Source organism: Halomonas halocynthiae DSM 14573, from assembly GCF_000425725.1.
Taxonomy (GTDB): Bacteria; Pseudomonadota; Gammaproteobacteria; order Pseudomonadales; family Halomonadaceae; genus Halomonas; species Halomonas halocynthiae.
On the sequence record NZ_KE384440.1, the window covers coordinates 194,317 to 250,753 of the forward strand.

A 56,437-nucleotide genomic window follows, 5' to 3' on the forward strand; every position below is an offset into this window, starting at 1 on the left:
AGCGGGAATAGCTCAGTGGTAGAGCACAACCTTGCCAAGGTTGGGGTCGCGAGTTCGAATCTCGTTTCCCGCTCCAGTATTGCAACTGCTTTTGTCTTGCAAGCTCCCCTCGCCAAAAAATGATGTCGGTTAAATTAAGCTTGGCTTTCTTGCCCAATGCCTACCAGGCGATCGCTGTTATTCTTTTTCGTTAGTCTTGAAACGAGCGCCTTCGGCCCCATATATGCGGTTTGTTTGCAGGTTTTATGCTGCCTGATTTCTTTTCTTTTGTTGACAGGATCGTCCATGGCCGAACCGGCACTTTCTATTCGCGGGCTGACGAAAGTTTACGCTAATGGCTTCGAGGCGTTAAAAGGTATTGACCTGGATGTTGCTCAGGGTGACTTCTACGCGCTGCTTGGTCCTAATGGGGCTGGTAAGTCGACGACTCTCGGGGTGGTGTGCTCGTTGGTGCAAAAAACAGCGGGCAGCGTGTCGATATTTGGTATCGACATTGAGCGTGATTTTGCTCGTGCCAAATATCATTTAGGCGTGGTGCCCCAAGAATTCAATTTTAACCAGTTTGAAAAAGTGCTTGATATCGTACTGGCCCAGGCCGGCTATTACGGTATGTCGCGGAGGGTTGCGTTGCCGCGCGCTGAAGAGCTGCTGCGTGACTTGGGGCTATGGGATAAGCGAAACGGTACTGCCATGATGTTATCTGGTGGTATGAAGCGTCGGTTGATGATTGCGCGTGCGCTAATGCATCGCCCGAAGCTGCTGATTCTTGATGAGCCGACGGCTGGCGTTGATATTGAGTTGCGTCGCAGCATGTGGAGTTACATGCGCCGCATCAATAGAGAAGAAGGAACCACGATTATTTTGACCACCCACTACTTAGAAGAGGCCGAGAGTCTGTGTCGCCATGTGGGGATTATTAACCATGGACAAATCATTCGTAACACCAGTGTGCGTGAGTTGCTTGCTGAGCTGGACACCGAGACGTTCTTGTTCGACTTGGATAAACCGCTAAATTATACGCCGTCTATTCAGGGTTTTGAGGTGCATCAGGTGGATGCTGCCCAGCTTTCTGTTGCGGTGCAGCGAGGCCAGAGTATTAATGACATCTTTGCTGCGCTCAGCGAGCAAGGCATTCGCGTGGCATCAATGCGTAACAGAGCCAACCGCTTGGAAGAGATGTTTGTTTCCATGGTAGAGGATGGCCGTGCTGAGAGTCACGAGAAGGGGGGGCGCTCATGAATTTTACACAGACTGCTGTGGCGCTCTGGACGTTGGTCGCTAAAGAGATTCGGCGCTTCACTCGTATTTGGCCTCAAACGCTACTGCCACCGTCGATCACTATGACCATGTATTTCATCATTTTCGGTAACCTGATCGGTGCGCGTATTGGTGAAATGGATGGTTATAGTTACATGGACTTTATCGTCCCTGGTTTGATCATGATGTCGGTTATCACTAATAGCTACTCGAATGTTGCGTCATCGTTTTTCTCCACAAAGTTCCAGCGTAGTGTCGAGGAAATGATGGTGTCACCGATGCCAAACTGGGTGATTTTGTCGGGTTTTGTGCTAGGTGGAATGGCTCGTGGCCTAGGGGTTGGGGCGATCGTTACGGTAGTATCATTGTTCTTCACTCAGCTGACAATTGCTCACCCATTACTGACTTTACTGGTGATTGTGCTGACGTCGGCGCTGTTTGCGGTAGGTGGCTTTATTAATGCGTTGCTGGGCAAAAAATTTGATGATATCTCCATCGTGCCAACGTTCGTGTTGACGCCATTAACCTATCTTGGTGGCGTGTTTTACTCCATTTCGCTGTTGCCTGATTTTTGGCAGAGCGTATCGATGCTGAATCCGATCCTGTATATGGTTAACGTGTTTCGTTACGGCTTTTTAGGTGTGTCGGATATTCCCGTCGGGTGGGCATTATTGGCAATTTTTGCATTTATTGCGGTGCTATTTGGTTTGGCCTTGTGGATGTTAGAGAACGGCAAGGGCATCAGGAGTTGATTTGGTGAAAGAAGAACTATCCCGTGAACTGGCGAACTCTCCGTTGGGGCAGGCTTCAGATTATCCCACGCACTATGACCCCAGTCTGCTGTTTGGTATTGAACGGGCTGACAATCGTGCATTGATCGGTATTGTGCCGGAGAGTGGGAGAGCTGCGAAAGAAGAGAGTCGTGGGGTAGGTGAGGCGCGTATCCTGCCTTTTGAAGGGGAAGATGAGTGGCATGCCTTTGAGTTGTCGTGGTTGAACGCGCGAGGTAAGCCGCGAGTTGGAGTGGCGCGTTTTAGCGTACCGGCAAGCTCACCGCGGCTGATTGAGTCTAAGTCGTGGAAGCTCTACCTCAATAGTTTCAACCAGACCCGCCTTGATGATACGCAGCAGCTGCTAGTGATGCTGAAAAATGACCTAAGTAACGTGGCTGGTGCGCCGGTGACCGTTAAAGTGTTTGGTGTCGATGACGATGCCTTAATGCCTCGTCGGCTACCAGGTGAGTGCATCGACGGGGTAGATATCTCCATCGATGATTACACGCCCAATGCTGAGATGCTGAGTACGGACGACGAAATCGTCGAAGAAACGTTGCACTCGCATTTGCTTAAGTCGAACTGCCCAGTTACAGGTCAGCCTGACTGGGGTAGCGTAATGATTCGCTATCGCGGGCCGCGCCTCGATCGTGGAAGCCTGCTGCGCTATTTAGTGGGCTATCGCCAGCAGCAGGATTTTCACGAGCATTGCGTGGAGCGTATCTTTGTTGAACTAATGGCGCAGGCGCGACCTGAGCGACTGCTGGTCATGGCGCGTTACCTACGGCGTGGTGGGCTGGATATCAGCCCTTGGCGAGGATCGCCAGGGGAGAGGCCACCGGAGTCGCTGCGGCTGATGCGACAGTAGCCTTCGTCGTTGTTAATATGTCGAGAATTTTTCTCATTTGATACAGGAGGTTATACATGGACGCTATGACGTTGCTGCATCAGCGCCGCTCCATGGGTAAGTTAATCGGCCCTGTGCCCAGCGAGGAGCAGCTTGATGCGATATATCAGTCTGCCTTGCGTGCTCCTGACCATAAAGGGTTGCGACCATGGCGGTTTATAGAGTTTTCCGGTGAAGGGCGTGAGCGGCTCGGTGAGTTGTTTGCTGAATCAGTATTTCATGACAACCCGCATGTGGAAGACGTTGTTCTCGATGGGGTGCGAAAGAAACCGCTACGTGCACCGATGATTGTGGCCGTGATTGCCAGCGTGGTACCTGATCAGCCTAAGGTGCCAAAAGTTGAGCAAGTGCTTTCAGCCGGTTGTGCTGCTCACGCGATTCTTCTCGCCGCTCACGCTCAAGGGCTAGGGGCTATGTGGCGTACGGGCGATTACGCTTTTGATCCTGTGGTGCGTAAAGGCCTGGGGCTTAAGGAAAATGATGAATTGGTGGCGTTCATTTACCTGGGGCAGCAGGGTGGCCGTCATCTGGAGGTGCCGCAGCACGATATCAGCGATTTTGTTGAGCGTTGGGCTTAGTTCATCACGACTAGAGCAGTTTTTACATGCGAAAAATTGGTGTAGCTCACCCGCCCTTGGCTTTGCCGGTGTTGGGTAGCGAAGATGACCCAGACGTCTTTCTGTGCTGGCTGAGAGAAGCCATTCCCATGGCTGATGCTTTGAGTATCCGCACGATGCGGCGCGATGCAGAGCGGCTAAGCTGGACACTGCGACTGACCCCGAACCTTAATGATAAAGGTACCGGTTTTGGTGGTGCGCTCGCCGCTCAGGCGACGCTGCTTGGTTGGTGCTGGGTAACCCTGTGGCTGCGGCGTAATGGTATGAACCGTAATGTGGTCGTGGCCGAGGCCAGCCAGCGGTTTCTTGCGCCGGTTACTGATGACTACCATCTGCATTGTTTTCCCGCGTCAGCAACTGGCAGCACAGCGTTGGCTCAACGGCTGAGAGAACGAGGTAAGGGACGTATTGAGCTGGTTCAGCAGTTGTGGTGTGGTGGTACGTTATGCTTGGAAGCGGAAGGAAATTACGCCGTCCTGCCCGACGCCTGAGCTTATTGTTGCAGCCGTTGCTTAAAGTGACGAAAGTTGGCTACTCACTTGCAATTACGGGCCTTAATCGTTAAGGTACGCCGCGTCCTGACAACAAAGGGCGCTGTTTCGGGTAACAAGTTGCCATACTTGAACACTGAAACATATTGCGGAGGGGTGTCCGAGCGGTCGAAGGAGCTCGCCTGGAAAGCGGGTAAGCCGAAAGGCTTCGAGGGTTCGAATCCCTCCCCCTCCGCCAGAATTTTTCAAAGGGAATCAAGCAATTAGCTTGGTTCCCTTTGTCGTTTATGGCCATTGGGAAAGGTTTTGGGAATAATTTCACCTTACCGACGCAATGCCTGATAGCTCTCAGGCGGCCGCTACCCTTTTTGCTGCCGTCGTATACTCGATGGATCTTTACGAGAAGCTCTGCGTTCTTCACCGCTCTCTGACCAAGCCTTGGGTTTACCTAAGAGTAGTAATAAGCGGACCCCAATGCTTTTGTCGCTTCTCGGTTTGAAAACGTTGAAGCTTTTAGGGGGCTTACCTCCTGACGTTCTAATGCCTAGCGTTTCAGAAGCGGCCTCACTCTGTTTCTGTATTTTCTTCTTGGCGCCTCCTGGTGCTCTTGCTCCTCTTGCTCCTTTCGTATCGAACTTTCCTGTGCGGTATTTCTTTCGTCAGCATGACAGCATGAAACGGTGAATATCCAGCGCTTTGTCGGACGTACAAGCGGTGTGAACCCTTGTTGTGAGATCTTTCTTGTCTTTGAGTAGGTCAGTTTTATTTTCTTCACCAACGTTATGAGGGCGGATGTGTGCTCGTTGCGACCATCTTCTTGGAAAGCGCGGGCAGGCGATATTCGTTTTCATCCTGTCGTCGGTAAAGCCAATTTGCATAATCCTATGGTGTGTTTGGGTTTGGCGAGAAAAGTGAGTCGCGTGGTCAGTATTGGGTAGACATTTAATCAGGATGTAGATTTTTTATTATCATAAAATGATAATGTTTTTTTATTAAGTCCGATTTGTATAGTACTTTTTCTCAAATTATGAGGTGTTGGTTATGGGGCCTTCTGACCGAATGTTGGCATTGCTGAGCTGTTTGGCTAATCAAGGAGAGCCGATGACAGTAAAGTCGCTGGCTGAGTTGACTAGCCAGCCGGTTTCGACGGCTTATCGGCATCTTCGCCAGCTGCTGGCTTGGGGAATGATTAGTGAGCGGGAAGGTGGGATATATGCTCCTGGTCCTCAGGCAGTGCGTTTGCAGCAGGGATTCGAGCAGCACAATGTCCTGCTGCAGTGGGCGCGACCGACTCTCACGGGGCTAACCGGTGTCACTCGAGAAAGTTCTGCACTTCTGGTGGCCGTGCGTGATCACGCTCTTTGCGTGGAAATGGTTGATAGCCCTCAGCCGTTGCGCTGCTGCTATCACCGTGGGCAAGTTCAGCCTCTGTTCAAGGGGGCTAGCGCTCGGGCATTACTCGCATTTATGGGTGAGGATGAACGTGAAATGGCTCTGGCGTTGTACACAGAGAGCATGCGTGATGAGGCTATGGCTGGGCTTGAGGAGATTCGTGCAGACGGTTTTGCGGTCAGTTTAAGTGAAATTGATAAAGGTGTGTGGGGGGCGAGCGCTCCGGTTTTCAATGGCAGAGGCCGACTTAAGGCTGTGATCAGCGTTATGGTGCCGGAATCGCGTGCTCAGCAGCGAACCGCGTGGCTCATTGAGCAGACGCGACATAGTGCACAACGATTGGGAGAACTTTTGGAGTGAGCGAACAGAACGGGAATCAGGCGTTTCTTGCGCCATGGTGTGGGCGGGTTGATAGCGAAGAATGCGAGAGCTCACTTCGCTGGCATCAGGTTATGCGCCCGGTGTCAGAGGCTGAGAGGCCAGGGCGAGTGTTAGTCGGCTTTTGTTCTGACGCTGGAGTGGTTCGTAACAAGGGGCGTGCAGGCGCTAGTCAGGGCCCTCGTGCGCTACGCCAACAGCTGGCTAATTTAGCCTACCATCTTAGAGTCCCGCTTTATGACGCTGGTGACGTAGTTTGTAAAGAGGATGCTTTAGAGGAGGCGCAGGAGGATTTTTCTGCGCGTGTGACTAGCCTTCTTAATCAGGGGCACCGAGTGATTGGCCTAGGTGGTGGGCATGAGATCGCCTTTGCTAGCTTCTCTGGGCTATTCGAGCATGCTCGCAAACAAACGCCTGCGCCGCGTATCGGTATCCTTAATTTAGATGCCCACCTTGATCTTCGTCAAAGTGAACGTGCTAGCTCTGGTACGCCGTTTCGGCAGTGCGCTGAACTTTGTAAGCGCGAGGGTGCTGAGTTTCGCTATACCTGTTTAGGTGTTAGCCAGACAGGCAATACTGAGGCGCTATTCAAGCGTGCGGAAGATTTGAATGTAGAGTGGGTGCTTGATGATGCCTGCCGTTCGATCGATAGCCCTCAGGTCAAAGAAGCTCTGGACCGCTTACTGACCCAGGTAGACATGGTTTATCTGACAATTTGTTTGGATGTACTGCCAAGCTGGGTAGCTCCCGGGGTCAGTGCCCCTGCTGCGCGCGGCATTGAAGTGTCTTTCGTTGAAGATGTGATTGACTACTTGGTGCCTCGGGTCGCACTGCCATTAGTCGATGTGGCTGAGCTTAATCCCTCCCTAGATATTGAGTCGCGTACGGCGCGTATTGCAGCGCGCCTGGTGGAGCGGCTAGCACGTTGATGGCTCTTACAGTTCAAAACGTTCTCTAACGAAAATAAACACTTAGGCCGTAATTTGGCGGCAGTAAAAATGGAGCATCGCCATGCACTTCTCTCTGGATGCAGTGACTACTACTGCATTGGCTCTGCTGTTGCTCGTGATTGGAGCTGGTCTCAAGCACCGTATTAATTGGTTGAAACGCCTTTGCGTCCCTACGCCAGTGGTCGGGGGGTTTGGTTTCGCCCTGTTGGCTTGGTTGCTACGCGACTTAGGTATCGTTACTTTTGAGCTCGATACTGCTATGCAAAGCCCATTAATGATAGCTTTCTTCACTACTGTGGGTCTTGGTGGAAGTTTGGCCCTGCTCAAAAAGGGAGGTAAGGCCCTAGGTGTTTATCTAGTAGCCTGTTGGCTGTTAGCGTTGATGCAAAATGGCGTGGGCATAGGTATGGCAAGCCTGTTGGGTCTTGATCCGCTGATTGGGCTGATGGCTGGCGCGACTTCTTTAGAGGGCGGGTTTGGCGCAGCTGCTGCTTTTGGTCCAGAAGCTGAAGCGCTGGGTGCTCAAGGAGCGACTACTGCAGCTATCGCATCGGCCACTTTTGGAATGATCATTGGCGGTGTAATCGGTGCTCCTATTGCGCGCTGGATCATTGATCGCCGCCAGATTCCAGTTGTTGCTGAGGACGTTCATGATCTTGAGGAGCTTTCAGCGGAGGAGCGCCCGACTGTGGTCCGGATCGATGGTCCAATGTTGTTGCGCATGCTGGCGATTATTGTGCCGATAATGGTGCTTGGTGTATGGCTTAAGCAGAGCCTCTCCATGTACCTTGGCGTCATCTTGCCGAGTTATGTGGGAGCGATGTTCGTGGCCATTGTGCTGCGTAATTTAAATGATCGTTTTGGGTGGTTCAGCATGCCCGATAATGCGCTCTCGAGTATTGGTGACGTGGCACTTGGTGCTTTTCTGACCATGGCTATGATGAATCTTAAAATTTGGCAGTTGCAAGAGATGGGGGGGCGCTGCTTGTGATTCTGTTGGTGCAAACATTAGCTATCGTCCTCCTTGGTGTGTTCGTTCTTTTTCGTTTGCTTGGCCGAAACTACGATGCAGCAGTGCTTACTGCAGGGTTCATAGGTCATGGAATGGGAGCTACGCCAAATGCAGTGGCTAACATGAGTGCTGTGTGTGAGCATTATCGAGTGGTTTCTCATAAAGCTTTTATTATTGTGCCATTATGCGGGGCTGTGTTGATTGACCTTGTTGCCCTCCCTGCCATTACTTGGTGCCTTAACGTGTTGGCTTAAATGATAAGCTGAAGAAAAATCGCGCCCGCTGGGCTTGAGCTCGGTGTGGGTGTTACACCTTTTGCGCAAGAAGTATGTGTCATCTCTTTTTTATAATGAGCAGACCGTGCATTTAGCGGTGCCAGGGTCCTCAAGCTGGCTAAAGCTTGGTAATAGCCAGGTGTTTGAGGGGGTATAAAAAACCAACGGCCCACGCTATGAGGGCCGTTGGTGAAGTTTACTGTTAAATACAGCACAACGCGGCAGGCTGGAAGTCTCTGTGTTATTCGGGGATGACCTGTAGCGTTTGGTAAATCGGCAATACCTGTTTATTGAACTTGGTCGCTAACCGGGTAAGCTCATCAATGTTGTCTTGTGGCTCTGACAGCGTTTTACCCTCTTTAATGACCAGTTTATTCTGTGCCGACAGAATGCTCCATGCGTTATCTGCCATGGACTGGGGGGCGGTGGTGCCTTCGATATAGGCTAGAAGGAACATCTGATGAAATAGCGAGATGCGAACGCCGCCACCCGTTACGGGGCTTGCTAGTAAGTTGGTTTCGTTACCGCTGCGTACTTGGTTGAGTAGATGACGGTTGAGACGGTGTGACGTAGGTTTGGCTTTTTCAATGTCAGTATCCTGCTGTACTGCTTCAAGAGCCCCCTTGGCTGCCAGGATCGTGATGGCGTTACCTAGTGCGGCCAAGCTGATATTGTGGCCTTCAAGGCGCTTGCGTAGCTCACCGACTGAGATCGGCTGATGGTCTGCCAGCACTTCAATAACGGGGTTATAAATGTCTTCCCGTAGTGTAAAGCCTCCCTGCGAGGTGGTGATTTTTAGTTCGATGCTGTCGGGGGAGGCAGTCAGCATAACGCGTTGCTGTTCAAGCATGTCTTGTTGTTCGATCATGCTCAGGCGTCGCCCGCCCTTGACCCAAAGGTCGGTGCGGAACATGCGGTTGGTACAGAAATCTTTAACCGTTTCGCTGAACATCGGGTCGCTGATGGAGTTGAGTAGAGCGCGTTGGTCTTCGCTCAACTGAATGTTGTCTATATTGTCAGTGTAACGGGCAGAGGTTGCCCACTTGAGCTTGGCGGGAGAAAGCCAGCTGGCCATCTTTGAGAAGCCCATGGGCTCCCAGTCACGATTGAAGTATTCGTGAGCTAGGTAGTGTTTATTGTCACCGCGCATCTTTTCGATACGCCCTTTGATCTGCGGATTGTCTTGGGCAAATCTAGGGTTTGTCTTGAGCAGTTTGTCAGCAAACTCCATCGCCTCGTCAACACGGGTCAGGATACCGGCACCTGATGCGCTCATGACGTCTGAGTGCTCAACCAGCAGATCGCGCATTGGCACCATGGCTGCCCAGCCGGGTTGGGTGTTGTAGCTGATGTAGAGTACGCCACCAACTTTGAGTTTACGGCGAATGAAGTCCACTACAATCGTGCGATTCTCGTCTGAAATCCAGCTCCAGATGCCGTGCAGTCCAATGAAGTCGAACTCTGGTAGCTCTTCGCGGCTGGCAAATTCATCGAAGGCGTCGTCATATAGCTTGGCATCAGATTGACTGATGTTGGCGAGGTGTTGAGCAAATGCTGCCTGATTGGGGTTGAAGTCAGTGCCGTACCAGTTGATGTTGGATGCTGCTGCATGCAGGTTGGTGCTCATACCCTGGCCGAAACCCAGCTCACAGGCATTAATGACATCTGGTGGGCGCAGGCCAGCATTGATAAAAGCCAGATTGATTCGCAGTGGGTTCAGCTCATTGTAATAGCCAAAGGTGTAGTCGATATCTGCCACATATCCGGAGGTCCAATCGGACATAGCAATCACTCCTATATTTGTCGTAATGCCCATTACGGCGGGCTGCGCCTGCCTGCTTAGCAGACAAGAATGCGTTGATATATATCAAATAACAACGCAAAAATTTGTCACTTAACCAAGGTTTACGCTTGGTGGGCCTGCCATGACTATGTTGTGTGAGGCTTGGCTATATGGAGGCCATGCTGTCCTGGAGGGTGTCCAGCAGGCTATCAAGCAGTTCCGAAGAGCCAAAACGAAAGTGTGCTGGCGTTACCCAAGCGGGGCCCATGATGTCGGCTGCGAGCATCAGGTGTTCATGGGCTTGCTCCGTGGCGTAGATGCCGCCAGCGACTTTGAAACCCACGTTTTTCCTAGGGCTGGCTTTTATGGTTTCCAGTATGATTTCAGCAGCATCTAAGGTGGCGCTTACATCTACTTTTCCGGTAGAGCTCGTGATGACGTCGGCCCCGCCCTCGATGGCAAGCTCAGCCGCTCTGCCAATCAATGTGGGATCAACCAGCTCGCTCGTTTCAAGAATGACCTTCAGCGTGGCGTCGACAGCTGCTGCGCGACACATTTCGACCAACTCAAGGCCAGTCGCCTCATCACCTGCCAGCAGAGCGCGGTAAGGAAACACTACTTCGACCTCGTCGGCACCGGCGGCAACGGCGCTGCGGGTTTCTCTGGCAGCCGCCATCGGATCATCGTTGCCGTGGGGGAAGTTGGTAACCGTGGCAACTTTTACTGTGTTGGCGTTGGGGCCGTTTTCTGCGCTCAGTGCGCGTTTCGCGGTAACGACGAACGCTGGTTTGACGCAGACCGCCGCGGTGTTGCCCAAGGGGGTTTTTGCCTGTCGGCAAAGCGCTTCAATATCACTATCTGTATTGCTGTCCTTGAGGTTTGTCAGGTCCATGCAGGCCAGTGCGAGTCGAGCTGATTGTTGCAAATCGCGCATTTAATGCTCCAAAAACTGCTGATGATCAATGAGGTTTTCATCTGATGCTGCTATTTTGGACAAGATGGTCAGTAATTACACGGGGATTAGCATTTTTTGCTGGTCGTGTTTTGGTGATTTTTTAGTACTGGAGATAGTTCATGCGTGCTGCAGATATCATGACAACCGAGGTGATCACCGTCACCCCTGAAACTGAAGTGGGTGACGTGGCCAAGCTACTTGTTGAGCACAGTATCAGTGCAGTGCCTGTGGTGGATAGTGAGCGGCACATTCTGGGCATTGTGAGTGAGGGCGATCTGATACGCCGTATTCGTAAAAGCCGAGAGGGGGCGCCCCGTACGTCGACATGGCGCAAGATTTTTTCAGGCACTAGCGTTGAAGACTATGTGAAAACGCGTGGGCGCTATGCGGCTCAAGTGATGAGTACAGACATTCTGACCGTCACCGAAGACGAGCTGTTATACCGGATCGCTAGAGTGCTAGAGAAAAATAACGTCAAGCGGGTCCCCGTGGTGCGTGATGGTAAGCTGGTTGGCATTATCAGCCGTTCCAACTTGCTGCGCGGCTTTGCAACGGCTAAGCCTGATATTGAAGGCGCTTCTGACGACCTATCTATCCGTAAGGCCATTTATAAGGAACTGAGAAATCTCAGTGGCTTAATGGGCGAGCGTTTGAATATTATTGTGTCAGAAGGTCACGTGCAGCTGTGGGGGCTGGTGGAGAATAAAGAGCAACGCTGGGCTGTTCAGGTGGCTGCTGAAAATACGCCCGGGGTCACGCGAGTAACAAATCACCTGGGCTTTGTACCGCGCGGCGTGGGAGGCTACTAAGTCACGCTTAAGTACGCTTACCGTCGTGATGACCCGAGGGCGCGGAGCCCCTTATAAGGCGCTCCGTGCTTTCTGCTTTTTGTCGTTTGGTGTTTGTCTCTAGCGTTATCACTTCGTCAAGTGAGTTTCTGTGATCAATGTAACTATCAAGGATAATTACCACCTGCGTATTTCGCGGGTGTTGCAAGAGGGGCGCTCTCATCATCTGGATGTTGTGCTGTTTCTGCCGGTGGAGCTTGGCCTGACGACAAACCTAATGACGGAAGAGGCCTTTTATCACCGAGCGTTTCAGATTAAGCGCACGTATTACAGTGAGCGCCACCGTTTACCTCTGGTTATGAGCCGTTTAGCTGGTGCGCGTTTGGATGTTGATCAGTTTCGTCTGGGATTGAGTCTTTATGCACATCAATATGTGTTGGCATTAGAAGAGGCTAGCCGCTCATTACTTGAGCAGGCCCGTGCTTTGCGTAAACGTGTCAGGCGATTAGCGCGAAAGCCTGAAGAGGAGCGTACTAGCGAGGCTCAGCAGGCGATTGAAGACGCGCGCGCAGCGCTGGCGTCTCAGTTGAAAGATACGATTATGCTATCGCGCGGTATTCTCAGACGAATGCGCCGTCAGCGTCATGAGGAAGGTGCGTTACGCGATCATTTTGTCAATATTGATAATTATCTGTCGTGGCAAACAGAGCAGCGGCTACTGGCAGTTGCAGCACAGCTGCCCGATGACGGGGCGCTTGGTGCTGAGCGTTCGGCGCTATTGGCGTTGTGCCATAGCGAGAACGTCTACCGGGAAGAGTTGCGTTATAACCCGCCTGCCGTGGTTGATGATCCGGCGCGAATCTCTAATCGCATGCGTCTGCTGAGGCTGCTTATTGAGCAGCCGGTCACTCTCAAGCAACAGCAGCAAACGCTGGGTGGCGTCGAACAGCGCATGGTTAAAGCGGTGGCCACAGCTATGGTGATGGTGGTCGTCACCCTTGGTTTAATGCGAGCGCGCGAGCTGCTGGGTGACGTGACGGCGATGTTTGTGTCGGCGTTAGCTTTGATGTATGCGCTGCGCGAGGTGTTTAAGGACGATTTGCGCTCGACCATGTGGCGCTGGCTGAGGCGCGGCAGGCCGCGTTGGCGGAGGCATTACCGAGACCCAAACAGTAAAACGCCAGTGGGGCGTCAATTAGAGTGGTTTGATTACCGAGGTGTTGATGCGTTAGACGCAGAGTTGCGGCGAATGAGAGGTGGTGGAGCCGAGTGGCGCGGTGAAACCGTGTTGCATTACCGCTCGCGCTCGAAGATGTCGCCAACGCGCTTTCTCAGTGGTTACGATAAAACGCGCGAGAACCTAACACTGGATCTTTCGCCGATCATAAAGTTGATGGTGGGGGCGAACCAGCGTGTTTATGGCGTGGATAGCAAAGAGCGAATTACACAAGAGTTGGTAGAGCGTAATCATATGGTGCAGCTGGTGGTTCGTGATCGCGAAAGTGATGGTTCCTGCGTCATTCAACGTTGGAAAGTGGTGGTGAATCGCTCGGGTATTATGGATTTGCAGCTGGCTGATGAAACGCAGTAAAACGGGCTGAAGCCATATCCTTTGCTCCAGCCCGCTCATGCCTGGTTAGCACGTTAGTCAGTGATAGCATGCGCCTGGATGCGGTCCAGTGCGGCAGTCAGCTGCTCGATGCAGCGATCAACATTATGCAGCTTATCTAGACCGAACAGGCCGATGCGGAATGTCTGGAAATTCTCTCCTTCGTCACACATCAGCGGTACGCCAGTAGCTACCTGTAGGCCTGCTTCTGCAAAGGCGGCCACTAGATCAGGATTGTCGGTGTAGCTGACGACCACGCCTGGTGCTTCATAACCCGGTGCTGCGACACTGGGAAAACCGCGACTGGCGAGTAGCTCGCGTACACGCTGCCCCAAGTCAAGCTGCTCCTCACGCACGTTGTCAAAGCCATAGGCTTCGGTTTCGGCCATCACGCTGTGTAATTTTGTTAGGCCATCGGTGGGTAAGGTAGCGTGATAGGCATGACCGCCTTCTTCGTAAGCCTCCATGATGTTTAGCCACTTTTTCAGATCAAGGGCAAAACTATCGCTGGTGGTTTCTTCGAGAATCTCACGCGCCTGACGTGACAGCATAACCATGCCGCAGCCCGGAGAGCCGCTCCAGCCTTTCTGAGGTGCGCTGATCAGCACATCGATACCAAGTTCCTGCATATCGACCCAATCGGTTCCTGAGGCAATGCAGTCAAGTACTAACAAGCCGTTTTGTTCATGTATGGCTTCGGCAACTTTGCGCAGGTAGTCATTGGGCAGTTTGATGCCTGAAGCCGTTTCTACATGCGGAGCAAACACGATATCTGGTTGCTGTTCATGGATGGTGTCAAGAACGTCGTCAAGATCAGGTGGTGCAAATGGCGACGTCGGGTCATCTTCATTTAAACGTCGCGCTTTGCGGATATTAAGCTCAGCGGGAATTTTTCCCTCTTCAAGAATCTGACTCCAGCGATAGCTGAACCAGCCATTACGAATGACTAAACAGTTGCGCTGGCGCGCGAATTGTCGGGCAGCGGCTTCCATGGCGTAAGTACCGCTACCGGGAAGAATAATCGCTGAGTGAGCGCGGTAGACCTGCTTCAGAGTGGCGGAAACATCACGCATCACATTCTGAAACTTGGGCGACATATGGTTAAGTGCCCGGTCAGTGTAGACCACTGAAAATTCAAGCAGACCATCAGGGTCCACATCAGGAAGCAAGCTGGCCATGTGTTTCTCCAATTGTGATTCGGGCCTGAAACGAGTTGCTAAAGGATATGCTTTTAGACGTCAACAGGCCAGTTTGGTCGATGGTGATAATTAGTGGGCACGCTGCCCTGCTTGAATCGCGGTGAGGGCGATGGTGTAAACAATGTCATCGACCCGTGCGCCACGTGATAGGTCGTTGACTGGCTTATTGAGGCCTTGCAGCATAGGACCTACGCTAATGCAGTTGGCGCTACGTTGTACGGCTTTGTAGGTTGTGTTGCCGGTATTTAGGTCAGGGAAGACAAACACGGTGGCACGGCCGGCCACCGGTGAGTCGGGCGCTTTCTGGCGACCGACACTTTCAATGGCAGCTGCATCGTATTGCAAGGGGCCATCGATAATCAGTTCTGGGGCTTTTTCGCGAGCAATACGTGTGGCTTCGCGGACTTTTACCACGTCACTGCCGGTACCAGACTGGCCGGTGGAGTAGCTGATCATAGCGACCCGAGGCTCGATACCAAAGGCCGAGGCGGAGTGTGCGCTTTGAATAGCGATTTCAGCTAAGGTCTCAGCATCGGGGTCGGGAATAACAGCACAGTCACCATAGACGACGACTTGGTCAGGTAGCAGCATGAAAAATATGGATGACACTTGATTGTAACCAGGGGCCGTTTTTATCAGCTGGAAGGCTGGGCGTACTGTATTGGCCGTGGTGTGTATTGCACCTGAGACTAAGCCGTCCACCTTGCTTTCGGCTAGCATCATGGTGCCTAGTACCACATTGTCCTGTAACTGCGCTTTTGCAGTGAGCGCATTGAGTCGCTCGCCGCGTAGCGCCACCATGGGAGCGACATACTCCTGACGCACCTCAGCAGGGTTGATGACTGTCAGGCCGTCGGGAAGCGTTAGTCCTCGTTTGGCGGCGACGGCCTCAATCGACTCTCGCTCGCCTAGCAGCACGCAATCAGCAATGCCGCGCCGCTGGCAAATTACCGCCGCTTCTACGGTGCGCGGCTCATTACCCTCTGGCAATACGATGCGACGGCGAGTGCTGACCGCCATTTCTACCAACCGATGACGAAAAGCCGCAGGAGAAAGCCGCTTAGGTACACCACGACTCATGGTTTCACGCAGCCACGCTAGGTCGAGATGTGCGGCAACAAAGCGTGTTACCTGCTCAGCCCGCTCAGTATCATCTAATGGTATGTCTTTTCCCATCCTGTCCAGCTTACTTGCCGTGGTAAAGCTGTCGTGCGCTACCGTTAGTACAGGTAAGCCTGACGCTAGTGCCGGGCGACAGAAGTCAACCATGGCTTGATTAGGTGGCTCGTTGTGGGTCAGTACAATGCCAGACAGTTGCACACCACTGAGGGTGGCCATGGCGGCGGCTAATAGCGTGTCATCGCGATCGCCCGACGTGACGATCAGGCGGCCCGGTTGGAAAGCATGCAACATATGAGCAGCGCTGCGTGCACACAGGCTAGTGCCTAGTACTCGGCGGTTGGCCATGTCTCCCTCGTTGAGGCAGCGGGCATTCAGCGCCCGGGCGATATCCAGTGTTCGCGGCACGCTTAGGCCTTCCTGCCAAGGCACTGCAGCGATCAGCTTGAGTCCAGCATGTTCAAGTGGTGCTAAATGCTGCTGCCAGCGAGTGAGTACTTGGTGGCCTGATTCAGAGGTGGCTTCTGGTGCGGCAAGGCTGGTTTGGTGCTGTGGGGCGCTGACCGGCAGGCGCATCAGCATACAGCCTAAAACTCGACGTATCTGCCGGCCGCCGAAGGCCTGTATCTGCATATCAATTTGTTCAAGTAAGCCAGCGGCATCATCACTGTCGCTGCTGGCCACCAGAATAATGTTGGCATCCAGGGCGCGGGCTAGCTGGGCATTGAGCGTAGCGGCGTAACTGGTATCAGCATTGGGGGCTAGCCCTTCTACGACGACCACTGCCGGCGGCTCATTTTCTCGGCGCAACAGCGATAATTTGGCCACTGCCGATTCCATGAGCTCAGCGCTGCGATTATCCGCTAGCAACCGCTCCAGTTCAGCCTTTGGTGTGGGCGGCGGGGGCGCTAGCCCAAGCGTGTTAGCGATCAGCGCTGAGCTGTGGTCAAGCGGCTCTGTGCTTTCCTCATCTTGGCGAAGCGGTTTGAAATAACCGGCTTTTACACCCAAAGTGTCCAGCCCGCGCAGCAGACCAAGGCAGGCAGACGTTAGACCGACGCCGCCGTCAGTAGGAACCAGCAGCAAGGTACGAGGGGATGTCATTGATTCTTCTCCAGCAGGCGACGGGTTTCTTCTGCGATTCGGCCTTCTTCATCGGTAGGGATGACCCAGATTTCAGGACGCTCAGCGTCGCCTGTATCAATACGGCCTTCCTTTCCGCCCACGGTGTTGGTATTGGCTTTGCCTGCCAGGCGTAGCCCAAAGTGGGGGAGGCTCTCAATCACCCGAGTGCGAACCGCTGAAGCGTTTTCGCCAATGCCGCCGGTAAAGGCGATGCCGTCCAGGCGTGGCAGGGCGCAGCTTAGCGCTGCCAGTGACTTGGCTAGCCGGTAGCAAAATACATCGATAGCCAGCGTAGCCCCTTCATGGTGCTCAGAAGCCGCCTGTTCCAGGGTGCGCATATCGTTGGATAACCCTGAAAGTCCTAGCAGACCGCTTTGCTTGTTGAGTAGGTTATCGATGGCTTCGAGACGCCAGCCCAGTCGTCCTAGATGGGCGTGTAGGCCCGGGTCTACATCGCCGCTTCGAGTGCCCATGACGACACCCTCCAGCGGCGTGAGCCCCATGCTGGTGTCGACGCTTTTGCCTTGCCACACCGCGCAGGTAGAGCAACCGTTGCCTAAGTGCGCAATCAGCCAGCCGCCGTGGGAGCGTTCGCTCAGCGAATCAACGCGCTGGCTGACGTAAGCATGGCTGCTGCCGTGGAAGCCGTAGCGACGGATACCTTGCTGGCGATACAGGCGAATGGGAATGGCGTAACGATACGCTTTGGGGGGGAGTGTTTGGTGAAATGCCGTATCGAATACCGCCACTTGAGGAAGGCCGGGGTACAGGGCTTGGGTGGCCTGCACCCCGACAAGGTTCGCTGGGTTATGTAATGGCGCTAATTCGGTCATGCTTTCAATGGCACGTAGCACAGCGGGTGTGATGGAGGCTGCCTTGGTGAACCGCTCTCCGCCATGAACGATACGGTGACCTACCGCTAGTAGAGGTTGATCAGCGAGCCGCTCAAGAATAGCGCGCATCGCTTCCAAATGATTAGCGCCTTCAAGTGAGCAGGAAAACGGCGTGCCGTGGGTGTCGATACCTTTTAAACGGGCCTCATTACCACCGAGGCGCTCAGCCAGTCCAGCAATGCGCGGTTTGGCAGGGTCATTCGGCACCACTGCATATTTAACCGATGATGAGCCGCAGTTGATCACTAGGATCGAATTACCCATGACAGCCTCTTTATTTGAACCATGCCGCATAAAGCGGCGCAATATATCGAGACGCTAACACGGTTTCGACGAAAGGATGAAACAATGGTAACTGGCGTTGATGTAGGTCAAGTGTCTAAGCCAGGGCTGCGGTCATTTGCCACTGGTTGATAGCCTGACAGTGGGTTGCCTGGATGAGGTGGAGTAGGCAATAGTGTGCTTGTTTACACATTTTTATAAGGCTGAGCTATGTCGTTTCATTTTCATCGCCACACCTTCTACACCGTGCTAGTGGGCTATATGGCGCATTACGGCACTATCACAGACAATCCAGAGCAGATTAAAGCGGCACTGGAAGACACCGAAACAATGATTGATTACTCGTTGGAAAAAATGGATGTGGCGATTGATGCCGATGGTGCTGATACCATCAGCAAGGTGGGGCTGCAGTGGCTGGAATATGCCAGAATTCATCCAGAAAACCCTCAGGGGTATGCCGCAACAGCACAAGATATATTGGAAAATCATTAGTGCTTAAAGTAAGCCGCTATGAAGTGTAGGTAGCCACAAGAACCCCGACATTAGTGTCGGGGTTCTTGTTAAATTATGAGTAGAACGGTGTTGCGGTGTAGCGTACTAGTCAGCCTGATCAAGCCCCATCTGCCAAAAATCGATTTCCAAGCGGGTGGCTTCGCAAAAGGTGGTGGTCAATTGGGCAAAGCGCTCTGGTGTGATGTCGGCTAGGCGGGCATCGAGCCAGGTAATTTCGTCGCGCATTGCAGACTGAAAGGCGTCGCTTTCATACATTTGCATCCATTTCTCGAAGGGGTTGGTCGCGCCGCGCACAGTGAACGGCTGTTTGGCCTGCCACTGCGCTATAACGCCGTAGCCGACCAGGCAAGGAGCAAGAGCGACGTGTAAGTCGAGCAGGTCGCCGCGGTTGCCGGTATCCAGTACGTAGCGAGTATAGGCTAGGGTGGCACGGGCTTCTGGCAGCGTGGCTAGATCATTCTCGCTAATGCCCCATTCGCGGCAGTAGTCGATATGTAACTCAAGCTCTACATCGATGATTGTTTTGAGGCCTTCCAGGCCGTGGCGCAGCTCCGCCATGTCACGGCTTTTGTAGGTGGCTAGTGCATAGGCGCGGCCGAAATGCATCAAAAACAGGTAGTCTTGTTTGAGGTAGTGGCGGAATGCCTCGTCTTTCAGCCTGCCGCTTGCCAGTTGGCGTACGAAGTCGTGCTCGGTATAGGCACGCCATTCAATGGCACAGGCATCGGTCAGGTCGGTAAAGCGATAACTCATGATGGTCTCCAGTCGTTAGGCTGACTGCCCAGATTAAGTGAAACGCAGAATGCTGTGTTTATGCTGTTTACGCATTAGCGAGTCTGCTGCTCTTTCGGCAGGTGAAAGGTGAGTCTAGCAGTTGGCGTCGCTAAGAAATCATTTGTCTGCAGAGTCTTTGGAAATAGTTTCCAGTAGTATGCTGCGTAGGTATGATGAGGACTGCGTAGTTATTTAGTTATTCATATCACTGATATATATTCAGGAGCCTGTCATGAGCTTTTACGTTTACCTTTCCGGCGAGATTCATACTGACTGGCGCGATGAAATTCGCCGTGGTGCCGAGGCAGCAGGGCTGGATATTGTCTTTACATCTCCTGTGACCGACCATGACGCCAGTGATGCTGCTGGCGATATGTTGGGCGCGGAAGACAAGGCGTTCTGGCGCGATCATAAGTCATCCAAGGTTAATGCCATCCGTACCAGAACATTGATTGAGCAGAGCGATTTGGTGGTTGTGCGATTTGGTGACAAATACAAGCAATGGAATGCGGCGTTTGATGCGGGGTATTGTTCGGCGCTTGATAAACCCTATGTGACCCTTCATGCAGAAGATATTGTGCATCCACTCAAGGAGGTCGATGCTGGCGCTATGGCTTGGGCCACGACAACACAGCAGGTGGTTGAGATTTTGCGTTATGTTACCGCTGCCTGAGACGGGTGAGATAAGTTTGCTTGAGCGCTGATCTTGACGCGCGTGTGGCAGTTGTGGATTAAAAAAAGACCGACATATGATATGTCGGTCTTTTTACGTTCTGTTATGTGGCATCCGGTATCGGAGGCCTAGCTGGTGGGTGTGCGTTTCATCTCCGAGCGCAGACGGCGTGCGATAGCGCCTGGTGATCCGGTATGCCGAGCAAGCATGTCATAGGCAACGGGGACAACAAATAGCGTAAACAGCGTAGCGCTGGCCACTCCGCCAAAAATGACGACGCCAAGTACAAAGCGTGTTTCAGCGCCCGCACCGTTGGAAACAATTAATGGAACCGCTCCTGCCATCGTGGTTACTGCGGTCATCAATACTGGGCGAAGGCGTGTGACTGAGGCCTCAATCAGTGCCTCTTGAAACTCGCTACCAGCGTCACGCAGCTGATTGGCAAACTCGACGATTAGGATACCGTTCTTGGTGGCTAGGCCGATCAGCATGACTAGCCCCACTTGGCTGTAAATGTTGAGGCTTTGGCCGGTTAGCAACAGCCCAAACAGGGCGCCGACCATGGCCAAAGGAACGGTGAGCATAATGACTAGTGGGTGAACGAAACTCTCAAACTGGCCAGCTAATACCAAAAACACGACGAGTACACCAACGATCAGTAGGAAAGTGGTGGCGTTACCGGCGTCGAGATAGTCACGAGCAGCGCCCTTGACGTCGGGCTGAGCTTCGTCGGGAAGCAGCTCGTTGACGGCATTTTGTAGATACTCAAGCGCTTCGCCCATGGAGTAATCATCCGCGAGGTCAGCAGAAATAGTGATGGCACGTAATCGGTTGTAACGGCTGAGGTCACTGGGGCCGGCGTAATTGGTTAAAGTCACCATGCTCGATAGCGGTATTAGCTCACCAGAACGTGCCGAGCGCACCATGACACTTTCGAGAGATGTCGGGCTTGGCAGGCTGCCTTGTTTCGCTTCGAGAATGACATCGTACTCTTCGCCACCGTCTATAAAACGGGTAACGGTGCGCCCGCCAAGCAACGTTTCCAGTGTGCTACCAATTTCGCTGATGGTAACGCCCAGGTCGGCGGCGCGGGCTTTATCGATATCGACCCGCAACTGTGGTTGGTTTTCCTTATAGTCGCTGTCGGGGTTTAACAAGCGCGGATTATCTTCGCGGATATGCTTGATCAGGATGTCGCGCCACTCGGCCATCTCTTCGTAAGTGCCACCTGCCAGCACGAACTGCATCGACTGTTCCATGCCGCCGCCAAAGCCTCGGAACATGATAGGAATGGCTCGCACACCTGGCAGGGTGGAAAGTTTCGCGCGCACGTCACCGATGATAGCTTGCGCGGGCCGTCGTTCGCCCCAGTCGGACAAGCCGACGATGGCGAAGCCGCCGTTGTAGCTTTCGATATTGCCCCAGCCGCGTGGTGCACGAACGACAATACGCTCAATTTCACCACGCTCCAGTAGCGGCAGCAGCCGAGCTTCCACCTCATCCATATAATCGATCATGTAGTCGTAGGTCGCGCCAGATGGCCCGTTGATCAGAATAAAGAAGCTGCCTCGGTCTTCCATCGGCGTGTATTCACGGGGGAGTTGGGCGTTAAGCCATACCATCACGCTGACCAGTACTACAAAGGTGGCGACGACCAACCAGCGTAGCTTTAGCGTAACGACCAGCATGCGGCGATACAGGTTGCGCGAGAAGTTAAGCAGCCGCTGGACACCGAGAGAAAGTGCGCTTTCCTTTTGGTTGGGCTTGAGTACTTTTGAGGCCATCATTGGCGTCAGGGTCAGTGCCAGCAGCGTCGAAATTGCCACAGCAGCGGCCATGGTCAAAGCGAATTCGGAAAATAGGCGACCGATATCCCCCTGCATGAAACCCAGCGGAACAAAAACGGCAATTAGCACCAGCGACGTGGCGATAACGGCAAAGCCCATTTCATGACTGCCGCGTACAGCAGCGACCAATGGTGTTTCGCCTAGCTCCTGTATTCGCCGATGGATGTTTTCCAGCATGACGATGGCATCATCGACGATTAGACCGATGGCTAGCACCATAGCGAGTAGTGTGAGCAGATTGATCGTAAAGCCCATGACTAGCAGTGCAGTAAACGTGCCGATGAGTGCAATGGGCACAACAACGGCCGGTACTAGCGTAGTGCGCAAGTTACCTAGAAACAGAAAGATTGCTACTACAACCAACACGAGAGAAATCACAAGTGTTTGTATCACTTGGGAAATGGCTTCTGAAACAAAGACCGACGAGTCATGATTGACCGTTAGTGACATGCCTTCCGGCAAGCGTTTGGACAGGCGTTCAGCTTCGTTGCGTACGGCCTTGGACATGGCCAACACATTGGCGGTGGACTGCTTCATCATGCCAAGGCCGACCATGGCCTTACCATTGCCACGAAACAGTGTGCGAGTTTCGACCGCTCCGATTTCGATATGGGCCACATCGCCGAGCTTGACCAAATAGCCGTTATCGTCGCGGGCCAGTGCTAGGTTGCGAAAATCATCCGGCGTGTTAAAGCTGCGCGGTAGGCGCAGGCGGAACTGTAGGTCTTTTGACTCAATGGAGCCGCTGGGTAGTTCGACGTTTTCTGCCCTGAGGGTGTTTTCGATATCACGCACCGTTAGGCCGCGAGCAGCGAGTGCGTTGGTATCAACCCACACACGCATGGCGTATTCGTGGCCGCCCCCGATAATGACTTGCGAAACACCGTCTTGTACCGACAGGCTATCGCTCAAATAACGTTCGGCGTAGTCGGTGAGTTCGGAAATGTCATAGTCTTCGCCTGATAGGCTGAGCCACAACACCACATCTGAACTGGCGTCGGCTTTGCGAACCTCGGGCGGGTCTGCTTCGTCGGGAAGGTTGTCGAGTGAGCCTGAAATGCGGTCGCGGATGTCGTTAGCTGCAGCATCGATGTCTACCCCTAAGGAAAACTCAACGGTAATTCTGGAGTTGCCATCTGAGCTTGATGAAGAAATGACCTCGATGCCAGAAATGCCCGAAATTCTGTCTTCCAGCGGTTGAGTAATACGGCTTTCAACCACATTAGCCGACGCGCCAGGGTAGCTGGTGCTAATGCTGACGATAGGCGGGTCAATAGAGGGGTATTCCTGTAGCGGCAGGCGCGTTAGCGCGAGTATGCCAAAGGCTACTATGAGCGCAGCGAGCACTGTAGCCAGCACTGGGCGCTTGATGGAGAGTTCAGATAGTTGCATCAGAAGTTTGTCTCAGTGCGGCTAGTTTCTAGCAGCTGGCGTACGCTGGTGTCGGCGTCTGCGATGCCAATCAAGCGAACAGTGGCACCGTCGCGGGTGCGATCGGTGCCATGGCTAACCACCAGCTCGCCGGGCTGAAGGCCTGATAATACTTCGACTTCTCCGTGGCGGCGCTTTCCTTGTGTGATCTCGCGGCGCTCAATGCGCATGTCATCTTGATGAATGACCAGCACATGTTGCGTCAGGCCTTCAGCAATTACTGCTGACTCAGGCACCGTTGGACTGTGGCGGGCGTCGCGCTTGATACGAGCCTCCATCAGCATGCCTGGGCGCAGTTGGTGTTCGGGGTTGTCTAGCTCGGCACGTACCACCACGCTACGGCTGACAGGGTCGACTCGGGTGCCGATGTTGGTGATGCTGCCTTGAAAGAGGGCTTCCGGATAAGCTGAACTACGCGCTTCAATCAGCGTGCCGAGCGTCAGTTGGCCCAATTCACGCTCGGGTAGGCGGATATCCAATTTCATGCGCTCGAGTTTGTCGAGGGTGACAAGCTCCGTGCCGGGGGTGACCAGTGTGCCGACGCTTAGCTCGCGAAAGCCGACCACGCCAGCGAAGGGCGCGTTCAGGGTGTAGTTATCAAGCTGGGCTTGAATGGCAGCAATGGCGGCCTCTGCTTGGCGTAGCTGTGCTCGGCTGTCTTCGACCTCGGCGCGTGGCGCTAAGTTGCGTTCTTGCAGTTGTGCCAAGCGGTTAACGACAGCTTGACGCTCGTCGCGTAGTGCTTGAGCTGCACGTAGGTCCGCGCGCGTTTCTGCGGCGTTGAGACGAACTAACGTGGCACCCTCGGCCACTTGCTCGCCGCCTTCAAAATCCAGGGATTCGACAATCGCCGTCACGGTGGCGGAGAGCGTGATGCTTTCCTCTGCCTTCAGCGTACCGAGCCCATCTAGCGGATCAGACCAGAGAGTTGTGTCAACGCGCGCGCCGATGACTGGCGTAGGGGCTGGTTGGGCAGCCAGGGGCAGGGCGGTTAACACAAAGCAGATTAGGCTAGCTACAAGGGCAATACGGCGCCAATTCCCTGGCGCGAGTAAACTCAGCATCATGATGAATCCGGTTGAAAGTGACGGTAGTGAAACATGTGAGTAATCATTGACGACGATGAGATAGCTTACCGGTGTGTGCTGATCATCACCACGAGAGGTTACGAAAATAACGTGGCAATATCATGGCAATACAGTGCAAGTTTACGCTCGCTGCCTCTGCTAGAATGCGCGTTTTCCTGTGGTGGGGTGTGCTTGTGGTAAGCAATGGGAGAGCAACATGAACCATGATGTGGTGATCATTGGTGCCGGAGCGGCGGGGTTGATGTGCGCGTTGACGGCAGGCTACGCCGGTCGTCGTGTGCTGGTAATAGACCATGCTAACAAAGCAGGCAAGAAAATCCTGATGTCAGGCGGTGGTCGCTGCAATTTCACCAACTTGGCTACCACGTCAGCTAATTTTTTCTCTGATAACCCGTATTTTTGTATTTCAGCGCTCAAGCGATATCGGCCTGACCACTTTGTTGAGCTGGTTGAGCGTCATGGGCTTGAGCATGTAGAGAAAGCGCCGGGGCAGCTGTTTTGCGCTGGGTCAGCCAAGGATCTGTTGACAATACTGCTGACTGAGTGTGAGTGGGCCGGAGTCGATATTTCGCTAAACACTCGTGTTGAGCACGTTGAACGCCTAGGCGAGGGAATGCGTTTAATGACATCTCGTGGTCGCATGGATGCTGGCGCGGTCGTGGTGGCTAGTGGAGGGTTGTCGATTCCTACGTTGGGAGCCAGCGGTTTTGGTTATGACATTGCGCGCCAATTTGGGCTTTCCGTTACTGCAACGCGTCCCGCACTGGTGCCGTTTACGCTAACGTCTCAGTGGAAAGACCGCGCTGCTGCATTGGCTGGCCTCAGTCATTCGGTTGCAGTGCGTTGTGGTGGTGGGGAGTATCACGAGCCGCTGCTGTTCACTCATCGCGGCCTGTCGGGGCCAGCTATGCTACAAATTTCCAGCTACTGGCAGCCGGGTGACACCCTGGAGATCAATCTGTTAGCGGGTGAAAACGCCTGGGAAAGCTTGGTTCATGCGCGCCAGCAAACACCGAAGCGGCGAGTGTCCGGCTGGCTTGCTGAACGGCTGCCAAAGCGTTTGGCTCATGCCTTGGTAGGGTGGCATGGTGAGGATGCTGTATTTGCCGAATGCTCTAACGCGCAGCTTGCTCGCTGGGCTGAGCGGCTTAACCAATGGCAGCTTAAGCCTGCTGGCACGGAAGGCTGGCGTACCGCAGAAGTCACCATAGGGGGTGTGGCTACTCAAGCTATATCGTCGAAAACCTTTGAGGTTAAAGATTTGCCGCAGCTCCGTTTCATAGGTGAAGTACTGGACGTGACAGGGGAACTCGGCGGCTATAACTTTCAGTGGGCCTGGGCGTCAGGCGTTGCTTGCGGGTTAGCATTATAAGAAAAGAGGAGAGGTGTTGTGATGCGATGCCTCTTTTGGGGGAGTTAACCGCGAAACATCGACAGGTCTAATTCAAGGCTATCCCCTAACCAATACGCATAGATTGTGTGATCTTCAAGATCATTGCCGGTTAAGGCATGTATCAGAATAGAAAGCCCCTCCCTGTTCTGTTCAAGCCAAGGTACAAGCTGGTCAAAATGCTTGGTTCCAAACGTGATTTGGCAACTCCACTTCGGATGAGGGCCAACATTTTTCTGATGAACGCGACCCACCTTAAGGCCGAACTTCTCGCCAGCCTGCTCACATAACGACGTTGCCAAAGGCAACGTGGCTTGCTCGAAGTAGACGTGTGCGTGGTACGCTTTATGCGAATTAACAGGGCGCTTTACGTCAGTCATAACGTTTTCCATTGGCTTAGAAGAAAAATGGTTTGATTGCCACAGGTTAAGTATCTCATAGCGTAAATACCACCATAGCTCTGTTTTATCCTTGCAACGTGAACCTGAAGCTCAGCATGCCAAGAGTCACGGGCTTGGTGTTGTGTTTTAGGTGGGGTTTATGAATAAGCTATCTGCAGAAAGTGAACATTTAATAAAAGTATAAGTAATGAGAGCTAACTATAATGGGCAAAGACGGTCTTAATAGAGAGTGTTTTGAGTTGCACAGTCGTAATCTGGCGACTGAGCACGTCTCTCATGCTCATGACTTCCACCAGCTGATACTTGCCACCAGTGGGACAACCGAGCTGGCCATGGAGGGAAAGGAGGAGCGGGTAACGGCGCGCCGTGGCTGTTTGATACCCAGCTCCCGCCATCATGAATATCAGGGGGATGGTGGGAATCGTACTCTGGTGCTGGATATTCCGGTGGCGCACCTTGCTACACTTGAGAAAGGCAGCGAAATTGAGCGCTTGTTCGATAAACCGCGTTTTTTCAGTGTGCCGCCAGCACTCAATCAGCTCACTCATGCGCTTTCGCAACAGCTTGAACAGTGCCCCGCGCTACAAAATGAGATTGCCGTGCTATTGCTGCGTGCGCTGACCATGTATCTGCACGATGAGCCGGAAAGTGTCGTCAGCCAGCTTGGTAAACCTGTCGGTAAACGCTGTATCAGTGAGCGGCTGGATCTGGTGAGGCTGGATAACTGGATCGACCAGCACTTAGCCGATGCCATTCATGTTGAACAGATGGCAGCACTGTGTGCGCTTAGCCTCGGACATTTTCACGCCTGCTTCCGCGAGCTGACCGGTGTCACGCCGCTGGCCTATGTGCAGCGCCGTCGCCTTGAGCATGCACGCACTCTGGTGCGTCACAGCGCCTTGAGCTTGGGGCATATTGCTATGTTGGTTGGCTTTCGAGATCAAGGCAGCTTTTCACGGGCTTATCGTCGCTATTTTGAAATTTCCCCATCCGCAGATCGCTAAATGTAGCGTATTCAACGCTAACCCTCCTGGTGTTTTTGCCTTTGCTTCTGCTTCTGTGAGTAAAAGACTTTCGGGCAAATCTTCCTGACTTTGAGGCAAGCGCTACTAGCGCCAAGTTCGTATTCTCAAAGCAGCATTACCCGAAAGTATTTATCTCAGGAGAGATATAAATGGGCGTTACCTACCACGATAGCAATGCACGCATGAGCCAGATTGCCATTCATAACGGCAGTGTTTACCTGGCCGGCCAGGTGCCGACAGATGCCTCTGCCGACATGCGTGGCCAGACCGAGCAGGTGCTGGCGCGTATCGACCAACTACTGGCACAGGCAGGCACTTCCAAGGAAAACCTGATTTCTGCGCAGATCTGGGTCACCAGCATGGCGGAGTTTGACCAGATGAATGCTGCCTGGGATGCCTGGGTGGTTGCTGGGCGCCCGCCCGTGCGTGCGGCAGTGGAAGCCAAGCTCGCCAAGCCGGAATGGAAAGTGGAAATCATGGTCGTGGCCGCGTTGCCGGAGGCGTGATATGCAGGTTATTTCTGCTGCCGATGTCGAACGTCACCTGGGTTGGGACGGCCTGATCCAGCGTTTGAAAACCACCTTTGTGGAAGGCGTGGAGTCGCCGCCGCGTCATCACCACGCCATGCATCGTCCGGATGGTGAAGCTACCATGCTGTTGATGCCCGCTTGGGAAGCAGCAGGTTATATCGGCGTGAAAATCGTCAACGCGTTTCCGCAGAATGCCAATCACGGCATTCCGGCGATTTCCGGTCTCTACCTACTCAGTGAAGGCAAACACGGCCAACCACTGGCGTGTATTGATGGCAGCGAACTGACTCGCCGTCGTACAGCGGCAGCCTCTGCGCTGGCTGGGAATGTGCTGGCCAAAGAAGACGCTGACACGCTGCTGGTGGTGGGCACCGGCAAACTGGCACCCATGGTGATTGAAGCCTACGCCAGCGTGCGCCCGATCAAACGGGTGCTGGTGTGGGGGCGCAGCAAAGATAAAGCTGAAGCCGTGGCGGCTGAATACGCGGACCGTTTTGCGACGGAAGCCGTGACGGATCTGGCATCCGCTGTGGCGGAGGCTGATATCGTCAGCTGCGTGACGCTTTCCACCGAGCCGCTGGTCAAGGGGGAGTGGTTAACGCCGGGTACTCACGTCGACCTGATTGGTGCCTTCCGCCCGACCATGCGTGAAACCGATGGCGAATGCCTGCGACGTGCCGATGTGTACGTGGATACCTACGCGGGTGCCAAAGGCGAAGCCGGGGATATTCACCAGGCAATTGAGGAAGGCTGCTTCGCGTTTGATGATATCAAGGGCGATCTGGCCGAAGTGCTGAAAGGCGACAAGCCCGGACGTACCAGCAGTGAGGCCATTACGCTGTTCAAATCCGTTGGCGCGTCGCTGGAGGATCTGGCTGCAGCGATTGAGACCTGGGAAAGCATGGAAAGCGCCTAAAGACTATCAGTAATATGGTCTTTTATGGCTTACGACAAGGATGTCGTTTGTGTTGAAACTGCCTCTCTTGTTGTTTCCCTGCCGTTCTATGCGGCTTTCATCGCGGCCATTTTTCTGTTGGCGACGTTCCCTGCGCTTTCTACCTGGGTTCCGTCATTGCTTTAACCTGGCACGGGTTTACCCGGCGCTTAACCTCATGGTGAACGATTAATGAAATGCTTCTACCATCCAGATCAGGCGCGGCATGCGCCGCCCACCTTTCTGTTGCGTGGCCAACCGGCCCCTTCACCGGAAGGACCTGTGCGGGCAGAGTTGCTCAGCGAAGGTCTGGCGGCAGCGGGCTTGAGCCTGACGGCCCCGATGGAAACGGACTCACCGACGCTGCGTAAGCGTCTTGAGCAGGTTCATACATCCCGCTATCTGCAGTTTCTCGAAACCATCTATGAACGTTGGCATGCGATACCCGGTGCGTCTGAGTTAGTCGCGCCCAATGTTCATCCCTGTGGTGGGGCCCAGCATTACCCACGTCATCCTGTAGGGCAGGCCGGATGGCACCTGCATGACATGGCCTGCCCGCTGAGTGAGACCAGTTTTCGTGGCGCGATGGCCTCGGCCGCCACCGCCGTGGCGGCCGCGGAAGATGTGCTGCGTGGAGCAGCCCGTTCCTATGCCTTGTGTCGCCCGCCGGGCCACCATGCCGGGCCGGATAATGCCGGTGGCTTTTGTCTGGTCAATAATGCAGCGCTGGCCGCCAGCGTGCTGCGTGAGAAAGTGTCTAAAGTCGCTATCATTGATGTGGATTTACACCATGGTAACGGCACTCAGGATATCTTCTACGCTCGCGGTGATGTGTGGACGGGGTCGGTACATGCTGACCCGAGTGATTTCTATCCTTTCTTCTGGAGTGGAGCCGATGAAACCGGCAGTGGTGAAGGGGAAGGGGCTAATGTTAATTTTCCGCTACCGCTTGGCAGCGACGGCGAGACCTATCTGAGCGCTGTAGCGACCTTAATCAAGCAGCTCAACCACTTTCAGCCAGAGGCTGTGGTGGTGTCATTGGGGTTGGATGTCCACAAGGATGACCCGTTGGCCGGGTTAAGCGTGGAAACGGAGGAGTTTGTGGCCCTGGGCGAGCAGTTAAGCGCGCTTTCACAGCCCACCGTGGTGATTCAGGAAGGCGGCTATCCGACCGATCATCTAAGCGCTAACCTTACCGCCTTTATGCGCGGTTATCTGCGAGGCTGAATGAGCACGACTGGGTTAATAAACACAGGGTTGAAGACGACAGGTTTTTACTGGCATGAACGCTGCTTCTGGCATGACCAGGGCGCCATCGGCGTGTTTTCGTCGCCGGGTGAGTTTCTGCAACCGCAGGCGGCGTCTGAAAGCCCCGAAAGCAAGCGGCGGCTGAAAAATATTCTTGAAGTCAGCGGCCTGATAGACGAGCTAGAGGTCGTGAAACCGCCAGCGGCCACCCAGGAAGACCTGCTGCGCTTTCATACTCCGCGCTACCTGAAAATGCTGGCGAAAGATGATGCGCGAGGTGGCGGCAATGGCGGTGACTGCGCCCCCTTCATGCCCGGCAGTTGGGCAGCCGCCCAGCAGTCGGCAGGGCTTGCCGTGGCAGCGGTGGAAGACGTTGCCCTTGGGAAAGTGGCCAATGCCTATGCGCTGTGTCGTCCTCCCGGCCACCATGCCGAGGCCGATCAAGGGCGTGGGTTCTGCCTGTTGGGTAATATCCCCGTTGCGGTAATGCGCGCAAGGGCCTTGGGGCAGGTGAAGCGGGTGGCGATTCTTGATTGGGATGTGCATCACGGTAACAGCCAGCAGTCAGCGTTTTACGCCGACCCCGAGGTGCTGACCGTTTCCATTCATCAGTCCGGCAACTACCCGCTGGACACGGGCCGCTTTGAAGAGCAGGGCGAAGGCGCCGGGAAAGGGGCTAATCTCAATCTTCCCATGCCGCCAGGCTGTGGGCTGGGGGCATATCAGTACGCCATGGAAACCTTGATTCTGCCCGCGCTTGACGCCTTTGCGCCGGATATGATCGTGGTCGCCTGCGGTTATGATGCCTGCGCCAAGGACCCGCTGGGCAAGATGCTGCTCAACAGCGGTGCCTTTGCCGAGATGACCGCCCAGCTCAAGGCATTAGCTGAGCGCCGCTGCTCAGGCAAACTGGTGTTTGTGCATGAAGGCGGATACTCAGAAGGCTATGTGCCACTGTGTGGCCACAGCGTTATTCAGACCCTGGCGGGCAGTGAGATTGCGGTGCCCGACCCGCAGAACGATGAAATTGCCGCCTGGGATTATCAGGCGTTACAGCCACATCAGCAGGCGCTGATGGATGGCTGGCGCCAACAGTGGGAGCAAAATGCATGACACCGCTTTATGATCGTGATGGCTGGATCTGGCAGGACGGCGAATGGCTGGAATGGCGAGAGGCCAAAATTCACGTCTTCACCCATACCCTGCATTACGGGATGGGCTGTTTTGAAGGCGTGCGCGCCTATGCAGGCGAGCAGGGGACGGCGATATTTCGGGTCGCTGAACACACCCGCCGTCTGGCAGAAAGCGCCCACTCGCTGGATATCCCGATGGATTTCAGCGAAGCCGCGCTGATCGATGCTCAGCAGGAATGCCTGCGTAAAAACAAGCTCACCAACGCCTACCTCAAGCCCACGGTATTTCTCGGTGCAGAAGGGCTTGGCCTGCGCGCCAAAGGGTTGAGCACCCATGTGATGATTGCCGCCTGGGATCTCGGGCCTTATCTTTCGCCGGAAGCCAAGCGTTGCGGGCTGCGCGCGATCACCTCTTCCTGGGCGCGCCATCACGTCAATATCAGCCTGTGCCGCGCCAAAACCAGCGGCCACTACGTCAACTCCATGCTGGCGCTGAATACCGCGGTCAAGGCCGGGTTTGATGAAACCATCATGCTCGACCCGGAAGGCTATGTCGCAGAAGCCTCGGCTGCCAATGTTTTTCTGCTGCGCGATGGCGTTCTGCACACCCCGGAAGTCACCTCCTGCCTGCAGGGCATCACCCGCGACAGCGTGATTCAGCTGGCCCGTGACGTGCTGGGCATTGAAGTGCGCGAGCGGCGCATCACCCGCGATGAACTCTACACCGCCGATGAAGTCTTCCTGACCGGCACCGCTGCAGAAATCCTCCCGCTGCGTGAACTGGATGGACGCAAAATTGGCGTAAGAGCCGGTGCCCCCGCCGTGGATGCCCCTATCCCTGATGACAGCGTCACCGCCCGGCTACAGCGAACCTACCAGCAAGCCGTCCGCGGCGAACTGCCCGCGTTCAAGCACTGGCTGACACCGGTGTAACCTCGCGGTGTTAATGCTTTTCATGTTTTTTAGTGGAAAGCTCGGTTGCAGCCTACTTTACTTGGCAATATAGGGAGTGGTACCCACTGAGCCACTGCCTCAAAAAAATTTACGACGCTTGCGTTTGGTAATCAGCATATAGCAAAGGCAGCGACAGCAGTGTTTTATGGAGTGACTACGTAAACTGTTGGGTCAATGAAATCGGTTTATCAGACAACGACATGACTAGGGATGCGGCATGGCTCACTTATTACGTATCGTGATGATTCACGGCCATCTCGACGGTGTGGTCGAGTTGAGTCTGGATGGTCACACCAATATCTGCGGCACCAACGCCTCCGGCAAAACCACCTTGCAGCGACTGGTGCCGGTGTTCTATGGCGAGCTGCCCAACCGGGTGGTACCACGAACGCGCATGAAGTTTGATGCGTTCTATCTGCCCAACAGCAATAGTTACCTTGTCTACGAATATCGCCGTGAAGCGGGCAGCCTGTGCCAGGTGGTGCTGACCCGCAGCACCAGCGGTGGCGTGGAATACCGTTTTGTGGCCGCCCCTTACCGGCCTGAAGATTACCTGCTTGAAAGTGAAGGTAGCGTTGTCGCGCGTGACTACCCGCAGTGGCTGAATGGCCTGCGCCATAACGGTATCGCTACCTCCAGCAAGCTGACGGCCACCTCGGAGTATCGCGCGGTGATTCAGAATGACTTCACCCCGATTCCCGGTATGGCCTCTCACGGCAACCGTAAAGAGGCGCTCAGGCTACGCCAGATGGCCGCCCAGTTCAGTCTGGTGAAACCGGAACATCGTATCCGCCACATGGAGAAGCTGGTCTCGGCGGTGCATGCCAAAGAGGGCAAGCTGGATACCCTCAAGACCATGCTGGCGGCGATTTTCGAAGAAGACGGCGTGGAGTTGCCCGTCACCCGGATTCGCAGCACCAAGGCGCGGGACTGGATCGCCCAGATGCGCCAGTCCATGCGTTTGACGCCGCTGCAGCGCGCCTTGGCGGAGCTGCGTGAGACGGATGCCGAGCTTGCCCGTCTGGACGCCGTATTATGGCAACTCAAGCCCCAGCTGGATGCCGATCAGCACCGTACCGAACGCACCGCGGCGGATACCGACGCTGCTATCAAGGAGCAAAAAGCGCTCTTCAAAGCCCAGCAGGAAGACTACGAAACCGCCCGTGATGCGTTAAACGACCAGCTCAGCGCCCAGGAAAGCGAGCGCAAGCAGGCCGAACGCAGCCTGGAAGACCTTCAGCAGCGCTATGAAGCCTATGAAGACGCTGACATGCCGCAGCTTGAGCGTGACCTGCAAGCCCTGCCGCAACAGCGCGAAAAACACCAGCAGCTGCGCGAGCATCTGGCGCTGATGCAGGAAGCCGCCGAGGCGAGCCAGGCGCGTAAAGATGCCCGCTTGCGCGAGTTGGGCGAGACTCTGGCCCGCCAGAGTGAAGAGCTTCAGGCCCAGATGGATGCCGTTGGAGAAGAACAGGCGGCACGGCGCGAAACGCACTGGGATGACCAGCAACGCCTGATCAACCGTTACCAACAGCAGCGCCAGACGCTGGACGCCAGCTTTCAGGGGCGTGTGGCGGAAGGCGTTGAACGCTTGGCCACGCTCAAAGCGGCCTTGGTGCATCAAGGCCCCAACGCTGACGAAACCGCTGAGGCCGAACTGGCTCAGGCGCGGCTGGATCAGGCGCAAAGTACACTCAGTGCCGCCCGCGATCATCACAACAGCTTGCGCCTGGAACTGGAGGCGCATAAGCAGGAACGCGAAAACGCTGACAGCGCCTTCAATGCCGCCCGCCAGCGTCTGGAGGCAGCGCAGCAACACAGCGGCGAACTGTACCGCCAGAAAGACCCGGAGCAAGGCTCTTTACGCCACTTTCTGCGCTTTCATCGCCCTGGTTGGGAACAGTCCCTGGGTAAAGTCTTGGCGCCGGAGCTGCTGGAACGCCGTGATCTGGCGCCTGCCATGCTGGCAGTCGAAAATGACGACAGCGCGCCAGAAAACGACAGCCTTTACGGGCTGCAGGTGAACCTTAACGCCATCGCGCTGCCGGATTACGCTCAGGATGAAGCCAGTCTGCTTGCCGCCATCGAGGCTGCCGACGCCGCTGTGCTGCGGGCAGAAGCCGACGTTGAGAGCAACGAAAAAAATCTGCGCCGGCAGGTCGAACGGGTAACACTTGCCGAGCAGGCGCTGGGCAAGGCACGGTTAGCGATTACCAGCGCTGAAGAAGACGTCGAATATGCCCAGCAGGCCCGCCGCCAGCTGCAGGAGCGCCATGCACGGGCGCAACAGCAGCGACGCGCTGAACAGGAAAAAGCCCTGGCCGAGCAGCAGGCTATTCAGCAGGCCCTGCAGGAAGAACAACAGGATGCACAGGCCAAACTGGAAGTCTCTCATCAGGCAGAGCTTCTGGAACTCAAGGCCGATGCTCAAAGCCAGCTGGACAGCCTGGCTGCACGCTTTCAGCAGCATAAACAGCAGCTCACCGAACTCAAAAGCGAACACCAGCGCCAGTGCAAAGAGCTGGAGCAGGCCTTTGATCAGGAGCTTCAGGCCAGCGGTGTCGACCCGGTTACCCTGCGTGATACCCGCCATCGGTTGCAGCAGCTGGAAACGCATATTCGCGCAACAGCCGCTCGTCAGGAAGAACTGGATCTCTATCAGCGCTTCATGCGCGTGGAGTGGGGGCAGCAAAAGCCGGAACTGATTCAGCAACTGAGTGAATTGACCCGCAGCTGCGATGCACTCAAACGCCAGCGGGATCAGCAACAGCAAGCCTTCAAGTCTACCCAGGCGAGCCATCGCCAAGCCCTCAACCAACTGCAGGAAGCCTATCAGCAGGCCCAGGCGTTGTTGGAAGAGCTTAAACCGCTGCTAAAACAGTTGGATGAGCTGGCCCTGAGTGCGGATGCGTCGCCCCAGCAGGAGGCGCCAGGAGATGTCAGCGAACGTCTCGCGCGTGCCCGACAGGCTCTCAAACAGCGTGCTGAAGCCAGAGAACACCTGCGCAAGGGCTGTCAGGACGTGGAAAGCCAGCTGATCAAAGGCGCCAGCAGTGGGTTTGTCGAAATGCTGGAAGGCGAGCGTGAAAAACTGCCGGACAGGGACGACCCACGGCGCTTGCTGCCACTGCTTGGCGATATGCTTAAACTGCTGGAAGACCAGCAACAGCAGCTGGTGCAGCAAGGGCGCAATATCGGCGATGATCTGGTCAAGTTCTTCACTGTGTTTCGTGACCTCAATCGGCGTATCAGCGCCCAGAGCCGCCGGCTTTCCGACGAAGTCGCGGACGACCTGCGTCTGGAAGGGATCACCAAGGCCGAAGTACAGATCCAGTCAACCATTGATGAGCTGGGCTTCTGGGAGCCGCTCAAGGATTTCGCTCAGCGTTATCATGAATGGACACAGTCGGGCTATGACCTGCCCAGCGACGACTACCTCAATGCCCTGACCGAGGTGGTGGATTTACTCCGCCATGATCAGCAGTACAGTTTTGAAAGCCTGCTGCGTCTGGAGTTGCACCTGAACGAAGGCGGCGCGGATCTGGTGATCAAGAACGATCGCCAGCTACTGGAATCCTCCAGCCACGGCATGGCCTACCTGATTCTGTGCAAGTTTCTGCTTGCCTTCACCCGCCTGTTGCGCGGCAAGGCCGAGATCGCCATCCACTGGCCGATTGATGAAATTGGCACCCTGGCCTATCACAACGTCGAGAAACTGTTTGATGCCTGCGACAGCAACCGCATTCATGTGGTGGGCGCCTTCCCGAATCCGGAATCGGATGTTCTGATGCTGTTTCACCATCGCTACTTGATCGAACAGGATGCCAAGCTTCCCGACATCCGCCGCCTGAAACGCATTGAACCGCGCCTGAGCCCACTGGCCGCCCGTATAAAGGCACGTAGCGAGGAGGTGCCCGCATGAGCGAGAACAACCACCCCAACATGCTTAGCCACGGACCCTTGCTGGAGCGCCTGCTGGCCGGTGAATTTGTCTGTGCGGTCAGCGATGAAAGCGCCTTTCGTCAGCTACAGGACGAAACGCTGCGCGAGGCCCTGGACGATTACCTGCGCCCGCTCAACCGGCGTCTGGCTACCAACCAGGATGCCAGCGTGTACTTTCTGGCCTGGCGGCAGGTGGATGATGCCGCCCGTGAGCAGCTCTCGCGCCAGCTCAACGACACGGTCAACCACCTTCTGCCGCTGCTGGAATGGCTGCAACTAGTGCAGGAAGCCTTAGGGCGCGACGGTGTACTGGCACCAGGAGATGTACTCAAACCTGGCGAGCTACAGGCCAGAAGCGAAGATAACCCCAGCCTGCGGGAGCGCATCGAACGGCTGGCCACCGACAGCTTTTTCGGCTCCCAGAGTGAGCAGCTCGATGCCCAGGTCAAGCAGGTGTTCAAACGCCTGAAAGAGCACGGTTACCTGTTACAGCCGCACAGCGACCGACAGGTCTATCTGGTCACCGGTAAGATCGACTACCTGATTGACTGGGTGCGCTTTATTCGCGACGAAGAACAGCTGCCCATCGACAGGGAAGACGAGGCGAGGCAGGAGGCATTGCTGTGAGCCAGTTCAACGACGCCCAGAATGCGCCGCTGGAAAGCCGTTTAATGACCACCGGCGTAGAACGGCTGGCACTGCTTGGCCGCCACAGTGAAACCCTGATGAAAGGCTATGTCAGCGACGATGTACCGTTGGAAGGGCTGAGCAGTAACGCCCTGCGCCGCCTGTTTGCGGCGCGCATTGTGTGGCGGCCGGACGAGCAGGGCGGCGTCAAGCTGACGCCCAAAATGCGTGAGCTGATTGCGGAAATGGTGGCGGATGAATCGCGTCGTCAGGTGAACGCCGATGTGGCCGACACCCTGGAGCAGGTGCGAACCCAGGTCGCCAGCTACCGTGAATCCAGCCAATTGGGCGATTACTGGCAACAGGAGCAACAGCTTCTGCGCCTGCGCCAGACGGTGGATGACCTCAACGGCCGCTTTGCCGATGCCATTGATAGCCTGTGGCAGCGGCTTAACAGCGATTTCGGTTTTGTCAGCCGCTTGAATGACAAGGTGCGTGAAAACGAACGCGCCCAGAAACAGGTCGTTCGCCTGCTGGATGGCCTGGCGTTGATCGATTTCGACGAGTTGATTGATCTGGTCGGCAACGACGGCACCTTGCGCAAACTCCTTATCAGCCAGCTTCAGCAGCAACTCAGCCAGCACTTCACCAGCCTGCGCGAAGTGCAAAGCCGCCTGACCGAACTGATGGCGCGTTTTCGGCGCATGCAGGCACGTAGCCGTCTGGTCTCGGGTATGGCCGCGTTTCTGCGCGAACACCCAGGCTTCACACCGGGCAACTACGCCCGCCGCAGCGAGGTGCCAGAGCTTTGCAATCATGCCGCCCCGCTGAGGCCCGCTGGTGCGGCAGCGCTGGATCATCATCAGGATGTCAGCCTGCTGGGCGCGTTGCTCAAAGACCTGCCCAGCGTGACGCGTCCCGTCGAGGCGACCGCAGCGGCCAGCCCAGCGTTAATCGCGGAAAGTGCCATGGTCGCCGCGCGGCAACAGGCGCTGAAAGAGGATGTGGAAGCCTTCTACCTGCATGTGGTGGATAGCAGTGCCAATGAACCCCTCAGCGCCCTGGCGTATCTACAGGCAAGCGAGCTGACATGGCCCGAGGAAATCTGGCTGTTTCAGGTTATCGCCGAATATCAGGGGCTGCCGCGTCAGGAACAGGGCGCTTTTCAATGGCTCCCTGAAGAAAGCCCTGCAGGGGTGTATAACGACGTGCGCCTGATTCATGATGTGGCCCTGCGTTTTGAAGGTGTGGCATGAAAGGAAACCCTATGAAACTGTCCGGCCGGGCGCGTAAAAGCCTTAACGAAGTGGACCACCTGCTGCGCCGCCATGCCGAGGTAGTAAGGCCGCGCCGCCAGTGGGTGGACGACGTGGTGGCCTGGTGCCATGAGCATTACATCGACCCCGGCCTGCGCCTGAACGGCAAAGAACTGCACTTCGACCGCGAGCTGATCAAACAGATCAATAAGACCCTGCTCAGCCAAGGGCAGGCACCAGTCGGGCGCTCATTGAGCGGGTTATCCAGCCTGGAGCAGGCCAAGGAAGGGGTGGAAGAAGACAAAAGCCTGGGGGAGAGCCCGCGCAGCCACCGCGTGCTGGTGAACGTGCCGTCACAACATCCCGGCTGGCTTTCCCACGCCCCCCGCGCGATTGCCGATGTGGATTGGCGCGGCATTCAGCTGGAGACGTGTGATGCGCTGATTCAGGTGGAAAACCTCGACTGCTTTTACCACTTCGACCCCACCTCGCTTGCGCTTCAACACAGCCAGCAACCGCTAGTGGTTTACCGGGGCGATAGCCAGTACGGCGGCGCCTTCCGCCCCCTGGCCGAAGCCTGGCGCAACACCCGAAAAGCGCATTACTACGCCGGGGATTTTGATGTAAAGGGCGTCAGCCTCGCGCTTTCCAGCGGTGCTACAGCGCTTTTGGTGCCGCCGCTGGAATGGCTACAGCACCACGCCACCGGCTTCCACGACCCGGCAGAGCAACTGCCATTTCGCCCCGCACTGGAACGCCACCGCAACGCGCTCCCCGCCGCCCACCCGCTGCAACCCTACCTCGCGATTCTACTCGGCTCGCACAAAGGCCTCCGCCAGCAATGGTTCGAAACTTTGGTCAGCGTGGTGGTCCGTTAAAACAGCACACGGAATGAGATGGCTCTATGGCAGGGTCGGTAGCATCAATGGAACTGCCCACGTCCGCCAAACCAAGGCTCGCAGTAATGAAATGTTGATTTTCATTACTGACTCGATGTCAGCGCAGCAGTCGGCGGGCGCGGTTTAGTGTCAGGGCGCCCAGTGCTAATTTTTTGCTCAACCTGATGACGCTGCCGGGGCGGCGTAGCACAGGAAGTAGTGCGATGCCTGCCGTGGCGATAAGCGGTATGCGCCATTGCCACGCACGCTGTAACCCTTGGTCAATAGGTGCGGCGCTTTGCCTTAATCGGGCGCTGTGATACATCAAGGCTAAGCGCTGTTGATCAATATGGGCTTCAAGCTCAGCCTTAAGCTCAGCTTTGCTTTGCTGGCGCTTGGTGGTGGCCTGGTTAGCGCTGTGACTCATCAGGCGCCTCCAGTAGTGCGCGGTCCATGGCTAGGTGCTTGAGCGTGCTGGCCAGTAGGGTGCGCTTGCGGGCCATGCGTATAACCCAGGCTAGCGAGAGCAAGCCACAGGTCATCAATACTGCCGCTGATACGCCGATAGCGGTCAGGCGGTGTGTATCCCAGAAGATGACGATAATCAGCGTGGTCAGCGCGCCGATGCCGAGAAGCAGAAGAACCAGGCCCAAGCCAATCAGGATAGCCATGGTGACCAAGCGCGCCCGTTCTTCTTCCAGCTCCACAATAGCGAGACGCAAGCGCGTCTCGCCAGTGGCGACCAGGTTGCCAAACAACTGCTTGCCAGCATCCAACACGCGTTGAGCCGGCCCCTGATTGGATGACATTAGCGGCGGCCGATCAGCATGCCTATGACAACGCCGACCCCGGCACCGATGCCGATGCTGGTCCAGGGGTTGTCGCGCACATAGCGATCACAGGCGTCAGCTTGGTCGGTTACCGTGTCGCGGGCGCTGTGGTACATCTCCTCGCCACGGGCTTCCAGGCGGGAGCGCGCTGCAGACAGGCGTTTTTCGGCACTTGCCCGCATTTCCTTGATGTTGCTGCGCGAATCGTCAGCAGTCGCTTGCAACATTTCTTCGACCGTATCGGTGAGGTGCTGAATATCCTCTTGAAGCTGACGAGTACTGGGGCGCTTGGATGAACGATCTGCCATGGGTCATTCCTCTTGGTAACTAATGTGTAACAGGGCTGACGTATGCCAGTAAATTTACTGGCAACAGGGATAACGACACCTGCTATCAGTTGAAGGTTCCCGTAGTGTATAGCGGGTTGAGGCTGAATCCGATACCTAGGCGCTGTACTTCACGGTCATAGTCAATCAGGTTGTCGCCGTAACCATAGTAATACTGGATGTGGCCGCGCACTTTGCCAAACAATGGCCACGAGTAATCAATCTGGGTGCCCATGTTGCCTTTATCAAGGTTGCCGCGCCATTTAACGGTGGCTTCTTGACCGCCTCCGAACTGTCTGCCAATGGTGATGTCGCCGTAGCCCTTGTAGTCAAGGATGTCGGGGTTGTCGTCGTTGCTTTTACTTTCAGGAACGCGCCAGTGAGGGGCGAAGGTGATTGCCCAGTCGTCCTTGATAAATGTGGAGGCCGCGGTGATCCGGTTCCAACTGCGTGATAATGGGCTTGAGCGACCGTTGGACTGGTGGTTAAAGCCGATACGGTTGTTGATATTGGTCCAGCCGAGCAGAGGGGTGTTGTTATGGAAGTCGAGAAATAGTTCTGGCTCGTAGTTGGTTTCGCGAAATGGTGACGACGCATCTGTGTTATAGGCTTGCCACCAGCTGCGTTGAGTGTAGCCGAAGTATAAGTCACCATTGTTAAATATCAGGTTTTCAGCTAAGGCGAATTTTGCACTGAACTGGAAAACCATTTCAAAGCGATCTGGACCGTGCTCATCATCAATGTATCTAAACGACTCTGTATTCGGCGTGGTCGTATAAGTGAGGGGCAGTAAATAGTTACGCCGGTGCGTGGTGATCGCTAGTGGATTATATTGAGATTCTGCCTCAAGCATGCGGCGTTTGACGACCGCCTCGCTAAGACTGGCTTCTTTCTGTCTGTGATTTTGACTGTCTTTTGGTTTGGGCTCCTCAAGCTCCAGCTCATTGCTGATGGAGCGTTCTTCTGTATAAGAGTGCTGATGCGCAGAGCTTGGCCCCGGTTCGAGTTGCTGGCGAAGTGATTGCAGCTCAGCCTCAAGGCTTTCGATTCTTTGCTGTATCGCTTGCTGTTCTTCGCTATTGACAGGGCGACTCTGGGCCTGCGTGCTTAGAGAAAAGCCGCTGGTGACAAGGAAAATAATGAGCACGTTGAAAAAACGTGGCGATTTCATGAGAGCGCTGCCCTGGTTGGGTGAGATTGCCGTTCTACCATGCTGTCGCGACAAGTCAACTTTTGCGATGTGTGATGATGGCAACATGTTGCTTGTCCTGTAATGATAGAAAGCTAAGTGTCGCTGTATTGTCATGTGCTTGCAAAGCCGAGGTACGATGTTTTACGTCAAAGGTTTCTCACTATCACCTCTACATCCATGGTGGAAAGGCGGCGTTTTTATCGCTTGCCTATGGATGTCGCTTATTTTTTCAGGCCTGGCAGGCGCGTCTGGCTTGCCTGAGCGTGGCCTGCTGCAGGCACGCTTAGATGAGCTGATGGCTGCTCAGGGTGATGCGCTGGGCGGTGTCGAAAAGCGTAAAATTGAGGCGCTTGAGGCCTCGATTGAAGATCTTGAGAAGATAGCCCTGGTTGAGCGTCAGCGAGCCGATCTTGAGGCAATGCTGGAAGACATTCCCGTTGAGCTTGAACAGTTGAGTCGCCGCCTTCAGGCGGAGGAAGAAAGTCCGAGCACCGACGCGTTGTTGGCTGCTCTTGGTGATATGTCGCTTGAGCAGCTGGAGCAGTATCAAACTGAGCAGACCGAACCCTTGCATGACGCGCGTGAGCAACTGGCGAAAACAGAAACTCAGTTGTTAGGTACACGAACCTTGCCGGAGCGGGCTCAGCAAGCCATTACTGAGGCTACGCGAATGTTGGAAACGGCGCGTTCTTCGGTGAATAGGCAAATTTCTTCAAGACTGGAAGAATCGGCTCCGCAGCGTATTCGGCTTAGCGTGCGTCAAGAGCTGGCAGAGGCGCAGCTGGCGCTTAATCATCGTATGCTGGCAACAAATTCACGGTTACGCGAGCTGTTAAAGCAACGCCAAGAGCTATTAGAGCGCTGGGTAGAAAAGCAAGAAGCGAAGTTGCTGGTTATTCAGAGCCAGCTTGAGCAACGGCGCCGTGAGAACTCCGAAGCGTTAATTGCCGGTGTCGGTAGAGAGGTGCTTGATGAGGTAATGTCGGTGCCTGTGATTGCTCATGTTTTTCAGCGCAACCGTGAGCTCACGCTTGAGCTTTTGGAAGTGAGTGCTCAGACACGTGACATGCAGCGCTTGGCTCAGGAAGCTCAACACCAGCTTGATAAAATGCGCCAAGTGCAGCGCGGTTTGGCCGATTACGTTGAGGCTGCACGCGGTAGCATCTTGTTGTCACAAATCTTACGAGAACAGCGTAAAGCGTTACCCAAGGTGGCGGCACAGGGGGGCTTGAAAGATGACATTGCCGATCTGCGGTTGAAGCAGCTTGAGCTGGATCATCAGCGTGAAGCACTGTCGACATCTGTGGGCAAGGCTGTTGAGCAGCTGACAATGACAGCACAAGACCCCGTTCAACGTGAGCAGCAACTGGAAGCGTTTGATGAACTGATAGCTAAGCAGCGCAAGCTGATCGATGAGTTAGAGCCGGTGTATGGCGAGCAGCTATCAGCGGCTATTGAGCTGAAGTTGGTTGAACAGCAACAGCAGGCGCTTAGTGTCAGCCTGCAAAGAACGATCGACAAACAACTGTTTTGGGTGGCGAATGCGCGCCCTCTGGACCTTGCTTGGTTGCGAAGGTTGCCCGAGCATTTTGCCGCAGAGTGGCGCGCGGGTGAGTGGCGTCGTGGCTTGCCAGTGCACTGGAAAAGGCCTGGGCCTGGCGCGTGGTTAGGGGTGCCGGTAGCGCTTGTCGCTGTGGTGTTGCTTGGTTTTAGGCGGCGGATTTTGCGTTATTTGCAAACGCTCCATGATCAGGTTGGACGGTTGCGCTTTGATAGCCAGGCGCATACGCCTAAGGCTGTTGCGCTGACTTATTTGTTGGCGTTGCCCAAGCCGTTGCTGCTGTTATCCGTCAGTGTTGCCCTGCAAGCTGGCGCGGGTGTGGATGGTCAGGCTGTTGGAACGATGTTGCTGCATGTGTCATTGGCGTGGAGCTTAGTCGCTTGGATGCGGGCGCTATTGGTTCCAGGTGGCGTCGCTATTCAGCATTTCCATTGGTCGTCAGGGTACGCGTCACAATTACGGTATTGGTTGCTGTGGCTGGGCGTTGCTCTCATGACGGTGCTAGTGATTGGGCTATTGGCGCAAGGCGCTGGAATTAACCTGTCTCAGCGGCCCTTGGTTATGCTGCTACTGTTGAGTGGGTTAGGTGGCATGAGTTGGTCATTGGCTAAGTTGGTATTGGCTCATGTTCCCTATTTTGGCATCAAGTTATTTCGCTTAATGCTGGGCTTGCTGATTGCTCTCGTTCCGCTGGTGCTGGGAGGGCTGGTGGTATATGGCTACACCTACATGGCATTAAGTGTACTGGATCACTTTGTTCTGACGTTGTATCTGTGTGGCTTCTGGGTGCTGGTTGAGTCGATGGTTGTTCGAGGGCTGGCAGTGGCTGCGCGGCGGCTGGCTTATCGTCGTGCATTAGCGCAGTCTGCCCAAGCCACAAATATGGCTCAGGAACGTGCCGATAACGCGGACATTCCCGAAGAGCCTCCGCTGGATATGCAACAGGTCAGCCAGCAGTCACTACGACTGTTCAAGCTCATTTTGATGATGGCCTTTGTGGTGATGTTGTACTTGGTGTGGCGTGAGTTGCTGACGGTGCTCAGCTACCTTGATCAGATCGCTGTGTTCGGCGGTGAGATGTTTGATGCGGCTGGGTCAGGGGGCGTCTCGGTGGCGGATGTGCTGGTCGCGCTGTTGATCTTTGCGTTAGCCGTGGTGATGGCGCGCAACCTGCCCGGTTTGCTAGAGGTGATGGTGCTGTCGCGCCTTGAGCTGAAGCCGGGCAGTGCTTTTGCGATCAGTTCGTTGCTGGCCTATACCATCATGTCGATTGGGATTGTGGCGTCGTTGGGTACGCTTGGCGTGTCTTGGCAGAAACTTCAGTGGCTGGTGGCAGCTCTCGGTGTGGGTCTGGGCTTTGGTCTGCAGGAAATTTTTGCCAACTTCATTTCTGGTTTGATCATCCTGTTTGAGCGGCCAGTGAGAATCGGCGATACCATTACCATTGGAACCTTGAGTGGGACCGTTAGTCGCATTCGAATTCGGGCGATTACCGTGGTCGATTTTGACTTGAAAGAAGTCATCATTCCCAATAAAACGTTCGTGACAGACCAGTTGATTAATTGGTCGCTGTCAGACAGCGTAACGCGCGTAATACTTCACTATGGCGTGGCTCATGGCTCTGATCAGCCGCTGGTTCATCAGCTGCTGCATCAGGCGGCCCGTGAGAACCCTCGAGTGTTGAAGGAGCCAGAGCCGCAAGTATATTTTATGGCATATACCAGCAGCAGTATGGACTTCGAGGTGCGGATATTTGTTAGCAGCCTTAAGGATAGGCTGATGTCGACAGATGAAACCAACGTGCGGGTCGCTGAGTTGTTTGCCGAGCATGGCGTTAAGGTCGCTCATAATCGTTTGGATGTGCGCCTGGACCGCGAGCAATGGGGGCCTGAGCCGAACCGTTGAGCTGGGTTTTGGGTCTGATACAGCATTATGCCATATGGCTTTAGGTGTCAGGTCCTTGTTCTTGCCTCATGGGCTTGTTATAGTGCGTCCCGCTTCGCAGGTTATTGATCTGCTTGGCGATGGACATTTAATGATGGGTATCAGTAAATGTCGTGCTGTGGTGGCCCCGTCGGTCCTCCCGCAACGCTATATCGCAAACCCCGCCAGGCCCGGAAGGGAGCAACGGTAGTGATGGACGCGTGTGCCGGGATGTGGCTGTCGGGGCCGCCTCCATTTTGTGGGTCCCGCTTCTGAGTATTACCGGCTTTGGCTACCAGTTGCTTTATGCCGCCTCTGCTTTTCTTTCTCTTCTTTTTCTTTCTCTGCTCTCTTTTTGTTTTTCTTCTGGGTGATTGTCGACACTCTGTGATTGCTGTTGTCGTTGTTAGCTTTTCGTTTTGTTACTTGAGGCTGACTTAGGAGTGAGGCAGCGGAGCGGATGCGAGGCACTTAGCGGCGGGTTCATGATAATATTTCGCGCAAATTTAAGGCTGCTCCAGCTCTAGGGCCGGTCGGCAAACAGTAATCACGACATGACGACGGGTGAGACATGACAAATGGTGCGCAGCCCCGTATCCAATGGTTAGGCCGGTGGGGGTTCATTCTTGCAGCGACAGGTTCAGCCGTAGGGCTAGGCAATATCTGGAAGTTTCCCTATATCACCGGAGAGTATGGTGGTGGTGCCTTTGTGTTGGTTTATCTGCTGTGCATCATGGCGGTAGGGGTTCCGGTAATGATGACCGAAATTGCCTTTGGTCGTCGTGGTCGGGGTAGCCCTGTTGATGCGATTCGTCGGGTGGTCAACGAGTCGGGTGGCAGTCGTGGGTGGTCCTTGCTGGGTTGGATGGCCATGTTATGCGGTTTCATGGTGCTGAGTTTTTATGTCGTGGTCGCTGGTTGGTCGTTCTCGTATCTATGGAAAACCCTCGTCGGCGGACTGAGTGGCTCTAGCGTGGATGACATGGCGGCCATTTTTGCTGCTAACAACGCTAGCCCATTGAATCTGGGGTTGTGGAGCACGCTGGTGACGGTAGTCACTATGCTGATTGTAGGTAAGGGCGTTCAGGCGGGTATTGAGAAAAGTGTCAGTTGGATGATGCCCGGTATGGTACTGATGCTGGCGGTATTGATTGTGTATGGCGTTTTTTCTGGAGGCTTTGGTGACGCGATGCGGTTTTTGTTCTCGTTTAACGTCGGAAGCTTGTCCAGTGAAGGCATGTTGGCAGCACTGGGGCAGGCATTTTTTACCCTGTCGCTGGCGTCGGGCGCTATCCTCACTTATGGCAGCTATTTGCCTCAAAGTGCCTCTATCGGGCGTACCGCACTGAGTGTGGCGTTGGCTGATACCGTTGTGGCATTAATGGCTGGTATGGCGATCTTTCCGGTAATTTTCGCTAATGGTATGAATCCAAGTAGCGGCCCTGGGTTGATTTTTATGAGCTTGCCGCTGGCATTTCAAGCCATGCCTTTTGGCACGTTGTTTGGTTTTCTGTTTTTTCTGATGCTGTCTATGGCTGCGCTAACCTCTTCGGTATCAATGATTGAGGCAACAGTATCTTGGCTGACCGATAACAAAGGCATGTCTCGCACTAAGGCCTCTTGGTTGGCGGGTAGTGTGTTGTGGTTGGTCAGTACATTAGCCATGTTGTCGTTCAATATAGGTGGTGACTGGACTCTGGCTGGTAAGCACTTTTTCGATTGGCTGGATTACCTGACTTCACGCTGGATGATGCCGCTGGGCGGGCTAGGTATGGTGCTTCTGGCAGGGTTTGTGCTCAATGAGCAGAGCTTCCGAGACGAGCTTGGACTGTCGCGCTTCTGGTATATGGTGTGGTTGTTCATGGTGCGTTATGTCAGTCCGTTAGGGATTGGCCTGGTATTTGTTGATGCCTTGGGGTTGGTCAGTTTGCAGATCCACAGTCATTGGCCATGGTTGCTGCTAGGGCTGATTGCTATCACTCTGCTGGGCGAATGGGTTCGCCCTAGGCTTCGCTTGTTGCCATAATGCCAAGTGAGTTGTGTGCCTTATATCTCGATGGTTATAACCTTGGTGCGCAATATCAGTAGCCAGGCTACGTTCTTTTAATTACTTTGTTGCATATTCATTTATTTGTTTGTGAGATTTTGGAATATGCGCAGTGCTACAGCAGCCGTTGAAAGTGCGTTGGAGGCTCTGCCTTCTTGGGCGAGCGAGATGCCTGCGGGTTCGGTGAGCTTGGTGGGTGTTGGGCCGGGTGATCCAGAGTTGTTAACCATCAAGGCCTGGCGACGTTTGCAGTCGGCGGATGTCATTTTATATGACCGTTTGGTTAGCGACGAAATTCTTGCTTTAGCACCACCTCAGGCTGTTCGTTGCTATGTCGGTAAGCAGCGGTCGTCACATAGCGTGCCGCAGAGTGGCATTAATCAGTCATTGATTGACTGGGCCAGCGCAGGAAAGCGTGTGGTGCGGCTTAAGGGCGGTGATCCGTTTATTTTTGGTCGTGGGGGAGAGGAGTTGGAAGCGTTGGTTGCCGCGGGCATCGAAGTTGATGTAGTGCCCGGTATTACGGCGGCTTCTGGCTGTGCAGCTTATGCTGGAATTCCTTTGACCCACAGAGATCATGCCCAGTCTGTGCGCTTTGTGACGGGGCATTTACACAACGGAAGCTGCGATCTTGACTGGCAGGCCTTGTCTCGTCCTGGTCAAACATTAGTGTTTTATATGGGGCTGGGTAGTATTGCCACGATTGCTGAGCAACTGATAGCCCACGGTGCAGGGGCTGACTTACCGTTGGCGCTGGTCGAGCAAGGGACTACCCAGCGCCAACGAGTACACACGGGTACGCTGGGGAAATTGCCAGCCGCCATCACCCAAGATATCATTCGACCACCAACACTGATTATTGTTGGCACAGTTGTGACGTTACATGGTGCTCTGGAGTGGTTTGACTGTGGCCGTGCTGCAAGTGTTGGCTGGCTGCAGGGGAAGCATCCTAGCCCGCCATGAATGTTCAAGGCGCCTCAGCCGATATCTCGGTCCAGGCGTACAAACCGTCATGAGGTCTGAGAATGGTACTTTTCAGTAAGCTAAGAAAAGCGTGCCCAAATATTTTGCGGGTCACTTTATTGACGACTGCCATGATAGGGGCGGCAGCAGGTAATAATGCCTTGGCCAGCAATGTCGATCAGAAAGGCATTGCTTCCTATTATGCAGATTACTTCGATGGCCGAACGACAGCTAGTGGCGAAATATTTAGGCAAAGTGCGCTCACTGCGGCACACCGGACACTGCCTTTCGGCACTGTCGTTACCGTAACTCGCCGAGACAGCGGTAAGCAGGTTGATGTGGTGATTAACGACCGTGGACCTTTTGTTAACGGGCGTGTGATTGATTTGTCTAAAAAGGCGGCTCGTGAACTCGGTATGCTGCACCGAGGTACAGTGCCGGTCGAGCTGGTTGTCCAGCGCTGAATTGAGGGGGTGAATGACACGCTGCAATTAAGCGGTCTGATTACATCGCCAGTAGAAACGGCACTCTTTTTCAGAGGTGCCGTTTTTTTGCTTTTTCGCACCGTTCTTACTGAGCGTCTGCTGAGGTGGTCACTTCGGGGAGAGTGGGCGAAAATTCGCGTTGCCAGCGCTGTAATAGCGCTTGGCGTTTCAGATTATCTAGAGTGGCTAAGAGTGCTGGCGTTAGTGCTAACGGCCGCAGTGCATCGCCATGTAAGCGACGCAGTTCAGCGGCGCTGCCTTCGCCGATCACCTCGGGGTGCAGGGCCCCAAGAGGTGTTTGTTCAGCAATAATGTGTTGGCCTGTTTTGCCGAGTAAAAAGTCCATGAAGGTGCGAGCATTTTCTGCATTAGGAGCGTGGCGAGATACTAGTGCAGTGCGTTGGGTCACTAGCACATAGCTTTCGGGAATAATGATTTCTAACTCTGGATTAGCTTCAACACTGGGTTGCGCATAACTTCCTAAAAGACCGTAACCAATCCAGAAACGGCCTTCTATCAGCCCCTCCAGCATTGCACTGGTGGTATTGACAAGCTGGGCATTGGCGTTGCCGAAGGCGCTGATAAGATCCCAGTAACGAGGTGAGAGTTGAGCTTCCTGAATGGCATGACTGTAGCCTGCGCCACTTGTTGCGGGGTTGTAAGTAACGATTCGGCCATTCAAGTCGGTGCCGTGCGCTTTCAGTAGGTTGAGTAAATCAACATATCCAGAAAGCTGACCATAGCGCTGTGTTAACTCGCGGTGCACGACCATGACGACCGGCTCAAAAGTAAAGGCGAACAGCTCTTGGCGCCAGCGTGCTTGAGCTGGCCAGCTTTTTGCAATGGGCGAGTCGAGTGATTGGGCGTAACCATCATTGGCTAATTGGTACTGCCAGGGCATGGCGGAGGAGATGAGAATGTCGACCTCATTAGGGGCATCCTGAAAGCGTTGATGTAGCTCTAGAGTTTCCAGATTGCGGTAAGTAATGCTGATATGTGGATAGCGTTGGTGGAACGCACTTAGGATGGGAGTGATGTATTCCATATCGAGGGCGCCGTGGAGCACTAACTCGTTTTTAGATGACGTGTTTTTGGCATTGAGTGTGAGTACATTTGCGGCAGTGCGAGTCGTATCGCCCAGAATGTTGTCAGCCAACCCAGGGCGTGGCGTGATGAATACTGTCAGCAGCAGAGTTAGGCAGGTGCTTAGGTAGCGCATGGGGTGTTTTCCGCAATACTGAGGTTGGGCTGGGAGGCTGGAAAATATAATGCAGCACGCAAGCCGCCAGTAGGTGAGTCGCTGAGTATGAATTGGGCGTGATGGGCGCGAGCGATGCTATTGACAATGGCCAGGCCCAGTCCGCTCCCTTCGGGGTCATGGCTGATGCGATGAAAAGGGCGTAAAACACGTGTGCGCAAGGCGGTGGGAATGCCAGGCCCGTCGTCATCCACCAGAATACCTAATGGCTCCATGGTAGTGCTGAGAGTGATGTGCCTGGCCCCGTGGCGCTGGGCATTATCGATCAAGTTGGAAAGGGCTTCTTCCAGTTGCCATTGCTCACCAAAAATCACTGGAGGCGTGGTGTTGGTTTCCGCGCTTGGCGCGTTAAGTCCAAGGTCGATGCCGGCACGGTGACAAGTGCTCCAGTGTCTAGTGACGGCATCTTGAGCCAGATGAGCCAGGTTGAGTGGCTTTAGTTCAGGGCGATACTCAGGATTATTCAACCGAGTGAGCGACAGTAATTGCATGGCTTGGCGAGACGCGTGGGTGCTGGTATCTAGCATAGCTTTCAGTGCGTCGCGCCATTGTTCAGGGTCTTGGTGACGTAGTGCCAGTTCGGCGCGGGCTGACAAGCCAGCTAAGGGAGTGCGTAACTGATGCGAGGCATCGCCGATGAAGCGCTCCTGCCCTGCGTGTACTCGGCGCATGCGTTTTAGTAGTTCATTAAGTGCTTCGCGTAATTCGGCAAGCTCGCGGGGAAGCGGTAATGTCAGAGGCTCCAGCGTGCGAGGGTCTCGTTCGCGCAGGGCACGTCTTAGGCGGGTTAGTGGTGCTAGTGCTAAGCGGATTGCCACAAGAAAAATGCTGACTGATAGCGCTGCCATGCCAAGGATGTAGCTAAGGCTGCGCCGAAAAAGTTGGTTAGTGAGCTGTTGTCGGCCTTCTCGGGTATGCGCCATGCGTACTTCGAATCCGGCGGATGTTTGCCATACATCAATTCGCGCGTAGCGTGTGCCTAGCCTTAGTGGCAGGTCGCGGTAATGCATGTTGTCTACGGTGAAAATATCGTTGCCCGGGCTGCTGTGGGAGTTCTCAGTCCCTAGGGCAGGCAGCTCAATGTTGCCTGTGACAAAACGACCATTGGCATCGTGCAGTGAATAGAAAACACGTTCCTCTGCGTCGGTAGATAACATTTCTAGTGCGGCAGGAGGCAGGTCTAGCCACAGGCGATCGTCTTGCCACTTCACTTGCTCTGCAATGGCTAATGTGGCGGCTTCGAGCAGGCGGTCGTAGGCGCGGTCAGCAGTGAGCTTAGCATCTAGCCAGGCTTGTTGAACCATGATGCCGCCGAGCCCCAGCAATAAGAGCAGCAGCCAGCCAAGCAGTCGAGCATATAAACTATTCGCAACGCTCACTCGGTTTCCAACACATAGCCAAGGCCTCGCACAGTGCGTAATGTCACTTTGCTGTCGCACAGGTGTTTGCGCAGTCGGTGTACATAGACTTCGATGGCGTTGTCTCCCATGGTGTGGCCTTGAAAGGCTTGTTCGGTAAGCTGAGTTTTGTCAACGGGCTGGCCGGCATGGCGCATTAAGTAAACCAGTAGCCGTTGTTCACGGGGCGGCAAGGCTAATGATTTGCCGTTTAAGTATAGTTGCTGGTTTAGAGGGTTTAGGCTCAGGCCGCCAATTTCTAAGGTGCGGCGCCGTAGTAGGGCGCGTATCCGTGCTTCTAATTCATCCAGTGAAAAGGGTTTAGCCAGGTAATCATCAGCCCCTAGGTCTAAGCCTTTCACTCTATCTTCGATCGCGCCTCGGGCGGTAAGAATGAGTACAGGTGTGTCGCGGTCATGGCGACGTAGTGCTGCTAGTACGTCAAGGCCGCTACAGCCAGGAAGGTTGAGGTCGAGCAGTACTAGGTTAATAACATGATCTTTTTGAGTCAGGCGTTCGCGCGCATTGATGCCATCGCCAAGGTGGAGTACATGATGGCCAGCTTGCTCTAGGGTGTGCTTGAGAGTCTCAGCCAGTAGGTGGTCGTCTTCAACGAGCATCACAGTCATAGCTTCAACCCTGGCAGTGGTAAGGTGTGTATCAGTGCCTGTTTCGCAACTAGCAGAGCTTGACGCGCCTCCGCGCAACTTAAGCGACCCGCAGGGCCGGACAGTGATAGCCATTGTTGAGGGGCGCCAGCCTCTGCTGATAGCTCTAAATATTCCATGAAGCCGCTGGGTAGCTCGGGGCAGGGGGTGTGTCCGTTAGCTTGCCAGTGGTCGCCAGGGTGAAGAGCATGGTGTAAGGCGGCGCTAGGTAAAGCGCTAAGCCGACAGTACACGTCGGTTTTTCCTCGAACAAGTAGTGCAGCAGTTTCCCCGCTGGTCTCGGCCAGTTGGTCCAGCGCTGGTTGAACAAGTGCTGCTAACTGTTGTGATGGGCTATGCCGTAGAGCCAACTCCACAGGGCGCATGCCTAGCCGCCACAAACCGTCGTTGCCACGTTTAACGTAGTCGAAGCGTTCCAGTGAGCCGAGCAACCGAAGCAGAGTGCTTTTGTAAAACCCTGTTGCCTTGGCCAGCTCAGGTAGGCCGAGGGGGGGATGCTCTGCGTTGAAGACGTCCATGATTGTCAGGGCTCGTTCAACAGCTTCTACTCTATCTTGTGCCATAGGGCATCCTTTCATTTTTCGAGCGCTAGTGGCTTGGGGTGTTACCACTTTGGTCGCAACTTGGAGACTGGGTGTTGACCCATCAGCAACAGCTGTCTAGCTTTCTATTCAGGAGAACATGATTCCACCTTACAGAATTGTAAGAAAGTACTGTAAGCGAGGTGCCGATGTTCTACAAGTCATGTTGTGTGCTCGGCGCTCTGTACTTGCTACGCCGGTGAATTTGTTCTTACTTTTGCCACTGCTTGAGGAATACCGCCATGTCGTTACCTATGCCTGTTAAATTAATTGCTATTGCCACGCTTGCTTTAGGGGCCAGCTCTGCGTTGGCTTTTGAGCCGAAAGGTAAGGTGGAATGCCTTGCGCCGGCTGATCCTGGCGGCGGCTGGGACTTTACTTGCCGTAGCGTTGGGAATGTGCTCGAGACACTGGATCTAGTGCCTGCCAGTGTGCAGACCATCAATATGGCGGGTGCGGGTGGTGGTGTTGCATTTGCCCATACGGTAAGCAAGCGTGCTGGAGATGATCAGCTGCTAGTGGCTGCGTCTACGGCCACGACAACGCGCTTGGCCCAAGGACAGTTTCCGGGTATGGATGCCAGTATGGTTAATTGGGTTGGGGCCTTAGGTGCTGACTATGGCGTGATTGCGGTAGCTAACGACTCTGAGTATCAGGACCTTCCTGCGCTAATGGAGGCGCTGAAAACTGACCCGCGCAGCGTTAAGTTTGCTGGGGGCAGTGCTAAAGGTGGCTGGGATCACCTTAAGGTGCTGATCGCTGCTCAGGAAGCTGGTGTTGAAAATCTGCCGCGCATTGCTTATCTGTCGTATAACAACGGCGGTGAAGCAATGACGCAGGTGGTGGGCGGCCATGTTGATGCGTTTACTGGCGATATTACTGAAGCTCAGGGTTTTATGGATTCTGGTGACCTGCGTGTGCTGGCCGTTTTGTCGGAGGAGCGCCTGCCGGGTGAATTCAGCGAGATTCCTACCGCACGTGAGCAGGGAATTGATGCTCTCGGTCCTAACTGGCGCGGTTTTTATATGCCGGCAGATATTTCTGATGAGGCCCGTGAGTACTGGGTGGGCGCTATGGACACCATCTATGAAAGTGATGAATGGAAAGAGGTTATGTCCAGTAATGGTTTGATGCCCTTTCATATGACGGCAGGTGAGTTCCAGGATTTCGTGACTCAGCAGATTGTTGATATTGAAACGCTGTCTAAAGACATCGGGCTGGTTCAGTAATGAGGCTGAATGATCGTATTTTTGGTGCTGTATTGCTTGCTCTGGCCGTTGCTTACGGCTGGGGCGCAACCCAGTTCCCGGAACCCTTCGGGGGCGCTGAGACTGTTGGGCCTGACACTTTCCCCAAGCTGCTTGCTGTGGTGCTGAGTATCTCAAGCTTGTACTTGATGTTGCGTCCAGACCCAGACAATGCCTGGCCTTGGAACCGTACTGGCATTGAGCTGGTGATTGCCGTGGTTGTGCTGGTGCTGTATTCCGGCTTATTACAGCCGTTAGGTTTTATTATCAGCACGACTCTGGCCGTGGGGACGTTGTGTTGGCGCATGGGCGCTACGCCAGTCAAGGCCTATGTAACAGGCGCTGTTTCTGGGGTGGCTGTGTTTGTGATTTTCAACTTCGTATTGGGGCTTGTGTTGCCGTTAGGCTTACTGTCCTTCTTGGAGGTGAGCTAATGGAAACCTTGGGTTATTTGATCGATGGTTTTGGTGTGGCATTAGCGCCACACAACCTGATGTTTGCCCTGTTGGGTGCCATGCTTGGTACGTTGATTGGTGCCTTGCCGGGGTTGGGGCCCGCCAATGGGGTCGCCATCTTGATCCCGCTGGCTTTCAGCTTAGGGTTGGCTCCTGATACAGCGATGATCATGCTGACCTCGGTGTATGCTGGTGCTATGTATGGTGGGCGTATCTCTTCGATTCTGCTCAATATACCTGGTGATGAGCCAGCCATGATGACGTGTCTTGACGGGTATCCTATGGCACAGCAGGGTAAGGCTGCTGAAGCACTGGCAATCTCTGCTGTAGCGTCCTTTGTGGGTAGCTTGATTGCGACGATCGGCTTGATTCTGCTGGCGCCTGTGTTGGCCAACTTTGCGTTGACCTTTGGTCCGGCGGAATACTTCGCGCTGTTCATGCTGGCCTTTGCGACCCTTGGTGGCATTACGGGCAAGAACCCGATGAAAACCGTGTTGGCCGCTTGTCTCGGGCTGATGATTGCAACGGTCGGTATCGACAATACGGGTGTGCAGCGTTACACCTTCGGTGTGTTGGAGCTGTTTGAGGGCGTTGATTTTATCATCGCCATTGTCGGTCTGTTTGCCATTTCGGAGCTACTGTTTTTCATCGAAGACCGTGCTGGTGGTGGTAAAGAAACGATTTCGGTCAGTAAGCTCAAGCTAAGCTGGAAAGACATCCGTAATATCATGCCGTCGAGCTTTCGTGGTGGCGTGTTGGGTTTTGTTGCGGGAGTGTTGCCGGGAGCTGGTGCGTCTCTGGGAAGTTTTATTGCTTATACCCTTGAGAAGAAGGTGGTTGGTAGCAAAGGAGGGTTTGGTAAGGGCGATCCACGAGGTGTGGCGGCACCTGAAGCTGGCAATAATGGTGCATCTAGCGGTGCATTAGTGCCAATGTTGACGTTGGGTGTGCCGGGCAGTGGTACGACGGCGGTGTTGTTGGCGCTATTGATTTCGCTGAATATTACTCCCGGGCCGTTGATGTTCACCCAGAATGCCGACATTGTCTGGGGAGTCATTGCGGCTTTGCTGATTGGTAATTTCTTGCTACTGGTACTGAATATTCCGTTGGTGGGTATTTTCGTTAAGCTGCTATCAGTGCCGCCGATGTACCTGTTGCCAATTGTTACCATGGTGGCTTTTGTTGGTATCTACTCCATCAGTAACACGACTTTTGATCTGTACTTTATGGTGGCGTTCGGGGTGCTTGGGTATGTGCTGCGAAAGTTGGAGATCCCGCTGGTGCCAGTTATTCTCGGGTTGCTGCTTGGCCCAGAGATGGAAAAGAATTTGCGCCACGCGCTGGATATTTCTGACGGTGACTGGATGGTGCTGTGGGATAGTGGTTTAGCCATCGGGCTATGGGTGTTTGCCGCAATTGGCCTGATACTGCCGACAATTGTTGGGCCGGTTTTGCGTCGTCGCATGCGAGGCCTTGAGCAGAAAGACACTGCTATCGGTGACTAGCGCTATCGCTTATGCTGATTAGTCTGGTGAATTAGGTTGTTAAAAGCGTGTCGCAGTTAACTGCGGCACGCTTTTTTATGCAGCGGGTGTAAGGTGTCGGTTAGGCTGGCACATTGTTAATGTGCTCGATAACTTGTCGCCATCTATTATTTTCAGGAGATAAACCATGGTTCATGTCTATACCTATGCAGGTTCGCGCTCATTACGAGTGGTTTGGACGCTGGAAGAACTGGGGGTGGAATACCAGTGCCATGCGCTGCGTTTGGACAAGGGCGAAGGGCAGACCGCTGAGCATTTGCTGCGTCATCCGGACGGTAAAGTGCCGGTGCTGGTTGATGGTGACGTTACGGTGTTTGAGTCAGGGGCAATTTGTCGTTACTTGGCAGCAAAGTATGGCAAAGATGGCCAGTTAATGCCGAGTGACCTGGAGGGGCAGGCGCAGGTTGATCAGTGGTTGTTTTTTGTGCTGACTGAGCTTGAGCAACCGCTCTGGACTCAGGCAAAGCACACCTTTGCCCTGCCGGATGCGCAAAAGGTACCGGCAGTCATTCCGACCGCAGCTTGGGAGTATAAGCGCGCAATGGGGGCGCTTGAGCGACGCTTTAATGGCGAGGGGTGGCTGGTGGGTGATGCCTTTAGCCTGGCTGATATCTTTTTGGCACAAACGCTAGGCTGGGCTGAGAAAGCTAAGCACCCTGTGCCAGAGCAATTCAAGGACTATCTGGCGCGTTGCGCTGCGCGTCCGGCCTGTGCGCGTGCAGTTGCCAGAGAAGAAGCGGCTGCTGAGGGCGCTTCCTGACCGCTGGCGCAGACCAAACCCGAAAAGACTGAGTACGGGCAGGTTAAGCCAGTGGAGGATAGCCGAGCGCCTTGCACAGGCGCTCGGCATGCTGGTTTAGCCAGTCGGGGTCGATAGGGCCCCAATCGCGGATAACATACTGGCCTATATTGTGGGGCTTGCCAGGAGTGGGTTCGAAGCGGCAGTCAATATCCAGCTCACTCAATGCAGCCAGGGTGTCTTGAGCCGTTCGTCTGGGCATTCCTGTGACGTCAATAATGGCAGGCAGGTTATCCACGTCTCTGGCCACTAGGTAGGCGACATACAAGCGTCGGTAAAAGCTGCTCTGTGTTTTGCTGATCGTCATTGCTTGGCTCCTCGTCGGTCTGAACTACGGAGTTATGATACTACTCAGTATTGGAAAATACTGACACAGGGCAAGCGTGTTTCCATGCGATTGGCTGCAAGCGCAAGCGTTAGGCATGTGCCTATTTTATTGGCGTTGACTACTTCGTTAAGGGTGGGTTCTTGCGGGGACTAGCTGGGGACCGCGGAAAGCCAAAAAAAGAACTTTTTAGGCTATGTAGCTTAACAACTTACATCAAAAAAAATGGTGCGGATGGGGCGCATAGAACTAACTATATAAATCAGTTATTTGCACCCCATAACATAAAAAGGCATACACGCAGGCATACAGGAAAATGCTTGCTGTCGTTACCCTTCCGGCTCGCCGCCATGACGTGCCATTAAATTCTGGCTGTAGCGGTAAATA

Annotated in this window: 49 protein-coding genes, 2 tRNA genes, 1 other RNA gene and 1 pseudogene (1 of these 53 cut by a window edge); 34 read left to right on the plus strand and 19 right to left on the minus strand. The window is 54.5% G+C overall.

What is annotated here, in order from left to right; translation table 11 throughout:
- Position 1 precedes the first annotated feature (1 nt).
- From H616_RS0109980 to gltS, 10 genes and pseudogenes are all read left to right on the plus strand, one after another.
- Positions 2-76: transfer RNA gene (locus tag H616_RS0109980), tRNA-Gly, on the plus strand.
- A 209-nt stretch (positions 77-285) separates the two neighbouring features.
- Positions 286-1,239 (plus strand): ABC transporter ATP-binding protein, encoded by a 954-nt coding sequence (locus H616_RS0109990; RefSeq protein ID WP_027967242.1) that lies wholly within the window; start codon positions 286-288, stop codon positions 1,237-1,239.
- The gene (locus tag H616_RS0109995; RefSeq protein ID WP_027967243.1) at positions 1,236-2,009 is read left to right on the plus strand and encodes an ABC transporter permease; all 774 of its coding nucleotides are present in this window, start codon (positions 1,236-1,238) and stop codon (positions 2,007-2,009) included. The genes H616_RS0109990 and H616_RS0109995 overlap by 4 nt, the downstream gene beginning before the upstream one ends.
- 4 nt (positions 2,010-2,013) lie before the next feature.
- Positions 2,014-2,898 carry an NADPH-dependent 7-cyano-7-deazaguanine reductase QueF gene (gene queF / locus H616_RS0110000; protein ID WP_027967244.1) on the plus strand — a complete coding sequence of 295 codons (885 nt, stop codon included), beginning with the start codon at positions 2,014-2,016 and terminating at the stop codon, positions 2,896-2,898.
- Between the two features lie 56 nt (positions 2,899-2,954).
- On the plus strand, positions 2,955-3,515 hold the full coding sequence (locus H616_RS0110005; RefSeq protein WP_027967245.1) for a nitroreductase family protein: 561 nt from the start codon (positions 2,955-2,957) through the stop codon (positions 3,513-3,515).
- Between the two features lie 26 nt (positions 3,516-3,541).
- Positions 3,542-4,045 carry a YiiD C-terminal domain-containing protein gene (locus H616_RS0110010; RefSeq protein ID WP_027967246.1) on the plus strand — a complete coding sequence of 168 codons (504 nt, stop codon included), beginning with the start codon at positions 3,542-3,544 and terminating at the stop codon, positions 4,043-4,045.
- 150 nt (positions 4,046-4,195) lie between these two features.
- Positions 4,196-4,283 (plus strand) — tRNA-Ser (locus tag H616_RS0110015).
- A gap of 803 nt (positions 4,284-5,086) precedes the next feature.
- Complete coding sequence (locus H616_RS0110020) at positions 5,087-5,797, plus strand: IclR family transcriptional regulator (RefSeq protein ID WP_035572988.1); 711 nt, start codon at positions 5,087-5,089, stop codon at positions 5,795-5,797.
- Positions 5,794-6,744 (plus strand): formimidoylglutamase, encoded by a 951-nt coding sequence (gene hutG / locus H616_RS0110025; protein ID WP_027967248.1) that lies wholly within the window; start codon positions 5,794-5,796, stop codon positions 6,742-6,744. The genes H616_RS0110020 and hutG overlap by 4 nt, the downstream gene beginning before the upstream one ends.
- 82 nt (positions 6,745-6,826) lie before the next feature.
- Positions 6,827-8,031 (plus strand): annotated as a pseudogene (gene gltS, locus H616_RS14695) (sodium/glutamate symporter).
- 262 nt (positions 8,032-8,293) lie between these two features.
- On the opposite strand, the gene H616_RS0110035 reads toward gltS, so the two are convergent.
- Entirely contained in the window at positions 8,294-9,835 is a 1,542-nt protein-coding gene (locus H616_RS0110035; protein ID WP_027967249.1) for a methyltransferase regulatory domain-containing protein, read from the minus strand.
- A gap of 166 nt (positions 9,836-10,001) precedes the next feature.
- Positions 10,002-10,769 (minus strand): deoxyribose-phosphate aldolase, encoded by a 768-nt coding sequence (gene deoC / locus H616_RS0110040; protein ID WP_027967250.1) that lies wholly within the window; start codon positions 10,767-10,769, stop codon positions 10,002-10,004.
- A gap of 140 nt (positions 10,770-10,909) precedes the next feature.
- Between deoC and H616_RS0110045 the strand changes: the two genes are divergently transcribed.
- Positions 10,910-11,599, plus strand: a complete 690-nt coding sequence (locus tag H616_RS0110045) for a CBS domain-containing protein (RefSeq protein WP_027967251.1) — start codon at positions 10,910-10,912, stop codon at positions 11,597-11,599.
- A 130-nt stretch (positions 11,600-11,729) separates the two neighbouring features.
- Positions 11,730-13,169, plus strand: a complete 1,440-nt coding sequence (locus tag H616_RS0110050) for a hypothetical protein (RefSeq protein ID WP_027967252.1) — start codon at positions 11,730-11,732, stop codon at positions 13,167-13,169.
- Between the two features lie 53 nt (positions 13,170-13,222).
- Here H616_RS0110050 and H616_RS0110055 read toward each other — a convergent pair whose 3' ends face one another.
- The 3 genes from H616_RS0110055 to H616_RS0110065 form a co-directional block, all read right to left on the minus strand.
- A complete protein-coding gene (locus tag H616_RS0110055; protein ID WP_027967253.1) occupies positions 13,223-14,365 on the minus strand; it encodes an aminotransferase class V-fold PLP-dependent enzyme in 1,143 nt (380 codons plus the stop codon).
- 90 nt (positions 14,366-14,455) lie between these two features.
- Entirely contained in the window at positions 14,456-16,609 is a 2,154-nt protein-coding gene (pta, locus tag H616_RS0110060) for a phosphate acetyltransferase (protein ID WP_027967254.1), read from the minus strand.
- Positions 16,606-17,787, minus strand: a complete 1,182-nt coding sequence (locus H616_RS0110065; protein ID WP_027967255.1) for an acetate/propionate family kinase — start codon at positions 17,785-17,787, stop codon at positions 16,606-16,608. The genes pta and H616_RS0110065 overlap by 4 nt, the downstream gene beginning before the upstream one ends.
- A gap of 228 nt (positions 17,788-18,015) precedes the next feature.
- Here H616_RS0110065 and H616_RS0110070 point away from each other — a divergent pair, with 228 nt between their 5' ends.
- A complete protein-coding gene (locus tag H616_RS0110070; RefSeq protein WP_027967256.1) occupies positions 18,016-18,297 on the plus strand; it encodes a hypothetical protein in 282 nt (93 codons plus the stop codon).
- Positions 18,298-18,402: 105 nt separating this feature from the next.
- Here the strand turns inward: H616_RS0110070 and tenA are convergent, their stop codons facing one another.
- Positions 18,403-19,071, minus strand: coding sequence for a thiaminase II (tenA, locus tag H616_RS0110075; protein WP_027967257.1), 669 nt, complete (start codon positions 19,069-19,071; stop codon positions 18,403-18,405).
- A 253-nt stretch (positions 19,072-19,324) separates the two neighbouring features.
- Here tenA and H616_RS0110080 point away from each other — a divergent pair, with 253 nt between their 5' ends.
- Positions 19,325-19,765, plus strand: coding sequence for a YtoQ family protein (locus tag H616_RS0110080; RefSeq protein ID WP_027967258.1), 441 nt, complete (start codon positions 19,325-19,327; stop codon positions 19,763-19,765).
- 128 nt (positions 19,766-19,893) lie between these two features.
- Here the strand turns inward: H616_RS0110080 and H616_RS0110085 are convergent, their stop codons facing one another.
- Positions 19,894-23,004 (minus strand): efflux RND transporter permease subunit, encoded by a 3,111-nt coding sequence (locus H616_RS0110085; protein ID WP_027967259.1) that lies wholly within the window; start codon positions 23,002-23,004, stop codon positions 19,894-19,896.
- Entirely contained in the window at positions 23,004-24,110 is a 1,107-nt protein-coding gene (locus H616_RS0110090) for an efflux RND transporter periplasmic adaptor subunit (RefSeq protein ID WP_035572989.1), read from the minus strand. Before H616_RS0110090 ends, H616_RS0110085 begins: the two co-directional genes overlap by 1 nt.
- A gap of 217 nt (positions 24,111-24,327) precedes the next feature.
- Between H616_RS0110090 and H616_RS0110095 the strand changes: the two genes are divergently transcribed.
- A complete protein-coding gene (locus tag H616_RS0110095; RefSeq protein WP_027967261.1) occupies positions 24,328-25,503 on the plus strand; it encodes a BaiN/RdsA family NAD(P)/FAD-dependent oxidoreductase in 1,176 nt (391 codons plus the stop codon).
- Between the two features lie 44 nt (positions 25,504-25,547).
- Here H616_RS0110095 and H616_RS0110100 read toward each other — a convergent pair whose 3' ends face one another.
- Positions 25,548-25,901: a DOPA 4,5-dioxygenase family protein gene (locus tag H616_RS0110100; protein WP_027967262.1), complete on the minus strand. Its 354-nt coding sequence runs from the start codon at positions 25,899-25,901 to the stop codon at positions 25,548-25,550.
- 224 nt (positions 25,902-26,125) lie between these two features.
- On the opposite strand from H616_RS0110100, the gene H616_RS0110105 reads away from it, so the two are divergent.
- From H616_RS0110105 to H616_RS0110155, 10 genes are all read left to right on the plus strand, one after another.
- Positions 26,126-26,926: a helix-turn-helix transcriptional regulator gene (locus tag H616_RS0110105; RefSeq protein ID WP_035572991.1), complete on the plus strand. Its 801-nt coding sequence runs from the start codon at positions 26,126-26,128 to the stop codon at positions 26,924-26,926.
- Positions 26,927-27,096: 170 nt separating this feature from the next.
- Positions 27,097-27,453, plus strand: coding sequence for a RidA family protein (locus H616_RS0110110; RefSeq protein ID WP_027967264.1), 357 nt, complete (start codon positions 27,097-27,099; stop codon positions 27,451-27,453).
- Position 27,454: 1 nt separating this feature from the next.
- Entirely contained in the window at positions 27,455-28,393 is a 939-nt protein-coding gene (gene lhpI / locus H616_RS0110115) for a bifunctional Delta(1)-pyrroline-2-carboxylate/Delta(1)-piperideine-2-carboxylate reductase (RefSeq protein ID WP_027967265.1), read from the plus strand.
- Positions 28,394-28,603: 210 nt separating this feature from the next.
- Positions 28,604-29,638 carry a histone deacetylase family protein gene (locus H616_RS0110125; RefSeq protein ID WP_027967266.1) on the plus strand — a complete coding sequence of 345 codons (1,035 nt, stop codon included), beginning with the start codon at positions 28,604-28,606 and terminating at the stop codon, positions 29,636-29,638.
- Between the two features lie 30 nt (positions 29,639-29,668).
- The gene (locus H616_RS0110130) at positions 29,669-30,772 is read left to right on the plus strand and encodes a class II histone deacetylase (protein ID WP_156906459.1); all 1,104 of its coding nucleotides are present in this window, start codon (positions 29,669-29,671) and stop codon (positions 30,770-30,772) included.
- Positions 30,769-31,725 carry a branched-chain amino acid transaminase gene (locus H616_RS0110135; protein WP_027967268.1) on the plus strand — a complete coding sequence of 319 codons (957 nt, stop codon included), beginning with the start codon at positions 30,769-30,771 and terminating at the stop codon, positions 31,723-31,725. Before H616_RS0110130 ends, H616_RS0110135 begins: the two co-directional genes overlap by 4 nt.
- A 238-nt stretch (positions 31,726-31,963) precedes the next feature.
- Entirely contained in the window at positions 31,964-35,668 is a 3,705-nt protein-coding gene (locus H616_RS0110140; protein ID WP_027967269.1) for an ATP-binding protein, read from the plus strand.
- Positions 35,669-35,688: 20 nt separating this feature from the next.
- Positions 35,689-36,315: a condensin complex protein MksE gene (locus H616_RS0110145; RefSeq protein ID WP_027967270.1), complete on the plus strand. Its 627-nt coding sequence runs from the start codon at positions 35,689-35,691 to the stop codon at positions 36,313-36,315.
- 44 nt (positions 36,316-36,359) lie between these two features.
- Positions 36,360-37,571 (plus strand): hypothetical protein, encoded by a 1,212-nt coding sequence (locus H616_RS0110150; RefSeq protein ID WP_051234268.1) that lies wholly within the window; start codon positions 36,360-36,362, stop codon positions 37,569-37,571.
- An 11-nt stretch (positions 37,572-37,582) separates the two neighbouring features.
- On the plus strand, positions 37,583-38,449 hold the full coding sequence (locus H616_RS0110155; RefSeq protein WP_027967272.1) for a DUF7281 domain-containing protein: 867 nt from the start codon (positions 37,583-37,585) through the stop codon (positions 38,447-38,449).
- A gap of 118 nt (positions 38,450-38,567) precedes the next feature.
- Here the strand turns inward: H616_RS0110155 and H616_RS0110160 are convergent, their stop codons facing one another.
- The 4 genes from H616_RS0110160 to H616_RS0110175 all read right to left on the minus strand — a co-directional run bounded on the left by H616_RS0110160 (position 38,568) and on the right by H616_RS0110175 (position 40,776).
- Positions 38,568-38,876, minus strand: coding sequence for a YqjK family protein (locus tag H616_RS0110160; RefSeq protein WP_027967273.1), 309 nt, complete (start codon positions 38,874-38,876; stop codon positions 38,568-38,570).
- Positions 38,860-39,258 (minus strand): phage holin family protein, encoded by a 399-nt coding sequence (locus tag H616_RS0110165; protein WP_027967274.1) that lies wholly within the window; start codon positions 39,256-39,258, stop codon positions 38,860-38,862. The genes H616_RS0110160 and H616_RS0110165 overlap by 17 nt, the downstream gene beginning before the upstream one ends.
- Positions 39,258-39,587 (minus strand): ElaB/YgaM/YqjD family protein, encoded by a 330-nt coding sequence (locus H616_RS0110170; protein ID WP_027967275.1) that lies wholly within the window; start codon positions 39,585-39,587, stop codon positions 39,258-39,260. Before H616_RS0110170 ends, H616_RS0110165 begins: the two co-directional genes overlap by 1 nt.
- Before the next feature lie 85 nt (positions 39,588-39,672).
- A complete protein-coding gene (locus H616_RS0110175; protein WP_035573080.1) occupies positions 39,673-40,776 on the minus strand; it encodes a phospholipase A in 1,104 nt (367 codons plus the stop codon).
- A gap of 157 nt (positions 40,777-40,933) precedes the next feature.
- Between H616_RS0110175 and mscK the strand changes: the two genes are divergently transcribed.
- The 5 genes from mscK to H616_RS0110195 all read left to right on the plus strand — a co-directional run bounded on the left by mscK (position 40,934) and on the right by H616_RS0110195 (position 47,755).
- Complete coding sequence (gene mscK / locus H616_RS14700) at positions 40,934-44,263, plus strand: mechanosensitive channel MscK (RefSeq protein WP_169516161.1); 3,330 nt, start codon at positions 40,934-40,936, stop codon at positions 44,261-44,263.
- 167 nt (positions 44,264-44,430) lie between these two features.
- An RNA gene (ffs, locus tag H616_RS15440) (signal recognition particle sRNA small type) lies at positions 44,431-44,527 on the plus strand.
- 325 nt (positions 44,528-44,852) lie between these two features.
- Positions 44,853-46,307 (plus strand): sodium-dependent transporter, encoded by a 1,455-nt coding sequence (locus H616_RS0110185; RefSeq protein WP_027967277.1) that lies wholly within the window; start codon positions 44,853-44,855, stop codon positions 46,305-46,307.
- A gap of 189 nt (positions 46,308-46,496) precedes the next feature.
- Positions 46,497-47,291 (plus strand): uroporphyrinogen-III C-methyltransferase, encoded by a 795-nt coding sequence (gene cobA, locus H616_RS0110190; RefSeq protein ID WP_035573084.1) that lies wholly within the window; start codon positions 46,497-46,499, stop codon positions 47,289-47,291.
- Between the two features lie 131 nt (positions 47,292-47,422).
- Positions 47,423-47,755, plus strand: coding sequence for a septal ring lytic transglycosylase RlpA family protein (locus tag H616_RS0110195; RefSeq protein WP_035573086.1), 333 nt, complete (start codon positions 47,423-47,425; stop codon positions 47,753-47,755).
- 106 nt (positions 47,756-47,861) lie between these two features.
- Here H616_RS0110195 and H616_RS14705 read toward each other — a convergent pair whose 3' ends face one another.
- From H616_RS14705 to H616_RS15235, 4 genes are read right to left on the minus strand one after another with little or no spacing between them, the layout of a single operon-like run.
- The gene (locus tag H616_RS14705) at positions 47,862-48,995 is read right to left on the minus strand and encodes an ABC transporter substrate-binding protein (protein ID WP_051234203.1); all 1,134 of its coding nucleotides are present in this window, start codon (positions 48,993-48,995) and stop codon (positions 47,862-47,864) included.
- Entirely contained in the window at positions 48,983-50,413 is a 1,431-nt protein-coding gene (locus tag H616_RS14710) for a sensor histidine kinase (protein WP_051234205.1), read from the minus strand. Before H616_RS14710 ends, H616_RS14705 begins: the two co-directional genes overlap by 13 nt.
- On the minus strand, positions 50,410-51,060 hold the full coding sequence (locus tag H616_RS0110210; protein WP_027967280.1) for a response regulator transcription factor: 651 nt from the start codon (positions 51,058-51,060) through the stop codon (positions 50,410-50,412). Before H616_RS0110210 ends, H616_RS14710 begins: the two co-directional genes overlap by 4 nt.
- Entirely contained in the window at positions 51,057-51,662 is a 606-nt protein-coding gene (locus H616_RS15235) for an IclR family transcriptional regulator (RefSeq protein WP_027967281.1), read from the minus strand. Before H616_RS15235 ends, H616_RS0110210 begins: the two co-directional genes overlap by 4 nt.
- A 260-nt stretch (positions 51,663-51,922) precedes the next feature.
- On the opposite strand from H616_RS15235, the gene H616_RS0110220 reads away from it, so the two are divergent.
- The 4 genes from H616_RS0110220 to H616_RS0110235 all read left to right on the plus strand — a co-directional run bounded on the left by H616_RS0110220 (position 51,923) and on the right by H616_RS0110235 (position 55,686).
- A complete protein-coding gene (locus H616_RS0110220; RefSeq protein ID WP_027967282.1) occupies positions 51,923-52,909 on the plus strand; it encodes a Bug family tripartite tricarboxylate transporter substrate binding protein in 987 nt (328 codons plus the stop codon).
- Positions 52,909-53,361, plus strand: a complete 453-nt coding sequence (locus H616_RS0110225) for a tripartite tricarboxylate transporter TctB family protein (protein WP_027967283.1) — start codon at positions 52,909-52,911, stop codon at positions 53,359-53,361. Before H616_RS0110220 ends, H616_RS0110225 begins: the two co-directional genes overlap by 1 nt.
- Positions 53,361-54,887: a tripartite tricarboxylate transporter permease gene (locus H616_RS0110230; protein WP_027967284.1), complete on the plus strand. Its 1,527-nt coding sequence runs from the start codon at positions 53,361-53,363 to the stop codon at positions 54,885-54,887. Before H616_RS0110225 ends, H616_RS0110230 begins: the two co-directional genes overlap by 1 nt.
- Positions 54,888-55,053: 166 nt before the next feature.
- Positions 55,054-55,686 (plus strand): glutathione S-transferase family protein, encoded by a 633-nt coding sequence (locus H616_RS0110235; protein ID WP_027967285.1) that lies wholly within the window; start codon positions 55,054-55,056, stop codon positions 55,684-55,686.
- A gap of 43 nt (positions 55,687-55,729) precedes the next feature.
- Here H616_RS0110235 and H616_RS0110240 read toward each other — a convergent pair whose 3' ends face one another.
- Together H616_RS0110240 and H616_RS14720 are read right to left on the minus strand one after the other, a co-directional pair.
- Positions 55,730-56,032: a winged helix-turn-helix domain-containing protein gene (locus H616_RS0110240; RefSeq protein ID WP_027967286.1), complete on the minus strand. Its 303-nt coding sequence runs from the start codon at positions 56,030-56,032 to the stop codon at positions 55,730-55,732.
- A 347-nt stretch (positions 56,033-56,379) separates the two neighbouring features.
- A protein-coding gene (locus H616_RS14720) for a hypothetical protein (RefSeq protein WP_035572994.1) crosses the window boundary here: on the minus strand, positions 56,380-56,437 show its 3' end. Its footprint extends 188 nt past the window's final position; only the last 58 of its 246 coding nucleotides appear in the window; the start codon falls outside the window, past its right edge; the stop codon is at positions 56,380-56,382.

What these genes read in the sequence shown, in the direction of transcription:
- H616_RS0110220 (WP_027967282.1), top strand. Translation starts at nt 51,923, where the DNA reads ATGTCGTTACCTATGCCTGTTAAATTAATTGCTATTGCCACGCTTGCT.
- H616_RS0110160 (WP_027967273.1), bottom strand. Translation starts at nt 38,876, where the DNA reads ATGAGTCACAGCGCTAACCAGGCCACCACCAAGCGCCAGCAAAGCAAA.
- H616_RS0110035 (WP_027967249.1), bottom strand. Translation starts at nt 9,835, where the DNA reads ATGTCCGATTGGACCTCCGGATATGTGGCAGATATCGACTACACCTTT.
- H616_RS0110005 (WP_027967245.1), top strand. Translation starts at nt 2,955, where the DNA reads ATGGACGCTATGACGTTGCTGCATCAGCGCCGCTCCATGGGTAAGTTA.
- H616_RS0110170 (WP_027967275.1), bottom strand. Translation starts at nt 39,587, where the DNA reads ATGGCAGATCGTTCATCCAAGCGCCCCAGTACTCGTCAGCTTCAAGAG.
- H616_RS0109995 (WP_027967243.1), top strand. Translation starts at nt 1,236, where the DNA reads ATGAATTTTACACAGACTGCTGTGGCGCTCTGGACGTTGGTCGCTAAA.
- H616_RS0110150 (WP_051234268.1), top strand. Translation starts at nt 36,360, where the DNA reads ATGACCACCGGCGTAGAACGGCTGGCACTGCTTGGCCGCCACAGTGAA.
- H616_RS0110135 (WP_027967268.1), top strand. Translation starts at nt 30,769, where the DNA reads ATGACACCGCTTTATGATCGTGATGGCTGGATCTGGCAGGACGGCGAA.
- H616_RS0110065 (WP_027967255.1), bottom strand. Translation starts at nt 17,787, where the DNA reads ATGGGTAATTCGATCCTAGTGATCAACTGCGGCTCATCATCGGTTAAA.
- H616_RS0110235 (WP_027967285.1), top strand. Translation starts at nt 55,054, where the DNA reads ATGGTTCATGTCTATACCTATGCAGGTTCGCGCTCATTACGAGTGGTT.
- H616_RS0110140 (WP_027967269.1), top strand. Translation starts at nt 31,964, where the DNA reads ATGGCTCACTTATTACGTATCGTGATGATTCACGGCCATCTCGACGGT.
- H616_RS0110020 (WP_035572988.1), top strand. Translation starts at nt 5,087, where the DNA reads ATGGGGCCTTCTGACCGAATGTTGGCATTGCTGAGCTGTTTGGCTAAT.
- H616_RS0110240 (WP_027967286.1), bottom strand. Translation starts at nt 56,032, where the DNA reads ATGACGATCAGCAAAACACAGAGCAGCTTTTACCGACGCTTGTATGTC.
- pta (WP_027967254.1), bottom strand. Translation starts at nt 16,609, where the DNA reads ATGACATCCCCTCGTACCTTGCTGCTGGTTCCTACTGACGGCGGCGTC.
- H616_RS0110070 (WP_027967256.1), top strand. Translation starts at nt 18,016, where the DNA reads ATGTCGTTTCATTTTCATCGCCACACCTTCTACACCGTGCTAGTGGGC.
- tenA (WP_027967257.1), bottom strand. Translation starts at nt 19,071, where the DNA reads ATGAGTTATCGCTTTACCGACCTGACCGATGCCTGTGCCATTGAATGG.
- H616_RS0110085 (WP_027967259.1), bottom strand. Translation starts at nt 23,004, where the DNA reads ATGCAACTATCTGAACTCTCCATCAAGCGCCCAGTGCTGGCTACAGTG.
- H616_RS0110185 (WP_027967277.1), top strand. Translation starts at nt 44,853, where the DNA reads ATGACAAATGGTGCGCAGCCCCGTATCCAATGGTTAGGCCGGTGGGGG.
- H616_RS15235 (WP_027967281.1), bottom strand. Translation starts at nt 51,662, where the DNA reads ATGGCACAAGATAGAGTAGAAGCTGTTGAACGAGCCCTGACAATCATG.
- H616_RS14705 (WP_051234203.1), bottom strand. Translation starts at nt 48,995, where the DNA reads ATGCGCTACCTAAGCACCTGCCTAACTCTGCTGCTGACAGTATTCATC.
- H616_RS0110095 (WP_027967261.1), top strand. Translation starts at nt 24,328, where the DNA reads ATGAACCATGATGTGGTGATCATTGGTGCCGGAGCGGCGGGGTTGATG.
- H616_RS0110110 (WP_027967264.1), top strand. Translation starts at nt 27,097, where the DNA reads ATGGGCGTTACCTACCACGATAGCAATGCACGCATGAGCCAGATTGCC.
- H616_RS0110055 (WP_027967253.1), bottom strand. Translation starts at nt 14,365, where the DNA reads ATGGCCAGCTTGCTTCCTGATGTGGACCCTGATGGTCTGCTTGAATTT.
- H616_RS0110010 (WP_027967246.1), top strand. Translation starts at nt 3,542, where the DNA reads ATGCGAAAAATTGGTGTAGCTCACCCGCCCTTGGCTTTGCCGGTGTTG.
- H616_RS0110100 (WP_027967262.1), bottom strand. Translation starts at nt 25,901, where the DNA reads ATGACTGACGTAAAGCGCCCTGTTAATTCGCATAAAGCGTACCACGCA.
- H616_RS0110175 (WP_035573080.1), bottom strand. Translation starts at nt 40,776, where the DNA reads ATGAAATCGCCACGTTTTTTCAACGTGCTCATTATTTTCCTTGTCACC.
- H616_RS0110145 (WP_027967270.1), top strand. Translation starts at nt 35,689, where the DNA reads ATGCTTAGCCACGGACCCTTGCTGGAGCGCCTGCTGGCCGGTGAATTT.
- H616_RS0110155 (WP_027967272.1), top strand. Translation starts at nt 37,583, where the DNA reads ATGAAACTGTCCGGCCGGGCGCGTAAAAGCCTTAACGAAGTGGACCAC.
- H616_RS0110230 (WP_027967284.1), top strand. Translation starts at nt 53,361, where the DNA reads ATGGAAACCTTGGGTTATTTGATCGATGGTTTTGGTGTGGCATTAGCG.
- H616_RS0110090 (WP_035572989.1), bottom strand. Translation starts at nt 24,110, where the DNA reads ATGATGCTGAGTTTACTCGCGCCAGGGAATTGGCGCCGTATTGCCCTT.
- deoC (WP_027967250.1), bottom strand. Translation starts at nt 10,769, where the DNA reads ATGCGCGATTTGCAACAATCAGCTCGACTCGCACTGGCCTGCATGGAC.
- H616_RS0110125 (WP_027967266.1), top strand. Translation starts at nt 28,604, where the DNA reads ATGAAATGCTTCTACCATCCAGATCAGGCGCGGCATGCGCCGCCCACC.
- lhpI (WP_027967265.1), top strand. Translation starts at nt 27,455, where the DNA reads ATGCAGGTTATTTCTGCTGCCGATGTCGAACGTCACCTGGGTTGGGAC.
- mscK (WP_169516161.1), top strand. Translation starts at nt 40,934, where the DNA reads ATGTTTTACGTCAAAGGTTTCTCACTATCACCTCTACATCCATGGTGG.
- H616_RS0110195 (WP_035573086.1), top strand. Translation starts at nt 47,423, where the DNA reads ATGATAGGGGCGGCAGCAGGTAATAATGCCTTGGCCAGCAATGTCGAT.
- H616_RS0110045 (WP_027967251.1), top strand. Translation starts at nt 10,910, where the DNA reads ATGCGTGCTGCAGATATCATGACAACCGAGGTGATCACCGTCACCCCT.
- H616_RS0110165 (WP_027967274.1), bottom strand. Translation starts at nt 39,258, where the DNA reads ATGTCATCCAATCAGGGGCCGGCTCAACGCGTGTTGGATGCTGGCAAG.
- H616_RS0110105 (WP_035572991.1), top strand. Translation starts at nt 26,126, where the DNA reads ATGGGCAAAGACGGTCTTAATAGAGAGTGTTTTGAGTTGCACAGTCGT.
- H616_RS0109990 (WP_027967242.1), top strand. Translation starts at nt 286, where the DNA reads ATGGCCGAACCGGCACTTTCTATTCGCGGGCTGACGAAAGTTTACGCT.
- cobA (WP_035573084.1), top strand. Translation starts at nt 46,497, where the DNA reads ATGCCTGCGGGTTCGGTGAGCTTGGTGGGTGTTGGGCCGGGTGATCCA.
- H616_RS0110210 (WP_027967280.1), bottom strand. Translation starts at nt 51,060, where the DNA reads ATGACTGTGATGCTCGTTGAAGACGACCACCTACTGGCTGAGACTCTC.
- H616_RS0110225 (WP_027967283.1), top strand. Translation starts at nt 52,909, where the DNA reads ATGAGGCTGAATGATCGTATTTTTGGTGCTGTATTGCTTGCTCTGGCC.
- H616_RS0110080 (WP_027967258.1), top strand. Translation starts at nt 19,325, where the DNA reads ATGAGCTTTTACGTTTACCTTTCCGGCGAGATTCATACTGACTGGCGC.